The sequence below is a fragment of the Pseudomonas sp. KUIN-1 genome (assembly GCF_009176725.1).
Classification (GTDB): domain Bacteria; phylum Pseudomonadota; class Gammaproteobacteria; order Pseudomonadales; family Pseudomonadaceae; genus Aquipseudomonas; species Aquipseudomonas fragariae.
On record NZ_AP020337.1, the window covers coordinates 3,206,587 to 3,262,456 of the forward strand.

The 55,870-nt window shown below is 60.5% G+C and carries 55 protein-coding genes, 1 tRNA gene and 1 pseudogene (1 of these 57 cut by a window edge); 21 read left to right on the top strand and 36 right to left on the bottom strand.

Annotated elements, in window-relative coordinates:
• Positions 1 to 240 carry the final stretch of a hypothetical protein gene (locus tag KUIN1_RS14135; protein WP_058399021.1) on the top strand. 243 nt of this gene lie to the left of the window's left edge, so the window shows 240 of its 483 coding nt (coding positions 244-483); the start codon falls outside the window, past its left edge; it ends in the stop codon at positions 238 to 240.
• A 47-nt stretch (positions 241 to 287) separates the two neighbouring features.
• Here the strand turns inward: KUIN1_RS14135 and KUIN1_RS14140 are convergent, their stop codons facing one another.
• Together KUIN1_RS14140 and KUIN1_RS14145 are read right to left on the bottom strand one after the other, a co-directional pair.
• On the bottom strand, positions 288 to 596 hold the full coding sequence (locus tag KUIN1_RS14140; RefSeq protein ID WP_058399020.1) for a putative quinol monooxygenase: 309 nt from the start codon (positions 594 to 596) through the stop codon (positions 288 to 290).
• A 26-nt stretch (positions 597 to 622) separates the two neighbouring features.
• Complete coding sequence (locus KUIN1_RS14145) at positions 623 to 1,807, bottom strand: L-dopachrome tautomerase-related protein (RefSeq protein WP_011267915.1); 1,185 nt, start codon at positions 1,805 to 1,807, stop codon at positions 623 to 625.
• A gap of 278 nt (positions 1,808 to 2,085) precedes the next feature.
• Between KUIN1_RS14145 and KUIN1_RS14150 the strand changes: the two genes are divergently transcribed.
• The gene (locus tag KUIN1_RS14150) at positions 2,086 to 2,667 is read left to right on the top strand and encodes a TetR/AcrR family transcriptional regulator (protein WP_152092061.1); all 582 of its coding nucleotides are present in this window, start codon (positions 2,086 to 2,088) and stop codon (positions 2,665 to 2,667) included.
• Positions 2,668 to 2,672: 5 nt separating this feature from the next.
• On the opposite strand, the gene KUIN1_RS14155 is transcribed toward KUIN1_RS14150, so the two are convergent.
• The 3 genes from KUIN1_RS14155 to KUIN1_RS14165 all read right to left on the bottom strand — a co-directional run bounded on the left by KUIN1_RS14155 (position 2,673) and on the right by KUIN1_RS14165 (position 5,358).
• On the bottom strand, positions 2,673 to 3,647 hold the full coding sequence (locus tag KUIN1_RS14155) for a biotin-dependent carboxyltransferase family protein (RefSeq protein ID WP_011267917.1): 975 nt from the start codon (positions 3,645 to 3,647) through the stop codon (positions 2,673 to 2,675).
• Positions 3,644 to 4,516, bottom strand: a complete 873-nt coding sequence (locus KUIN1_RS14160) for a 5-oxoprolinase subunit B family protein (RefSeq protein ID WP_003344902.1) — start codon at positions 4,514 to 4,516, stop codon at positions 3,644 to 3,646. Before KUIN1_RS14160 ends, KUIN1_RS14155 begins: the two co-directional genes overlap by 4 nt.
• An 86-nt stretch (positions 4,517 to 4,602) precedes the next feature.
• A complete protein-coding gene (locus tag KUIN1_RS14165; RefSeq protein WP_103359056.1) occupies positions 4,603 to 5,358 on the bottom strand; it encodes a 5-oxoprolinase subunit PxpA in 756 nt (251 codons plus the stop codon).
• A gap of 155 nt (positions 5,359 to 5,513) precedes the next feature.
• Between KUIN1_RS14165 and KUIN1_RS14170 the strand changes: the two genes are divergently transcribed.
• On the top strand, positions 5,514 to 6,431 hold the full coding sequence (locus KUIN1_RS14170; RefSeq protein WP_003401040.1) for a LysR family transcriptional regulator: 918 nt from the start codon (positions 5,514 to 5,516) through the stop codon (positions 6,429 to 6,431).
• Positions 6,432 to 6,462: 31 nt separating this feature from the next.
• Positions 6,463 to 6,543: pseudogene (locus KUIN1_RS28710) on the top strand (RidA family protein); the annotation flags it as partial.
• 19 nt (positions 6,544 to 6,562) lie between these two features.
• Here KUIN1_RS28710 and KUIN1_RS14180 read toward each other — a convergent pair.
• The 5 genes from KUIN1_RS14180 to KUIN1_RS14200 all read right to left on the bottom strand — a co-directional run bounded on the left by KUIN1_RS14180 (position 6,563) and on the right by KUIN1_RS14200 (position 12,712).
• Positions 6,563 to 6,904 (bottom strand): hypothetical protein, encoded by a 342-nt coding sequence (locus tag KUIN1_RS14180; RefSeq protein ID WP_003401038.1) that lies wholly within the window; start codon positions 6,902 to 6,904, stop codon positions 6,563 to 6,565.
• A 132-nt stretch (positions 6,905 to 7,036) separates the two neighbouring features.
• Positions 7,037 to 8,287 (bottom strand): thiolase family protein, encoded by a 1,251-nt coding sequence (locus KUIN1_RS14185; protein WP_152092062.1) that lies wholly within the window; start codon positions 8,285 to 8,287, stop codon positions 7,037 to 7,039.
• The gene (locus KUIN1_RS14190; protein ID WP_058823099.1) at positions 8,284 to 10,170 is read right to left on the bottom strand and encodes a feruloyl-CoA synthase; all 1,887 of its coding nucleotides are present in this window, start codon (positions 10,168 to 10,170) and stop codon (positions 8,284 to 8,286) included. Before KUIN1_RS14190 ends, KUIN1_RS14185 begins: the two co-directional genes overlap by 4 nt.
• A gap of 196 nt (positions 10,171 to 10,366) precedes the next feature.
• Positions 10,367 to 11,815, bottom strand: a complete 1,449-nt coding sequence (locus KUIN1_RS14195) for an aldehyde dehydrogenase (RefSeq protein ID WP_152092063.1) — start codon at positions 11,813 to 11,815, stop codon at positions 10,367 to 10,369.
• 66 nt (positions 11,816 to 11,881) lie between these two features.
• A complete protein-coding gene (locus KUIN1_RS14200; RefSeq protein ID WP_003401024.1) occupies positions 11,882 to 12,712 on the bottom strand; it encodes a p-hydroxycinnamoyl CoA hydratase/lyase in 831 nt (276 codons plus the stop codon).
• Positions 12,713 to 12,923: 211 nt separating this feature from the next.
• Here KUIN1_RS14200 and KUIN1_RS14205 point away from each other — a divergent pair, with 211 nt between their 5' ends.
• On the top strand, positions 12,924 to 13,412 hold the full coding sequence (locus KUIN1_RS14205; protein WP_003401022.1) for a MarR family winged helix-turn-helix transcriptional regulator: 489 nt from the start codon (positions 12,924 to 12,926) through the stop codon (positions 13,410 to 13,412).
• 29 nt (positions 13,413 to 13,441) lie between these two features.
• Here KUIN1_RS14205 and KUIN1_RS14210 read toward each other — a convergent pair whose 3' ends face one another.
• On the bottom strand, positions 13,442 to 14,764 hold the full coding sequence (locus KUIN1_RS14210; RefSeq protein ID WP_152092064.1) for an OprD family porin: 1,323 nt from the start codon (positions 14,762 to 14,764) through the stop codon (positions 13,442 to 13,444).
• A gap of 328 nt (positions 14,765 to 15,092) precedes the next feature.
• On the opposite strand from KUIN1_RS14210, the gene mhpT reads away from it, so the two are divergent.
• A complete protein-coding gene (gene mhpT, locus KUIN1_RS14215; protein ID WP_032655723.1) occupies positions 15,093 to 16,313 on the top strand; it encodes a 3-(3-hydroxy-phenyl)propionate transporter MhpT in 1,221 nt (406 codons plus the stop codon).
• A gap of 390 nt (positions 16,314 to 16,703) precedes the next feature.
• On the opposite strand, the gene KUIN1_RS14225 is transcribed toward mhpT, so the two are convergent.
• From KUIN1_RS14225 to KUIN1_RS14245, 4 genes are all read right to left on the bottom strand, one after another.
• Positions 16,704 to 18,134 carry an IS1182 family transposase gene (locus tag KUIN1_RS14225; RefSeq protein WP_060409751.1) on the bottom strand — a complete coding sequence of 477 codons (1,431 nt, stop codon included), beginning with the start codon at positions 18,132 to 18,134 and terminating at the stop codon, positions 16,704 to 16,706.
• A gap of 305 nt (positions 18,135 to 18,439) precedes the next feature.
• Positions 18,440 to 19,387, bottom strand: a complete 948-nt coding sequence (locus KUIN1_RS14235) for a SphA family protein (RefSeq protein ID WP_152092065.1) — start codon at positions 19,385 to 19,387, stop codon at positions 18,440 to 18,442.
• An 84-nt stretch (positions 19,388 to 19,471) separates the two neighbouring features.
• Positions 19,472 to 20,239 carry a coniferyl-alcohol dehydrogenase gene (locus KUIN1_RS14240; protein WP_152092066.1) on the bottom strand — a complete coding sequence of 256 codons (768 nt, stop codon included), beginning with the start codon at positions 20,237 to 20,239 and terminating at the stop codon, positions 19,472 to 19,474.
• Positions 20,240 to 20,325: 86 nt separating this feature from the next.
• Positions 20,326 to 21,807, bottom strand: coding sequence for a benzaldehyde dehydrogenase (locus tag KUIN1_RS14245; protein ID WP_060406612.1), 1,482 nt, complete (start codon positions 21,805 to 21,807; stop codon positions 20,326 to 20,328).
• A gap of 277 nt (positions 21,808 to 22,084) precedes the next feature.
• Between KUIN1_RS14245 and KUIN1_RS14250 the strand changes: the two genes are divergently transcribed.
• Positions 22,085 to 23,848: a sigma-54-dependent Fis family transcriptional regulator gene (locus tag KUIN1_RS14250; protein ID WP_152092067.1), complete on the top strand. Its 1,764-nt coding sequence runs from the start codon at positions 22,085 to 22,087 to the stop codon at positions 23,846 to 23,848.
• 49 nt (positions 23,849 to 23,897) lie between these two features.
• Here KUIN1_RS14250 and treS read toward each other — a convergent pair whose 3' ends face one another.
• The 4 genes from treS to KUIN1_RS14270 form a co-directional block, all read right to left on the bottom strand.
• A complete protein-coding gene (gene treS, locus KUIN1_RS14255) occupies positions 23,898 to 25,961 on the bottom strand; it encodes a maltose alpha-D-glucosyltransferase (RefSeq protein ID WP_003401001.1) in 2,064 nt (687 codons plus the stop codon).
• 164 nt (positions 25,962 to 26,125) lie between these two features.
• The gene (locus KUIN1_RS14260) at positions 26,126 to 26,695 is read right to left on the bottom strand and encodes a substrate-binding domain-containing protein (RefSeq protein ID WP_232060030.1); all 570 of its coding nucleotides are present in this window, start codon (positions 26,693 to 26,695) and stop codon (positions 26,126 to 26,128) included.
• Complete coding sequence (locus KUIN1_RS14265; RefSeq protein WP_003400996.1) at positions 26,692 to 26,991, bottom strand: helix-turn-helix domain-containing protein; 300 nt, start codon at positions 26,989 to 26,991, stop codon at positions 26,692 to 26,694. Before KUIN1_RS14265 ends, KUIN1_RS14260 begins: the two co-directional genes overlap by 4 nt.
• Positions 26,992 to 27,217: 226 nt before the next feature.
• Positions 27,218 to 27,823, bottom strand: a complete 606-nt coding sequence (locus KUIN1_RS14270) for a DJ-1/PfpI family protein (protein WP_010430079.1) — start codon at positions 27,821 to 27,823, stop codon at positions 27,218 to 27,220.
• A gap of 142 nt (positions 27,824 to 27,965) precedes the next feature.
• Here KUIN1_RS14270 and ftrA point away from each other — a divergent pair, with 142 nt between their 5' ends.
• A complete protein-coding gene (gene ftrA, locus KUIN1_RS14275) occupies positions 27,966 to 28,919 on the top strand; it encodes a transcriptional regulator FtrA (protein ID WP_003314848.1) in 954 nt (317 codons plus the stop codon).
• Here the strand turns inward: ftrA and KUIN1_RS14280 are convergent.
• From KUIN1_RS14280 to KUIN1_RS14330, 11 genes are all read right to left on the bottom strand, one after another.
• Positions 28,879 to 30,069: a serine hydrolase domain-containing protein gene (locus KUIN1_RS14280; RefSeq protein WP_032655717.1), complete on the bottom strand. Its 1,191-nt coding sequence runs from the start codon at positions 30,067 to 30,069 to the stop codon at positions 28,879 to 28,881. The genes ftrA and KUIN1_RS14280 overlap by 41 nt on opposite strands.
• Before the next feature lie 3 nt (positions 30,070 to 30,072).
• Positions 30,073 to 31,227: an iron-containing alcohol dehydrogenase gene (locus KUIN1_RS14285; protein WP_024642854.1), complete on the bottom strand. Its 1,155-nt coding sequence runs from the start codon at positions 31,225 to 31,227 to the stop codon at positions 30,073 to 30,075.
• Between the two features lie 24 nt (positions 31,228 to 31,251).
• Positions 31,252 to 31,896: a LysE family transporter gene (locus KUIN1_RS14290; RefSeq protein WP_057457510.1), complete on the bottom strand. Its 645-nt coding sequence runs from the start codon at positions 31,894 to 31,896 to the stop codon at positions 31,252 to 31,254.
• A gap of 15 nt (positions 31,897 to 31,911) precedes the next feature.
• On the bottom strand, positions 31,912 to 33,660 hold the full coding sequence (locus tag KUIN1_RS14295) for an FAD/NAD(P)-binding protein (RefSeq protein WP_172980058.1): 1,749 nt from the start codon (positions 33,658 to 33,660) through the stop codon (positions 31,912 to 31,914).
• The gene (sbnB, locus tag KUIN1_RS14300) at positions 33,660 to 35,717 is read right to left on the bottom strand and encodes a 2,3-diaminopropionate biosynthesis protein SbnB (RefSeq protein WP_152092069.1); all 2,058 of its coding nucleotides are present in this window, start codon (positions 35,715 to 35,717) and stop codon (positions 33,660 to 33,662) included. Before sbnB ends, KUIN1_RS14295 begins: the two co-directional genes overlap by 1 nt.
• Positions 35,718 to 35,722: 5 nt before the next feature.
• Positions 35,723 to 37,042, bottom strand: a complete 1,320-nt coding sequence (locus KUIN1_RS14305) for a lysine N(6)-hydroxylase/L-ornithine N(5)-oxygenase family protein (RefSeq protein WP_152092070.1) — start codon at positions 37,040 to 37,042, stop codon at positions 35,723 to 35,725.
• Positions 37,043 to 37,086: 44 nt separating this feature from the next.
• Positions 37,087 to 38,067 carry an ABC transporter substrate-binding protein gene (locus tag KUIN1_RS14310; protein ID WP_032635524.1) on the bottom strand — a complete coding sequence of 327 codons (981 nt, stop codon included), beginning with the start codon at positions 38,065 to 38,067 and terminating at the stop codon, positions 37,087 to 37,089.
• On the bottom strand, positions 38,064 to 39,218 hold the full coding sequence (locus KUIN1_RS14315; RefSeq protein ID WP_152092071.1) for an NAD(P)/FAD-dependent oxidoreductase: 1,155 nt from the start codon (positions 39,216 to 39,218) through the stop codon (positions 38,064 to 38,066). The genes KUIN1_RS14310 and KUIN1_RS14315 overlap by 4 nt, the downstream gene beginning before the upstream one ends.
• 14 nt (positions 39,219 to 39,232) lie before the next feature.
• Complete coding sequence (locus KUIN1_RS14320) at positions 39,233 to 40,732, bottom strand: methionine--tRNA ligase (protein WP_103753849.1); 1,500 nt, start codon at positions 40,730 to 40,732, stop codon at positions 39,233 to 39,235.
• Positions 40,725 to 41,117, bottom strand: coding sequence for a cupin domain-containing protein (locus KUIN1_RS14325; protein WP_054091342.1), 393 nt, complete (start codon positions 41,115 to 41,117; stop codon positions 40,725 to 40,727). The genes KUIN1_RS14320 and KUIN1_RS14325 overlap by 8 nt, the downstream gene beginning before the upstream one ends.
• A gap of 333 nt (positions 41,118 to 41,450) precedes the next feature.
• Positions 41,451 to 42,416, bottom strand: coding sequence for a site-specific integrase (locus KUIN1_RS14330; RefSeq protein WP_060406608.1), 966 nt, complete (start codon positions 42,414 to 42,416; stop codon positions 41,451 to 41,453).
• 223 nt (positions 42,417 to 42,639) lie between these two features.
• On the opposite strand from KUIN1_RS14330, the gene KUIN1_RS14335 reads away from it, so the two are divergent.
• Positions 42,640 to 43,104, top strand: a complete 465-nt coding sequence (locus KUIN1_RS14335) for an antitoxin Xre/MbcA/ParS toxin-binding domain-containing protein (protein WP_152092072.1) — start codon at positions 42,640 to 42,642, stop codon at positions 43,102 to 43,104.
• A 5-nt stretch (positions 43,105 to 43,109) separates the two neighbouring features.
• Here KUIN1_RS14335 and acuI read toward each other — a convergent pair whose 3' ends face one another.
• Both acuI and acuR read right to left on the bottom strand, forming a co-directional pair.
• Entirely contained in the window at positions 43,110 to 44,093 is a 984-nt protein-coding gene (gene acuI, locus KUIN1_RS14340) for an acrylyl-CoA reductase (NADPH) (RefSeq protein ID WP_152092073.1), read from the bottom strand.
• Between the two features lie 49 nt (positions 44,094 to 44,142).
• Positions 44,143 to 44,802 carry an acrylate utilization transcriptional regulator AcuR gene (gene acuR, locus KUIN1_RS14345; RefSeq protein WP_003400954.1) on the bottom strand — a complete coding sequence of 220 codons (660 nt, stop codon included), beginning with the start codon at positions 44,800 to 44,802 and terminating at the stop codon, positions 44,143 to 44,145.
• 135 nt (positions 44,803 to 44,937) lie between these two features.
• On the opposite strand from acuR, the gene KUIN1_RS14350 reads away from it, so the two are divergent.
• The 8 genes from KUIN1_RS14350 (at position 44,938) to KUIN1_RS28270 (ending at position 51,221) form a co-directional block, all read left to right on the top strand.
• Positions 44,938 to 46,017: an NAD(P)H-dependent flavin oxidoreductase gene (locus tag KUIN1_RS14350; protein WP_032655696.1), complete on the top strand. Its 1,080-nt coding sequence runs from the start codon at positions 44,938 to 44,940 to the stop codon at positions 46,015 to 46,017.
• 101 nt (positions 46,018 to 46,118) lie between these two features.
• Positions 46,119 to 46,886, top strand: coding sequence for a molybdate ABC transporter substrate-binding protein (gene modA, locus KUIN1_RS14355; RefSeq protein WP_152092074.1), 768 nt, complete (start codon positions 46,119 to 46,121; stop codon positions 46,884 to 46,886).
• The gene (modB, locus tag KUIN1_RS14360) at positions 46,887 to 47,567 is read left to right on the top strand and encodes a molybdate ABC transporter permease subunit (RefSeq protein ID WP_058398297.1); all 681 of its coding nucleotides are present in this window, start codon (positions 46,887 to 46,889) and stop codon (positions 47,565 to 47,567) included.
• A 3-nt stretch (positions 47,568 to 47,570) separates the two neighbouring features.
• Positions 47,571 to 48,659 carry a molybdenum ABC transporter ATP-binding protein gene (gene modC, locus KUIN1_RS14365; RefSeq protein ID WP_058822089.1) on the top strand — a complete coding sequence of 363 codons (1,089 nt, stop codon included), beginning with the start codon at positions 47,571 to 47,573 and terminating at the stop codon, positions 48,657 to 48,659.
• 89 nt (positions 48,660 to 48,748) lie between these two features.
• Positions 48,749 to 49,819, top strand: a complete 1,071-nt coding sequence (locus tag KUIN1_RS14370) for a DNA topoisomerase IB (RefSeq protein WP_054091336.1) — start codon at positions 48,749 to 48,751, stop codon at positions 49,817 to 49,819.
• Between the two features lie 167 nt (positions 49,820 to 49,986).
• Positions 49,987 to 50,072: transfer RNA gene (locus tag KUIN1_RS14375), tRNA-Leu, on the top strand.
• A 576-nt stretch (positions 50,073 to 50,648) separates the two neighbouring features.
• Entirely contained in the window at positions 50,649 to 51,014 is a 366-nt protein-coding gene (locus tag KUIN1_RS14385) for a hypothetical protein (RefSeq protein WP_104723462.1), read from the top strand.
• An 81-nt stretch (positions 51,015 to 51,095) separates the two neighbouring features.
• Entirely contained in the window at positions 51,096 to 51,221 is a 126-nt protein-coding gene (locus KUIN1_RS28270; protein WP_268938661.1) for a hypothetical protein, read from the top strand.
• 220 nt (positions 51,222 to 51,441) lie between these two features.
• Here the strand turns inward: KUIN1_RS28270 and KUIN1_RS14390 are convergent, their stop codons facing one another.
• Entirely contained in the window at positions 51,442 to 52,272 is an 831-nt protein-coding gene (locus KUIN1_RS14390; RefSeq protein ID WP_152092075.1) for a putative phage abortive infection protein, read from the bottom strand.
• A 171-nt stretch (positions 52,273 to 52,443) separates the two neighbouring features.
• Between KUIN1_RS14390 and KUIN1_RS14395 the strand changes: the two genes are divergently transcribed.
• Positions 52,444 to 52,791, top strand: coding sequence for a hypothetical protein (locus tag KUIN1_RS14395; RefSeq protein WP_104723459.1), 348 nt, complete (start codon positions 52,444 to 52,446; stop codon positions 52,789 to 52,791).
• Positions 52,792 to 52,820: 29 nt separating this feature from the next.
• The gene (locus tag KUIN1_RS14400) at positions 52,821 to 53,633 is read left to right on the top strand and encodes a YfdQ family protein (RefSeq protein WP_152092076.1); all 813 of its coding nucleotides are present in this window, start codon (positions 52,821 to 52,823) and stop codon (positions 53,631 to 53,633) included.
• A gap of 106 nt (positions 53,634 to 53,739) precedes the next feature.
• On the opposite strand, the gene KUIN1_RS14405 is transcribed toward KUIN1_RS14400, so the two are convergent.
• Entirely contained in the window at positions 53,740 to 54,132 is a 393-nt protein-coding gene (locus KUIN1_RS14405) for a hypothetical protein (RefSeq protein ID WP_104723456.1), read from the bottom strand.
• A 156-nt stretch (positions 54,133 to 54,288) separates the two neighbouring features.
• Positions 54,289 to 54,507, bottom strand: coding sequence for a hypothetical protein (locus KUIN1_RS14410; RefSeq protein ID WP_104723454.1), 219 nt, complete (start codon positions 54,505 to 54,507; stop codon positions 54,289 to 54,291).
• A gap of 104 nt (positions 54,508 to 54,611) precedes the next feature.
• Here KUIN1_RS14410 and KUIN1_RS28030 point away from each other — a divergent pair, with 104 nt between their 5' ends.
• Positions 54,612 to 54,785, top strand: coding sequence for a hypothetical protein (locus KUIN1_RS28030; RefSeq protein ID WP_231992867.1), 174 nt, complete (start codon positions 54,612 to 54,614; stop codon positions 54,783 to 54,785).
• Positions 54,786 to 54,985: 200 nt separating this feature from the next.
• Positions 54,986 to 55,189 carry a hypothetical protein gene (locus KUIN1_RS28035; RefSeq protein WP_231992865.1) on the top strand — a complete coding sequence of 68 codons (204 nt, stop codon included), beginning with the start codon at positions 54,986 to 54,988 and terminating at the stop codon, positions 55,187 to 55,189.
• Positions 55,190 to 55,225: 36 nt separating this feature from the next.
• Here KUIN1_RS28035 and KUIN1_RS28040 read toward each other — a convergent pair whose 3' ends face one another.
• Positions 55,226 to 55,708, bottom strand: coding sequence for a hypothetical protein (locus KUIN1_RS28040; protein ID WP_232059970.1), 483 nt, complete (start codon positions 55,706 to 55,708; stop codon positions 55,226 to 55,228).
• Positions 55,709 to 55,870: the final 162 nt, after the last annotated feature.

Sequence of the window (55,870 nt, forward strand, 5' to 3'; positions counted from 1 at the left end):
ATTGCTTTTATGGCTATTGGCGTTTGTATCGCTATCTTTTTTCTGAATCTGGACGGCGACTGGCCTCAAATAAATCGAGTGCTTGCAGCTGCCGCACTGTGGTTCGCCAATCTGATATCGGCGGTGCTCAATACGGTGTACTGGTTCATTCGGCGGGCGCCGAAGGGATTGGTGATCTTGCTGGCTGTGCAATGGGTGGCTGCGCTGTCCGGTGCGTTATCATCCCTTTCGCAGAACTGATCAACTCACTGCGAATGGGCCCGGACTGACCGGGCCCTTTCGGACACTCAGCTCGATACCTGATCCAGGAATATCAGCTGCGGCGGCTCTGCCAGCAACTCGCCGCTGACTGCCGCGAACTGTTGGTAGTGCGGCGTGGCGACATGGCCGTCCAGTGCTGCCTGATCCTTGAAGCATTCACGCATGTAGAACGTGCCGCGCTCATCGCGCGCTTCGAACAGTGTGTACTCGATATTGCCTGGCTCCGCCCGGGTCGGCTCCACAAGTGCCGATAATGCGGTTTTCAGGGCCGACTCTTTGCCGGCACTGGCTTTCAGGACTGCCATCAAGGCCAATGGCTTTGCAGGTGCGTTCATTATCGATGCTCCGGTATTCGATTCGATCAATGGGTGGGTGCGGGCGCCGCGTCTATTTTCAAACGCAGCAGGCTGTAGGGTTTTTCCCGCTTGTCGTGGCCGGCGTTGAAGTTAGCCTGGCGGTGCAACTGGTTGACGATGAAGTACAGGTAGCCATCCGGGCCGATCGACAAGGTGTCAGGCCACAGCATGCGCGGATCGTGTGCCACCGTTTGCCAGGTGCCATCCGGCAGGCGTTTGCGAATCGAATTATGCTCGTAGTCGCCGGCGTATACCGCGCCTTTGGCATCAGCCTCCAGGCCATCCGAAGCGCCTTTTTCCCCGAGGTCCTGCACCGCCGCTGCCAACTGCTGCTCGCTGACCTTGCTGTCGTTCAACAACTCGGTGGCCACGGCATACAGATGACGGCTGGACAACGGCGAGAAATACAGTGTCTTGCCGTCTGCCGACAACGCAATGCCGTCCGAGGCGACGCCGACCGGTTTGCGCGTTCCGTTCGGGCCATCGCCCAGCACAGCAACCCCTTCGACGACGGGAACGAAAGCCGGATCGACAGACGTAGCCTGTGCCCCGTTCAAGCGCCGCACGGCGTGGCCGCTGGCAATGTCCATGACAATGATCGCGCCCGGCCCGCTCAAGGATGAGTCCGTTACATAGACCGTCCCCTCCGCTCCCTTGCGCAAGTCAAAGCGCATGTCGTTGACATAGGTGCCGGGCAAGATGACGTTATCCGGAAACACCAGGCGCTTGACGATCCGGTTGGTGGCCAGGTCCACCGCAACCAGTTTGGCGCCGCCTCGACGCGGAGACGCAAAGCCCGGTGCGGCCGTGTCCAGAAGCCAGACACGACCCTTGCCATCGGCGACCACACTCTGCACGCTGATCAGCCCGTCGCCAGGGTCTTTGGGGTTCTCCTTGTTGACCGCCAGATCGGGGTAGGCAACCACTTTGCCGTCACGAATCTCGCCCACAGTAAACGGCACCTTGTCACCCCAACGCGGGAAATTGACGAAGATCCGTCCGGTTTCAGTCACCGTCACGCCGGTAGGCATCGCGTCATAAAAGGCATGCACCTGTTCGAGCTTGCCGATCGGTTTGTCGGCAGGCGCACTGGCAGGCAATGGAATGGCGGTCGCGCCGTAGGCCAGCGAAGTAGCGAGTGTGGCGGCGGAAATCATGGCCAGTGCTGCGGAAATTTTCGTTCGATGCATAGTGCTCTCTCCTGAGGGGCCAACTGCCCATCAGCATTGGGGGCTTTGTGTGCCATAAACAGGTTGACGACTAGTCTGAGCTTTCTTGTTACAAAGAAAAACGCGGGGAATACGCTAACACTTTCAACGCGCAGGCGAAGATCCCTATTGCTCTTCAACCACCTCATGGACATGGCCTCCTGGCGATCAGCGGTTTTGATGACGGTCAGCATCAATGCTATATTCACCCTCTTCCAGGCCCAGACAGCCATCACCAGACAGGCAAAGAGGCAACCTGCATGAGAGTTACCAAGACGCAGGCCCAGGCCAACCGGGCACACATCGTCGAGACGGCGTCCGTCCAGTTTCGCGAGCATGGCTATGACGGTGTCGGGGTGGCCGATCTGATGGCTGCGGCAGGCTTTACCCACGGCGGGTTCTACAAGCATTTCGCTTCCAAATCCGACCTGATGGCCGAGTCGGCAGCCTGCGCCATCGCGCAGACCGTGGCGAAATCGACCGGCATCGATCCAGCGCAGTTCATCGATTACTACCTGTCACGAGAGCATCGCGACAACCTTGGCACGGGCTGCCCCATGGCCGCGCTGAGCGGCGATGCAGCGCGCCAGTCGGACGAGGTCAAAACAACCTTCGCCGAAGGCATCGAAAGCCTGCTGGCAGCGCTTGCTCCCGCGCAGGCAGCGCCCGGCGACGAAGAATGGAAGCAGGCACGGGCAAACACCATCGACCGCTTTGCCCATGCGCTGGGGGCACTGCTGCTGTCACGCAGCTGCCCGAATGACTCGCCGCTGGCGGACGAAATACTCGAGGTGTGCCGCGCGAAGATGCGGGCACAACTGGAGTCCGGGCAGGCCGACTGACAGCCTCAGGAAGGAAACAGTTTGCTCAGGCACGCCAGCTTCTTCTTGTATGACTTGCGCGCCTCCAGCGCCTCCTCCAGCGTTACGGCCACGAATCGGGCGGTCTGATTGGGTTGCATCTGACCGATCAGATCCAGGTCCGCGCTGATCACCGTGCCGATCATCGCGTAGCCCCCGCCCGACACCGCATCACGGTGCAACACAATCGGTTCCAGCCCGGCAGGCACCTGAATCGAACCGATCGGGTAGCAGCTGTCGACGATATTGGATGGATCGGAACCGGCGCCGAAGGGCTGCTCCCTGGGCTGGAAGGTCAGCGCCCTGCCCCCCTTGAAGCGATAACCGATGCGGTCGGCTTCCGACCCTACGCTCCAGGGCTCGGAGAAAAAACTGGTGGCAGCAAATTCGGTCAGGCGCTCGTAATACAGGCCCGGCACGACCCGCAGATACACCTCACCACCCAGAGACTGGCGCAAGGCCATCGGCAGGCTGGCCCCGGCACGTCCCTTGCCGCTTGGCGTGCCTATCGGCAACTGGTCATCAGCGGCCAGTCTACGACCCTGAAAACCGCCAAGTGCACCCAACGTGTAAGTCGAACGGCTGCCCAGCACCAGCGGCACATCAATGCCGCCGGCGACGGCCAGATAGGTGCGCGCACCGTCCTTGGGGAAGTCGAAACGCAGCACTTGCCCGGCCTTCACCGCAAAGGCGGTGTCGTGGTGCATTTCCACACCGTCGAGGCGCGCCGCCATGTGTGCGCCGCAGACCGCAGCCAACGTATCGCACTGAAACTCCAGTTCCGGTCCCAGCAGCGTGCATTCAAGCCCGGCAGCGCCGGGTGGATTCCCGACCAGCTGATTGGCGGCGCTGAGGGCGTACTGGTCGAGCGCACCGGAGGGCGGAATGCCCAGGTGATAATAGCCCTCGCGACCGAGGTCCTGAACCGAGGTGGCCAGACCGGGTTTGAGCACCTTGATCATGCCAGCACCTCCTGCAACGACTTGGGATAGCCCACCGGATCGGCCAGAAAGGCATCCAGGGAAAACTCGACCGGGCGGATGAGCAGGTCGAAGCGCCCGGCTTCCACCTCTGCGACAGCCTCGTCATAGGCTTGCCGGTCAAGCGGTTTGAACTGGACGATATCGCCCGGCCGGAAGAACACCATGTGCTCTTTCAGGTAGGCCAGCTTCTGCTGTGGGTCATAGATCGGCGCAGGAGTGACGCCAAACATCTGATAACCGCCCGCTCCGCGTACCGAATAGATGCAGCCGAAGCAGCCGCCGTGGCCGAGTGTGTGCTTGGGAGTATCGGTGCGCGGACGCAGGTATTTGGGCACCTGCAGCTGACGCTCGCGTTCCACCATCTGGAACATGAACGGCAGACCGGCGACAAAACCGACCATCGAAACGAACCACGGTGCGCCGCTGTGTGCGGCGATGAAGGCATCGACATCCGCCAGGTTATTGATGCGCGCAGCGTATTCCAGGTCGGTGGAACCGGGGTCCTGATGGCGGTCACGAAAACGCATCAGGGTCTCGTGGGTCCATGGATCGTTGTACAGCACCGGGATCTCGATGATCCGGGTCTGCAGGGTACGTTCGGCGACCGCACCGGCCTCGGCCGCCCTCACCGCTTCAAGCAAGACGTGTGGTGCGATGCGGTCCGGGTCAAAACGAATCTGGAATGACGCGTTGGCCAGGCACACGTCCAGCACACCGTCCAGCGCCAGACGCTCGACCGCACGGGTCACCGCCAGCCCCTTGAAAAATGCTTCCAGCGACATACTGTCACTGACCTCGGCGAACAGATGTTCATCAGCGCCAAAGCTGTAGCGAATCGGATCAGCCATGTCTGTTCCTTTCTTGAAATCGTTGTAGAACGGCAGGCAAAAATCAGTAACACGGCTCGTGCGTCTTTGCGCATGATGCCTTTTATTCAACGCGGCGCACGCACCTTGATGCCCGCAGCGTCGAGCGCCAGGCGTGTCGCTTCTGCAAGGTCCAGCGCGCCCGGCGTGTCGCTGTGCAGGCAGATCGAATCGAATTCGATGCTCAGGTCCTCACCCTCGACAGTACGCACCAGACCTTGCAGGCACGCGCGCACCACGCGGGCTGCGACTTCGGTCGGGTCCAGGGCGCGTACGTGACGAGTGAAGACGATGGAGCCGCTGAGGTCGTAAGCGCGATCAGCGTAGAACTCGCGGATCACCGGCTGGCCCAGCTCTTCGGCGATCTTGCAGATAACCGAACCGGGCATGCAGTAGAGCAGCAAATCAGGCTCCAGGCGCTGCAGGTTCTCCACCAGCAGTCGGGCTGCGGCTTCATCCCTGGCCAGGTGCATGTACAAGGCGCCATGGGGTTTGAAATGCTGTAAGGCCACGCCTTGCACCCGCGCAAGCTCGCGCAGGGCACCCAGTTGGTAGAGCATGTCGTCGACCAGTTCCTGGGGCGTCGAGTTGATATGTCGGCGGCCAAAGCCGACCAGATCGCGGAACCCTGGGTGTGCACCGATAGCAACGCCCAGACGTTTCGCCTGCTCGATCGTGCGGCGCATGGTGCCAGGGTCACCCGCGTGAAAACCGGTCGCAATATTGGCGGAGCTGATATAGGTCATCAATTCAGTATCGACGCCGTCACCAATGGTCCACGCGCCAAAGCTTTCACCCATGTCCGAGTTGAAATCCACCTGCATGGCTGTTGCTCCTGTGGCTGGCCGGACAAGGGGCTATCCGGCTTCATGCAAACCACGTTAAATTCAGTTGCACCCCTTGGGTAGATCTATTAACAGATACGCCATCTTCTGAAAAACAGATACCCCGCCCATTGGAACCTCTGTCTGGAGTGCTTATGTCCCTGACCTTGCGCCAGGTCCGTTATTTCGTGGCAACTGCCGAGATCGGGCAGATATCGCAGGCGGCCATTCACCTGAACATCTCCCAGTCGGCGGTCACCACGGCGATCAAGGAACTGGAGGGTATGCTCGGCACCCTGCTGTTTCAACGCTCGGCGCAAGGCATGAGCCTGACTGAAGCAGGCCGTCATTTTCTCAACAGGGCTTACGTCATTCTGCGCAGCGTCGATGATGCGCTGAACAGTCCGCTGCCCGATATCCGTGCCAGCGGCGTATTGCGCCTGGCCGCCAGCTACACGGTCATCGGCTACTTTCTGCCGCATCATTTGCAGCGCCTGGAACACTGGCACCCGGACGTGGCCATCGAAGTGCATGAGCAGGAACGACACGCCATCGAACAAGGCCTGCTGCAAGGTCGCTTCGACATGGCGGTGGTGCTGACAGCAAATATCACTCACCCGGATATTATCTCGGAAACGTTGTTCAACTCCGAGCGCCGCCTATGGCTGTCCAGCCATCACCCACTGTGCCAACGCGCTTCTGTCAGCCTCGCCGATGTCGCGCAGGAGCCCTATATCCTGTTGACCGTCGACGAAGCCGAACAAAGCGCCATGCGCTATTGGGAGCTGGCCGGACAGCAGCCCAACGTCAGAATCCGTACCAGCTCGGTGGAAGCCGTGCGCAGCATGGTCGCCAACGGCAGCGGCGTGGCGATCCTTTCCGATCTGGTGCATCGCCCCTGGTCGCTGGAAGGCAAGCGTATCGAAACGATCACCGTCACCGACACGGTAACGCCCATGAGCGTCGGCCTGGCCTGGCACCGCGAACGAGAACTGAGCCCGGCGATGCAGGCATTCCGCAACTATTTCCACGATGCATTTCTGGCCCCGCAGCAACTGTCGGCACGGCGTTGAACCCGCGACACGCTATTGCGGATGGCGTGCCGGTGGCCGAGTGACCTGGCTGTATGGCTTTGATTTCGAGATCAAGGTCATCGCCAGGTTGCCGGAAGCCGTCGAGCAATAACCGGGCGGCCTGCGTTCACTCAGCGGCGAATCGGCACCACGCGGTCGCTGGCATCCGCCGCCAGGGGCTCTTCGAACTGCTGGAAAAACTGCCCGGACACCACATGATCGAGAAACTGCGCCTGCTCTTCGGTGGCCAGGCGTATCGGCGAGTAGCCGTCGGCATCGGGCACAGCGAAAAGGCGCGCCTTGCGTTCATGAGCCACCGCGATGAACGCCCTTTTCTCTTCGTCGGACATCGACGAAAAACAATCGCAAAGATTTTCCAGCGAGCGCACCGCCAGATCCTGGTCGAGCTGCTTGTCATCCGTGAACATCAAATGCCAGACGAAATCGAAAGAAAGCTCAGCGAGGGCACGCATAGACGGGGTTCCGTGGGATCGAGAGATGCGAGATTCACCGTTCGCTACGATTCGGTCAAGCGCTAAAGGATGACCTGCGTGGGGCGTAGCGTTTAACGCAGGAAAATGTCGCATTTGCGGGCATTTTCCTGGTTAGACAGCGCTGCAGGCATAGCGGGGATTCTCGATCAGCAGCGCCATGCCCTGCCCGCCGCCGACGCAGGCTGCAGCGATACCGTAGCGCAAGCCTGCGTCGCGCAGTTGCCGGGCCAGGGTCATGACCAGACGCAGCCCGGTGGCTGCCAACGGGTGGCCCAGGCCCAGTGATCCACCCAGGCAGTTGAGCCGCTCGTGGTCAAGCTCCAGCGTTTGTGCCACTGCCAGAACCTGAGCGGCCTGCGCTTCATTGATTTCCAGTCGACCGATATCCCTCAGTGCCAGCCCGCTGCGCTGTAACAGCAAGCGGATCGCAGGTGCGGGGCCAATGCACATGAACTCTGGCGCCACACCCGTCACCGCGCTGGCCAGCAGATGCGCCAACACCGGTCGCGTCGATTGTGAAGCACGCCCCACCAGGGCCGCCGCCGCGCCATCGACCACCGCACAGCTATTGCCTGCGGTCTGCACCCCGTTCGCGTGAATGGCGCGCAGACGCGATAACGCTGCCAGATGGGTCGCACGCGGATGGCTGTCCTGCGCGACCACTTCAACCCCTCGCGGCAACTCGATGCCGCGCGGCTGATAGCCTTCCAGCGCAAAGCGCTCGCTGCTGACCGGGACAATTTCCTCGGTCCATTTGCCGGAAACCTGCGACTGCAGCGCCCGTTCATGGCTGAGCAAGGCATAGCGGTCCACCGCCTCACGGCTCAACCCATGACGCCTTGCGAGGTTGTCTGCCGTGGCGATCATGTCCATCGCCGGTGCCGGGTCATACAGCGCTTCCCAGAGAAAATCCTTGAACTGCACAGCGGCACCGAGCGAGAAGCCATTGCGGTGGGTATAGGCCGCGATCGGGTTGCGCGACATGGACTCGGCGGCGACGCACAGCGCCATCTGCCCGCCTTCGCCCATGTGCAAGGCGGCCTGGCGCAACAATTCGAAACCGGTGGCACAGATACGCTGCACACCCAATGCCGGAACGCTGTGCGCGACGCCGCTGTACAGGCCGATGTGCCGGGGCAGCAGGTAGGCATCGAAACTGGCCTGCGCCATCGAACCGGCCAGTACGCTGTCGACCTGATCCGCCTGAATGGAGGCACGCGCCAGAACCTCGCGGCCGACCTTGATACCCAGATCGATGGGCGAGACAGGTGCCAGAGCACCGCCCAGATCCACCCAGGGCGTGCGCACCGCATCGACGATGGCCACGTCACTGAATGCCGAATACTGCCCGCTGCCACTCATGCCTTGGGCTCGGCACGGAGCTTGTCCGGATCCTGATCACGGTACAGCGCTTCGACCTTGTCTGCGCGCCACTGCAGAACAGCGCGCTGGTTGATCGACCCCTTGTCGGTAATTTCGCCGCGATCAATGGACGCGGGCTGATCAAGCAGCACGATCCACTCCAGCCTGCTGGCGTTGCCGTTCGCGCCCTGATTCAGGCGCGCCAGCCAGCCGGCGAACCACTCACGTACCGGCGCACTGGCCAGTACCTGTGCATCCGTGGCCTGTGCATCCAGCCCGGCCAGTTGCCGACACTCGTGCACTCTGGGAAACACCAGCGCCCCGAGGCATTCGCGGTCAGGCGCGGTGATGACCACATCCTGCACGTACGGCGAGCCTTCCAGCACCGCCCGATTGCGCATCGGCCCGACACTGACGAACACGCCCGACGACAGCTTGAAATCCTCGGCCAGACGCCCGTCGAACATCAGGCCCAGCTCGGGTGCCGCAGGATCGGCAAGCTTGATCGCATCGCCGGAGCAATAGAAGCCGTTCTCGTCGAACACTTCGGCAGTCTGCTGCGGCGAGCGCCAATAGCCCGGCATGATGTGCGGACCACGAAAACGCCCTTCGAGCTTGCCATCCACCGGCACCAGACACACTTCGCATCCCGGTGCGGGCAGGCCGATGTAACCGGCCATCGACAAGGGCCCGGTGGTGAAGGTGCAGGACGGCGCAGCCTCGGTCATGCCCAGTCCGGCCATCATGCGAATCCGCTCGCCGCAATGCTGCTCGGCCACCCGGTCAAGGCGATCCCAGATGCTTTGCGACAGGCCGGCAGCGGCGAAGAAGAACAGCTTGATACGCGAGAAGAATCGCTCGCGCAGCTCGGCGTCCTGCTCCAGTGCGTTGACCAGCTCCTCCCAGCCCTTGGGCACAGTCAGGTAAGCGGTAGGCGAAATTTCCTTGAGGTTGCGCAGGGTCTCGGCGAAGCCTTGAACGGTTGGCTTGCCGTTGTCCAGATAGAACGTGCCACCGTTGTACAGCACGATGCCGAGATTATGACTGCCGCCGAAGGTGTGGTTCCAGGGCAGCCAGTCGACCAGCACGGGCGGCTCTTCGCCGAACACCGGAAATGTCTGCAACAGCATCTGTTGATTGGCACACAGCATGCGCTGGGTGGTCACCACCGCCTTGGGCAGTTTGGTCGAGCCCGAGGTGAACAGAAACTTGGCGATGGTGTTGGGGCCGCTGGCCAGGAAAGCGGCATCCGCCTCGCTGCCACCCGGTTCTTCGAGCAGGCTGGCGAAGCTCAGCGCAGGCCTGCCATTGAGCTGTCCGCGTACAGTGATGACCGGCGTGTCGGCCGCAATGACCGCATCGATGGCTCGCTGAAACGGCGCGGCATCACTGACAAATACCAGTCCTGGCCGCAACACGTCGCAGACGTGTCGTAACTTGGCGAAATCCTGAGACATGACCGAATACGCCGGTGAGACCGGGCAGTAGGGAATGCCGGCGTACATGGCACCCAGAGCGAGCTGCAAGTGCTCGATGTCATTACCTGACAGCAACGCCAGCGGCCGATCGGCGGAAAGTCCGTACGCCAGCAGGCTCTGTGCGATAGCGCGCACGTCAGTCAGCATCTCGGCATAACTGACCTTGCGCCAGCCGCCACGGCTGTCGCGGGCGGCAATGAAGGTCTGTTGCGGACGCAACTGCGCCCAATGCACCAGTCGGTCGAGCAGCCGGTCGGGTAACCGGGCCAGGGGTTCCAGGGCCCGCATGTGCAGAACGCCCTGCTCTTCCCGCACCTCGATGGGCGGGTGGCCGATGGAGACCTGACGATAGCGCGGTGGATTATCTTCACTCTGCAGCGTTGACGATCTGATATCGGAACTCACGTGCGTTCTCTCCATCAAGGTACGCAGGCGCCAAACGCCATGCAGCAGTTCGGGCCGAGCGTTGCAGCACCAGGCTGCAGCCTTGTTATTGTTGTGCCTGACTCACCGGAAGCTCAGTCTTGTGCAAAGACCGTTGCCGCCGGCCTGGAAGGGTTCAGATCGGATGGCTCAGATCGGATGGCTCAGATCGGAGGCCTCATATCGGATAGTGCCGTGGTCCGTTCTGCAACGTCACCCAGCGCAACTGGGTAAATTGCTCGATCGAAGCCTTGCCGCCGAAACTGCCATAGCCACTGGATTTCACCCCGCCGAACGGCATTTGCGCCTCGTCGTGCACGGTGGGTCCGTTGATATGGCAGATCCCGGACTCGACCCGTTGCGCAAGCGCCAGGGCCCGGCTGGTGTCACGACTGAAAATCGCCGCCGAGAGACCGAAATCCGAATCGTTGGCCAGCCGCAACAGCGCCTCGTCACCGTCGCCGCGCAGCACCACGGCCACCGGGCCGAAGGACTCTTCGCGGTACAGGCGCATGGCGTCTGTCACGCCGTCGAGCAGCGTCGGTTGCAGAATGCTGCCCTGCAACTGCCCGCCAATCACCAGCGTTGCGCCACGCGCCACGGCGTCATCGATCAAGCCTTTGATGCGCGTCCCGGCACCCACGTCCACCAGCGACCCGAGGACCGATTCACTGTCATCCGGATTGCCAGCGCGCAACGTTTTGATCTTGGCCGTCAGCCTGGCAACGAAGGTATCGGCGACCTTGTGGTCGACGATCAGCCGTTCGGTGGACAGGCAGATCTGGCCCTGATTGAAGTAGGCGCCAAAGGCGGCAGCCTCTACTGCCGCGTCGAGATCGGCGTCGTCGAGCACCAGAAACGGTGCCTTGCCACCCAGTTCCAGGAGTGCCGGTTTCAGATACCGCGCCGACAGCTCACCGACGATGCGGCCTACATGAGTGGAACCGGTGAAATTGACCCGTCGCACTGCGGGGTTGGCAATCAGACGCTTGACAATCGCCGGCGCATCGGCAGGCGCATTGCTGATCACGTTCACCACCCCGTCACCCAACCCGGCATCCTGCAGCACCTGGCCGATCAGCCGATGCACGGCGGGGCTGAGCTCCGAAGCCTTGAGCACCACGGTATTGCCGCAGGCGAGTGGCATGGCAATGGCTCGCGTGGCAAGAATCACCGGCGCATTCCACGGCGCGATACCCAGGACCACACCACAGGGCTGGCGCAGCGCCATGGCAAAATTGCCGGGAACATTGGAGGGAATCACATCGCCGGTAATCTGCGTTGTCATGGATGCCGCTTCGCGCAGCATGTCGGCGGCCAGCTGTACGTTGAAGCCGTACCAGTTAGCCATTGCGCCGGTTTCGCCGGCAGCAGCGATGAACTCGCCGCTGCGGGCCTGCAACTGCGCAGCAGCTTCAAGCAGACGCGCCCGACGCTCGCCGGGCAGCATCGCTGCCCAGCCGGGGAACGCAGCCTGAGCGGCTGCGACCGCCGCATCGGCATCTTCCAGAGTCGCTGCGGCCACCCGTGAAACCACCTTGCCGGTCACCGGGTTGCAGCGTTCAAATGTACGTCCGTCACGCGCGGGGCACGACTGGCCGCCGATCAGCAGGGGCACGTCCAGCATGGTGATTCCTCTTTATTATCTTTATCAGGAACGACAGACTCGGCTTTAAAACTTCTGGTTACCCGACTAGCGTTTGTAAGCTTCCAGGCCAGGCTTGATGCTCTTGTCATCGAGGAACTGCTTCATGCCCTGCTCGCGCCCGCCTTCCTTGTCCAGCAGACGTGACTGGTCGAGCTTGGCGTACAGGTAGTCTTCGTTCTGCTCCCAGGTCAGTTCGCGGCAGCGTTTGAAGCCGTGCTTGGCGGCGCGCAGCACCACCGGATTTTTTTCCAGCAGATTATTGGCCAGATCGATGGTCACCTGACGCAGTTGCGCCAGCGGTACGCTTTCATTGACGAGGCCCATTTCAGCGGCCTTCTGACCATTGAAGGTTTTGCCGGTCATGATGTAGTACAGCGACTGGCGGTGGCCCACGGTGTCGGCCATGGCCTTGCTCACCAGGTTGCCGGGCGGAATGCCCCAGTTGATTTCCGACAGGCCGAAGGTCGCTTCATCGGCGCAGATCGCCAGATCACAGGCCACCAGCGGGCTGAAGCCACCACCAAAGCACCAGCCGTTGACCATTGCGATGGTTGGCTTGGCGTACATGCGTAACATCTTCCACTGCCACTGGGAGGCTTCGCGCCGGATTTTTTCCTGAAGAATTTCCGGTCCGGCATCCACCTCGCGGAAGTACTCCTTGAGGTCCATGCCAGCGGTCCACGCCTCACCCGCACCGGTCAGCACCAGAACCCCCGCATCGGGATCCTGCTCAAGGGTTTCCAGCACATCGATCATTTCGCGGTTCAGAGTCGGGCTCATGGCGTTGCGCTTTTCCGGCCGATTGAGGATGACCCACGCAATACCTTGCTCGATCTCGACCTTGATGGTTGACCAGCGACCTTCATATTTGCTCATGGCGATGCTCTCTTGTTCTTGGCTTGAAGATGACTCAAAGCTAAACCGCAAATATAGTTATGTCAATTAACTGTTATTCACATTAATCAAAATCTCGGCACTCCGCCCGAACAGGCTGGTCACAGTCACGTATGCCCCATAGCTATCGTTCGCCAACCTCGGCAAACTGATCGGCTGATTGACCCATCAAACCATAAGGACCGCATTTTCAATGGCCAAGCCATCTGACATCGCCGACGCCTGCCAGGCTCCCGTACAGGCTGCCGAGGCACGTTTGCCAACGGATTCTGCGCTGGATGATCTGATCGGTTATGCCATGCGCCGCGCACAGCTCAAGCTGTTCCAGAACCTGATCGGACGTCTTTCCGCACACGACCTGCGCCCGGCGCAGTTCTCGGCACTGGCGATCATCGAGCAGAACCCGGGTCTCATGCAGGCAGACCTGGCCAAGGCGCTGGCGATCGAACCGCCTCAGGTCGTCCCGTTACTGAACAAGCTCGAAGAGCGCGCGCTGGCCGTCCGGGTGCGTTGCAAGCCGGACAAGCGCTCGTACGGCATCTTTCTCAGCAAAAGCGGCGAAACACTGCTGCGCGAGCTGAAACAGATCGCCGTGGACAGCGACCTGGAATCCACTGCCGCGCTGGATCAGAAGGAACGTCAAGACCTGCTCAGGTTGCTGAAAAAGGTGTATCAATCGTAAACGGCTTCCCTGCCGTCAAGGCGGGGTGGTTACCAGAGCGGCAAGCTGTATTGCACGATGAAGCGTGTCTGGTTCTCGTCACGAAAGGCTGCACCTGCCGGGAAATCGTTGCGATAGATCGACTTGCGCGCCAGCAGCCCGACGTTCTTCAGTGGACCGCTTTGCACAACGTAGCCCAGCTCCATCTGAAACTCACGCTCCTTGCGATCATCGGCATTGAAAGCGGCCAGCTCGATGTTGTCGCCGCGCACATAACGCAGGCGACTGCGCAGCCCGACCAGCCCGACCGCCGTGAAGTCATAGTCGTAGATAGCTTGCCAGGTGCGCTCCTTGGCGTTGAGGAAGTCAGAGCTCATGGTCATCTCGCTCAGCCCCATCAGCTCGGTGCCCGAGACATAAGGCGTCGCCGTGTCGCCACTGGAATGCATGTAGCCAAGGCTGACGCTGTGCCCTCCCCACCTGTAGCCGAACAACGCGGACAGGTTCTGGTTGTCGACTTCGCCGGCTTTCGCGCTGCCGGTATCGCGGCTGAAAAAGCTGCGCAGATCGGTGGTCAGTTCGCCGTCGCCAATCGCCAGCTTGTGCAACAGGGCCAGAGTGTTCTGGGTATAGAGATCGTCTACTTCGGCGTGATACGCACGCAGGCTCAGGTCCTTGTTGACCTGATAATCGCCTCCGGCATAAGCCATGTGCGACGATGTTGCCGCCCCGTTGAAACGGCGGTTCGGTGAAGCGATGCTGATGGGCTGGTAGTTGCTGGAGTCACGCTTGTTGACGCGGTCGATGTAGCCCGCATGGAGGGTCAGGTCATCTATATCCTTCGAGGTCAGCGTGGTGCCACGGAAGGTCTGCGGCAACAGTCGCGAGGGGCTGGCGAAGGCGAATGGCAGGAAAATCGACACGGCACCGGTCTTGAGCGTGGTTTCGTGGAATTTCAGCTTGCCGGTCAGGGCCAGCCGCGAATACTCGTCAGCCGCCCGGCCATCACTGGCGGATACCGGCAACAGCTCGGTGCCGCTGCGGTCTGGCGAGGAATCCAGCTTCACGCCGACCAGCGCTCGCGCATCGAGGCCGAACCCCACCGGCCCTTGGGTAAAGCCGGACTCCGCATTCATGATGAAGCCCTGCGCCCACTCCCGAGTCGCAGTCCTGGTGCCATCATCCTTGTAATCGCGGTCCATATAATAGTTGCGCAGCGTCAGTGTGCCATGGCTGTCATCCAGAAAACCCTGCGCCTGTGACGGGTCGGGAATGGCACTGATACCCAGCAGGCCCAGCGCAAGGCCACAACGTTTTCCACGAAAAAAGGGAGCTGACACAGTGCTTGCTGCATCATGAGCGAGCTTCGACATGTTCGGTGTCCACTTATTGTTGTTGTTTTTGGAGTCGGTCCGGCGCTTGATTGCAGGTCCGTGAGCAGAGAATTGAAATATTCAGCGGCGACGTCAATCCAAACTGACCGATAATCGAACATTAATATGATTAACTACTTTATCGGTCGCTCAACATTACTCCTCTAACTCAATGTTTTTAAAAGACTAAGCCTGGTTTTTTACGAGTCTTTCGGCCAGATTCACTTTTTAGTTATTTTTGTTACCTTGATGAATACCTGTGACAACGCCTCGATTGGCGCTGGGGAACAGGCTTTTCTCCACAACAAAAACAACAATGAGGCTTGCCATGAACAGTCCGTTACGTCGATCGACGCTGACCATTGTCTTGTGTTTTATCGTTGCGCTCATCGAGGGCTTCGACCTGCAGGCTGCGGGAACGGCCGCCGCCGGATTGCGCCAGACCTTCGGCCTCGATCCGAAAATGATGGGCTGGGTATTCAGCGCCGGGATCATCGGGCTGCTGCCTGGCGCGTTCTTTGGCGGATGGATCGCCGATCGCATCGGCCGCAAGAGGATTCTGGTCAGCGCAGTGCTGCTGTTCGGGGTCTTTTCACTGAGCACTGCTTATGTCGAGAGCTTTTCCGGACTGTTGCTGGTGCGCTTCATGACCGGCCTGGGTCTGGGGGCCGCGCTGCCCAATCTGATCGCCTTGTGCGCAGAAGCCGTCAGCGAACGTCACCGCGGGCTGGCCATCAGCGTCATGTACGCCGGTGTTCCATTGGGTGGTGCCCTCGCGGCGGTTGTGGCCATGTTCACCAGCGAGCACTGGCAAACCACGTTCATCATCGGCGGTCTGGTGCCGCTGCTGGTAGCTCCGCTGATGATCCTGTTACTGCCCGAGTCCAGCGCTTTCAAACAGCAGACCACTGCTGACAGCGTTCGGTATTCAAGCGCCACTGCGTTGTTCGGCGAAGGCCGGGCGCGCACGACACTGGCTTTATGGCTTGGCTACTTCTTTACCCTGACCGTGATGTACATGCTGCTCAACTGGCTGCCTTCACTGCTGATCGGTCAGGGTTTCAGCAAACCGCAGGCAGGCATGGTGCAGATGCTGTTCAATATCGGCGGCGCGCTGGGCTCGTTGCTGGGCGGGTTGTTGCTCGATCGCTGCAATGGCATCAAGGTCGTGCTGTTCGTCTACGCCGGTTTGCTCGCGGCGCTGGCAGGCGTGGGTCTGTCGGTCGGTATCGTACCGATGGCCGTTGCCGGGTTTGCAGCCGGGGTGTTTGTCATCGCCGCGCAGTTGGTGCTGTATGCACTGGCCCCGCCCGCCTACCCGACCTCGGTACGTGCCACCGGTGTGGGTGCAGCAGTGGCCATCGGCCGTCTCGGTTCGGTCGCCGGTCCCCTGGCAGCCGGACAACTGCTGGGCGCTGGCGCCGGAACCGCCGGCGTACTGCTGGCTACCTCGCCAGGCCTGGTGATTGCCGCACTGGCAGCGATCACAGTGCTGTCCAGGTCAGTCGCCGTCGAGCAGCGTGAGCTCAAGGCTGCAGAGTCGAGCTGATCAGCTCGCAAGAGCAGCTATCCATCGCGCGTGAGAATGCAGTTCGTGACGCTGCGGGTCTTCTTTGTCAGGTGGATTGGGGTCCGACTCAGGCCACCTTTTCGCCCCTCGGCGAGTTACTTTGATGAGGCCAAAGTAACCAAAGCCTTTCGCTCCTGTTTCCGGCCCGACTTCGTCGGGTTCCTTCGCCCTGTCACTGATCCGGGGGTCGCCGCAACGGGCCCTCCATGGCCCAGAGTGTGTAAAAACCAGCCCAAGTATCGGCTGCGCGTAGCGCAGACGATACTTGGCTAGCCGGAACGCCTTGAAAGTCCTGCCATCGCTCTAATCCGCCCTTAAGGCCGTTAATAGCGCTTTACAGCCCCTTTTATCGGGCGCAATGGAGGCTTTTCAAGCCGCCAGCGCTTTTACAAGATTCTGCGTGCCGAGGATGTTCATTACCCGCTTCAAGTTATAAGCAAGCACGTTCAAACTCATTTCGGTGCTCACTCCGCCAAGCCGTCGCGTCAGAAAATGCGTTGCACCCATCCACTGCTTGAGAGTCCCGAAGGGGTGCTCGACGGTCTGCTTGCGGATGGTCATTACCTGCGGCGCGTTAGCCAGGCGGGCCTGCATTTCTTCCAGTACTGCCTCATGTTCCCAGCGCCGAATTTTTCGCTCTCTGGCCGGTGTGCATTGCGCCTTTATCGAGCAGGCCTGGCAGTTGGAGCGCCAGTAAACGTCCAGCTTCTTGCCCTTGTCGATGTAAGAGTTGCGCCAGATCAGCACTTGATTGGCGGGGCAGACGTACACATCGTTGTCCGCGTCGTAAACAAACTCGTCATTGCCGAAACGGCCATCAAATTTGGCCCGCGAGCTCAGCGTTTTTGGCACATAAGCTGTGATCCCTGCCTCGTGACAGGCCAGGATTTCTCCGCTTTTGTAATACCCGCGGTCCGCCACCACCGACAACGATTCGACTTGCATCACCTCACGGGCCTGCTGGGCCATCGAACTAAGTTGATCAAGGTCGTGACCCACATTGATCACCTCGTGCGCGACGATCAAATGGTGCTTGGTATCCACCGCGGTCTGTACGTTGTAACCCACGATACCTTTTCCCCCACTGCTCATCATTGAGCGCGCGTCCGGATCGGTCAGCGAAATTTGTTTGTCCGGGGATTCTTCAAGCTGTACCTCGATGGTCTGCAACGCCTTCATTTGCTCCTTCAATTTGGCGATCTTCTCCTCTAGGCCGCCTTTGGGGCCTGCAGTCTTGGGCTCTTCCCGATCAGCCGCATCCAGCCCCTTTAGATAAAGGGCAATGCTTGATTCAATCTCTTCCATCCGACGCTTCAGTTTGGCACTGGTGAAATTGCGATCGCGGTGATTGACCGCCTTGAATTTACTGCCATCGATGGCAACGAAATGCTCCGAGAAAAGCCCCAATTGTTGACACAGCACGACAAACTGCCGACAGACTCCTCGAATGCCCTTTGCGTTGTCTTTGCGAAAGTTGGCGATGGTCTTGAAATCCGGCATCAGGCGACCGGTCAACCACATCAGCTCGACGTTGCGCTGCGCCTCGCGCTCAAGGCGTCGGCTTGACTGGATACGGTTGAGATAGCCGTAGATGTAGATCTTCAGCATGACTGCAGGATGGTAGGCCGGTCGGCCCGTTTCAGCGGGGACAGCGCTTTCAAAACCCAAGGTGATCAGGTCGAGCTCATCCACAAAGACATCGACAACGCGCACCGGATTGGTGTCGCTGACGTAATCATCGAGACTCTCGGGAAGCAAGGTACTTTGACCTCTGTGTTCACCTTGAATGAAGCGTTTCATGGGCAACCCTTGCAATGAAATCCTGGGGAATCATAGCAAAGGTTTACCTTGGGTTTTTACACAGTCTGGGCCCGGTGCGGCTAGCCTGGCGTCCTGCCAGGCTACCCCCGGATCAGCGCCAGAGCTCAGCCGTCACTAACGTAGCAATCTGCGTCGTCAGCGCCATCGCGATCAAAAAGCGCTTCTGTGGCAGCGGCTAACGGCAAGTCATGCTGTTGCGCCGCATCTGAGAGGTGTGACGCAGAGCGTCACGAACTGCATTCCAACGCGGAGCGTTGGAACGATAGTCAAAACTATCTCATGCCTTACAGCTTGTGCAGAAAATTCAGCACCAACTTATTACCTTCGGTGCGGTTTTCCGCGCCCTGTTCGAAGTAACTATTGACCGTCAGCACGTTCTCCTTGTTAAAGGCATACAGGAAGCCAGGGCCAATGGCCCAAACCTTTTCCTTGCGACCGCTGACATCATGTCCATCCACCTGGGTGTCCGTGAACTGCTTGAGCCAGTAACCGTTGAGCCCCAGCGAGAGTTGCTCGTTAACCGCATATTGCAAGGTCAGGTTGGCGTGCAGCGCCTGCCCTGCCTGCGTATCGGAAACATTGCCGAACCCGGCTTGCGGGTCATCATTCTTGCCGTTCCACAAATACATGAAACGTCCGCTGGCCGACCATTTCGGCGAAAACCAGTAAGTCGCGGCGTAGTACGGGTTGAATGACCAGAAATTGCTCCCGGGGTTGATCGAGCGATTGCGATCGTAGGCACCGACCGGAATCGCAATGTCCGCCTCGATACGCTGGGTCAGCAGCGGACTGCCATCGGCACGGGTGATCGTCGGCAGTTGCAGAAACGGGCCGATGACCAGATCGCCGAAACCGGCGCGCGAACTCAGGGCGGTGTTGCCCAGACCGTCATCCACGTCGACATGCGCCAACGACGTGTTGATTGCGGTAATACCCGGCATGGCCCCATTGGCCATTGGCTGACCGACGTAGATGATCTGCGTAGTCACCGCCAATACATCCACGTCCTGTTTGGGAAATTGCAGTTTGTCGCCATTCACGTCATTGAAGCGATTGGCCTTGGCATAGTTCAGATACTCCTCCAGATACCAGCCCGGCCCCGCAGGCGCCGGGGATCCGTCGTAGAAACTGGTGTTGCCCAGATTGAGGCCGGGCAAGTCATAGGCGTATGCAGTCGATGACAGGGCGATGAATGATACGGTCGCAACGGTACGCAAGACAGACTTAGGCATCTTGTGATTCCTGTACTTATTGTTGTTGTTTTCAAGAGCCCCGACGCCACGAGCGCGTCGCCGGGGTTGCAACACGTGCAGCCATTACACGTAAGAAGCGGCCAACCCTCCATCCACCGGCAAGTTGATACCGTTGACCCAGCGCGAGGCGTCGGAACACAGAAACGCAATCACCTCGGCCACCTCATCGGCCAGCGCAGGACGCTTCATGTGCAGGCCATCGCGGGTGACCCGCTCCTGGCCAACCATGCTGACAAAGTCTCCCAGAATCGGTGTGAACACCGGCCCCGGTGCCACGCAGTTGACGCGCACCGAATGATCGCGAAACCATTCCTGCGACTGCCTGAAGCTCCAGACGATCAGCGCTTCCTTGAAATACTGGTAGCAGGTTTCATGGGCGACCGGATTGGCCGCCAGCCACTCCTGCCCTTCGCTGTAACTTTCGGTCGCGGCCAGCGCCTTGTGCAACTCCAGCCTTTCCGGCCACTGCGAACCGAGTATCGACGCCACATTGACAATACTGCCGCCCGGCGCAATGCGCGGCAGCAAACGCTGGGTCAGGTGACGCAGCCCGAGGTAATTGACCTGGGCGACCGCCTGAACGGGCGCTGTGCCGGGTACGCCGGCAATGTTGCACAGGCCGTCGATCTGCTTGGGCAAACGCTCGATCAATGCATCGATATTGTCTGGATCGGCGAGGTCCGCCTGGAAGAAACTGTCCACGGTCAACTGCGGTTCATGACGATCGATGCCGATTACCCGGGCACCCTGGAAGCGTGCCACACGTGCCAGCTCAGCGCCGATACCGGATGACACACCAGTGATGATCAGTGTTTTGTTATTCAGGTTCATAATCACGCGCTCTTATTGTTGTTGGATCACGTCTTGCCGTTGAATCACATCACTCGCTGCAATGAAGCATGGAATATCAGTCAGACTCAGAATGGATAGGCCGGTGCCTGGTTCTTCACCGTCACCCACTGCCATTGGCTGTATTCATCCCAGTCCGAGGGGCTGCCAGCACTGCTGCCGTTGCCCGACGCACCGCGCCCGCCGAACGAGTTGACACACTCATCGGCCACTGTCTGATCGTTGATGTGCAACATGCCGCACCTGAGTCGGTCGCCAATTGCCGTCGCGCGGCCGACGTCCGGGGAAATCACCGCAGCCGCCAGGCCATATTCGGAACGATTGGCCAGTTCGATGGCTTCCTCGTCCGTGGAAAAACTGACCACAACGGCCACCGGGCCAAAAATCTCTTCGTCGAATGCGCGCATGCCGGGTTTCACGCCGCTGAGCACGGTCGGTCGATAGAACAGGCCTTCATACTCGCCACCGGTTTCCAGTCGCGCACCGGCCTGCAGGCTGTCACTGACCACTTGATGCACGTGCTGCAACTGCCGTTTGTTGATCAGCGGCCCCAGAGCAGCCTCACCGCGTGCCGCGTTACCCACCGTCAGCGCCCGCGCCTTGTCCGCCAGCTTGCGGGTCAGGTCGGCGACAATGGATTCGTGCACCAGGATCAGCCCGGTGGCCATGCAGATCTGCCCCTGGTGCAGCCAGGCACCAAACGCCGCATTGCTGGCGGCCAGATCAAGGTCGGCGTCTTCGAGAATGACCAGCGGATTCTTGCCGCCCAGCTCCAGCGACACTTTCTTCAGGTTTCGGCCCGCAGCCTCGGCAACCTTGCGTCCGGCCCCGGTCGAACCGGTAAAGGTGATCATCTGCACGTTGGTGTCGCGGCACAGCGCTTCGCCAGCATCAGCCGAACCCGGCAGCACGTGCAGCAGCCCCTTGGGCAGGCCGGCTTCCTCGAACAGCCGGGCGATCAGGAAACCGCCGCTGATCGGCGTCTGCGGATCGGGTTTGAGCACCACGGCATTACCGGCAGCAAGGGCCGGAGCGACCGAGCGCAGGGAAAGAACCAGAGGAAAATTGAACGGCGATATCACCCCCACCACACCATGCGCGACACGCCGCGCATAGGACAGACGACCGGCCTGACTCGGCAGTATCAGGCCATGGCCATGTGCCTGCGACAGCATCCCCGCAGCCTGACGCAACAACACGATGGTCTCGTTCACTTCGTGCTGGCCCTTGTGCAGGCTGCCGCCGGTCTCGCGGGCGACATACAGGGCCAGTTCATCGAACGCACAGACCGCATGATCGGCGGCCAGAAGAAATATGTCGGCCTTTTCACGCGGCCCCAGCGCCGCCCAGGCAGGTTGGGCCAGCGCGGCTTCTCGACAGGCGACGGCAATGTCTGCGGCATCGGCCATGGCTGTGTTCATCAACAGCTCGCCGGTCGCAGGCTCGATGACGGGCAAGGAAGGAGATGAAGAAGGAATCCAGTCGCCATTGAAAACGCATTCGGCTTCAATCGCGCGTTGCAACAGAGGGGTGCCATCAGACGCTGACATATTAACTCCGGCTTTTATGGTTGTAATCGCCTGCCCCATTTGCCATGGGAAACATGCGCCGTACGTACGTCAGAGCAAAGGCTGTGCCGGGATTGTAATCCGACCATCATGTCATCACTCGACCGCTTTGGGACAAGGGTTTGCGACGACCTTGTTGAAGCGTCGAGCCCCTCAGGCTCAAACTCTACGCGGACACGCTTGTTCATTTGATGAAGTTATGTTTATTGATCAAGCCTCGATTTGATCATTTCGACCATTGCCCGGCCGAGGTACACCCATGAACAACCCTCACTGCGAGCTGCCCGATCACAGCGTCCCCACCGAGCATTTCTCGCCTCGCGGCGACAGCAGTCAGACGCACGCAGGCGACTCGCCAACCGCTGAGGAATTGACCAGTTGCCTGTTCTTCTCGCCTGATGATGGGCGCATCTGGCTTAACGACCAACGCATGATGCTGCTGCATACTTCATCGTTCGGCACCCTGCGCCGCGAAATCATCGAACGGCTGGGCCTGGAACAGGCACGCGGGATGTTCACCCGTGCCGGGTATCTGTCTGGCGCGCGGGACGCCCGATTGATTCGCGAACGCTGGCCACAGGCTGACGCCTCGTCGGCGTTTCGTGCCGGTACGCACTTGCACACCCTGGAAGGCATGACCAAGGTCGAGCCGCTGCACTTCAAATTCGACGCCGAGTCGGGGTTCTACGAGGGGGAGTTTCTCTGGCATCACTCCTGCGAAGCCGACGAGCATGTTGCAGCGTATGGCATCGGCCAGGACCCGGTGTGCTGGACCGAAATCGGTTACGCCACGGGCTTTGTCAGCGGCCTGTTCGGGCAGATGGTGGTTTTCCGCGAGGTGGAATGCCGGGGCATGGGGCATGCGAACTGCCGTGTGGTCGGCAAGACCTCGGAACAATGGGGCGATGTCGAACGCGACCTGAGCTACCTGAGAGCGGTCAACTCACCTGCGCCAGTACACAGCGTCCCGACGCCAGCGGCGAGCTATGAGGCAAGCCCGCCGACCGGCACCGACCAGCCGCTGGTCGGCGCAAGCGCTGCCTTCAATGCGGCCACCCAGGCGTTGCAACGGGTGGCGATGACCCCGGCAACCGTATTGATCAGCGGCGAGTCCGGAGTCGGCAAGGAAATGTTCGCCCGCCAGTTGCATCAGCTCAGCCGCAACCGCGAAGGCCCGTTCGTTGCACTCAACTGCGCAGCCATCCCCGACAACCTTATCGAGGCCGAGCTGTTCGGTGTGGAGCGAGGGGCTTATACCGGGGCAACGCATTCCAGAGCCGGGCGTTTCGAGCGCGCCAACGGTGGCACGCTGTTTCTGGATGAAATCACCTCTCTGAGCCTTGCCGGGCAAAGCAAGCTGCTGCGCGCCTTGCAGGAACGCGAGATCGAGCGCGTCGGCGGGGTGCACGGCATCAAGGTCAACGTTCGAGTGGTGGCGGCGACCAATGTCGACCTGCGCAAGGCGGTGGCCGAGGGCGATTTCCGCGAAGACCTGTTCTATCGCCTGAATGTCTACCCGATCGCCCTGCCGCCATTGCGCGAGCGCCGCGATGACATTCCGCTGCTGATCAATTTCTTTCTCGGGCGCTTCTGTCAGGAGTACGGCAGGACGCCGGCCGGATTGACCATGCGCGCGCTGAAGACCCTGCTGGGTTATGACTTTGCCGGGAATGTGCGCGAATTGCAGAACCTGATCGAGCGCGGCCTGATTGCCAGTGATGAAGGCCAGGCCATCGATCTGGTGCATATTTTCCGCAACGAATCGTTACCACGGGACACCTACTCGCTGAATCACCATGGAGCACTGCGTCAGGCATCGACTGCGGGCGCACAGCAGGCATCTGCTACCTCGCTGCTGGATTCCCTTAATCAGCCGGATCAGGCGTTCTCCATCGACGAGCTTGAACAGCGCCTGATCCAGGAGGCGCTGGACAAGAGCGAAGGCAACCTGGCGGCGGCCTCGCGCTTGCTGGGCCTGAGCCGCGCCCAGTTTGCCTACCGCCTGAAAAAGCGTCAGCCCTGAACAGCCTGATTCAGTTCCACGCGCAACCAGTCCGGCTGCGCGTGACACCTCAGAGTGGCAAGGCGCTGACCACACGCAGAGCCAGCCCTTCGTAGGCATCGAGGGTGATGGTGAACTCGCCCTGCTCGGTCAGATCGCCTTCAACACGCTCGTTGATGATGTCAACCACCGGACCCGGCGCAATGCCAGGCAACTGCAGCGTTTCGACGATCGTCTCCGCGCTGAAATTAAGCGCAGTGATCTGCGTGCCCTTGCCGGCCGGCAGCTCATGGACCATGACCAGCAGCCCTGGATGCTCGACATCAGGAATCAGAATCTGACGGCTTGCCGCGATGTCATAGGCGCGGCGCACAGCGAGAATCTTCTTGAGCTGCGAGGCAAACGAATCTGGACGCTGGAGCTGAGTGACCAGGCTGCCGTACAACGTCTTGGGACGCGGCATGTCACCGGCAGAAAACTCGGCTTCCGGGTCGAGATCAACCAGATCGTAGGCGCCGCGGTGAACCCAGCGTGTGTCGCCATCCTGCATCAGGTGGTCGACCTGCTCGGCCGGCAGCGTCAGGGCACCGACAAGGTCCCAGCCAGACAAGGCAAACACGCCCGGCTGCATGGCGTTGTACATCACCAGCAGCAGGTGAATGTGCTGGATCTGCTGAATGTCGGCATCGGTAATGGTGCTCAGGTCACGAATGCCCAGCGCTGCAGTGATGATGCTCGCCGTGGTGCAGGAGACGCCGTTGGTGACGAACTTGAGGTTGTACGGCGCGTGTTCGCCGGACAGCTTCTCGTACATTTCCTCACGAATGTGTTCACGCAGGATGTTGCCCGGGAACGTCTGGCCCTGGTAATGGAAGGTGTCGTGGGCGTGCAGCGTCCAGAAGTGCACCAGTTCCAGGGTCAGCTCATCATGGTTCTGCAAGGCATGGATCAATGACGCCGGATCGATGCCATAGGCATGCACCTGACGCAGCATCAGGCGCAGGAACTCGGTGGTGCCGGTAAGCAGCGCGTGCTGATAGGCCGGCCGGGTAATGAAGTCGTAGGACAGATCCGCGCCACCCTGCCCCATGGAGGCAATGTCATCGATGGTCAGGTTCAGTTCCTGGAAGCTGAAGCCGCCGGCCTTGCGGATCGCGCCGGCCAGAAGCTGGTTGCCGGTGATCGACAGCGGATGGCTTTCCGACCAGGCGGTGCCTTCGGCGCGACGTTCGACGCCAAGGAAACCGTTGGCGTCCAGGCGCAACACCCGGGCGCCCATGACATCGATGGCATGCAGCGCGTCACCGATGATCATCTGCTGCGCGGCGAAGCTGGGGTCCAGCCAGTTCAGGGACGGCTGGCCGTCCTTGAAGTAATGCAGGTAAACCCAGCGACGGGCCTTGCCGTCGACGCCCTGTACCACGTCGGTGGCGCTCCAGTCGGTTTCCTTGACCCCGGGCTCGAAGAAAATCACCCGCTGCAACTGACCGACGATGTAGTGCTTGTCGCGCAGCTGATCCACCACATCGGGCATCAGGTTGACCGCATCGCGACCCGCTGGCACTTCAGGCAACAGCTGCCAGTCTTCCTCACGAATCTCGACCATGTGGAACAGGCCGGGGTAATCCTCGTACGCCATCTCGGCCAGGCGGAAGTCTGCGCCCTTGCCGGTGTGCGACGGGATGATGTCGTCGATGATCACCGCGTTGTGCGCTGCGGCAATGCGCGTCAGGCTCAACAGTTGCGCTTCGGTACCCAGGTCCGGGTCGATGCCGAAACTGATGCGGTCGAAGTTGCCATCGATACTCGGCGTGCGTTCGCGCCCCTGCAGTCCGCCGGACAGCTTCAGCGGCCCGTTGTGAATGCCCTGAATGCCGATCTCCGACAGTGCATGCCACAGCGTTTCATCACCCAGCGCTTCGAGCACCGAGCCGCCTTCGCGGGTGACGATGGAGGCCGGGTAGGCGGTGAACCAGACCGAGGCGATAGCGGAGGCATCTCTGGGACGTGCAAGGGCGAAAGGACGCTGCCAGAGCCTGCCCTGCCCCGAATAGGTCTTGGCGCGCTGTCTTGCGGCGTTCAGCATCGATTGCTCGACCAGCCATTCCACGTACTGCTTGTCCGGTATCGTCATAGCGTTCAGTCTTCCTCTCGAATCGGCGACCTGAGACGCCCCGCGTGCGGAGCGTCCTGAATGTATTGCTTACGGATATGAGCCTTGCCGGCCCGATTCGTTGCATTCGTATCGCGTTCAAAGGTTCGTTGAGGGCACTGTGACAGTGTTTTGTGACACCTCCGTCAATGAGACTGAGGGTTCGAGGCCGGTGGTTTTTTCAGCGCCTGAATCACGGCATTGGCGGCGTTGGACAGCAATGAGGCAGGCCGCGCCACAACGCTGATCTGGCGCATCACGGTCAGCGGCAGCGGAATCGACTCCAGCTCGCGAAGCCGTCCGTTCAACAGCGCGCCAGGCACAATCGAGATGCAATGGCGCTTGGCAACCAGGTCCAGCAGCGTGTCCAGGCAACTGAGTTCGCCGCGTTGACTGAGCCGTACCTGTGCCGATGCCAGTTGCTGGTGCAGGCGCTCCACGCCCGGATGCCGCCAGGCCACATAGCGCGACACCTGCGCAAGCTCGGCGAAACACTGCGCTGCCCCCTGCTTGCTGCGCGCCGCCACCAGTACGTAGTGGTCCGACCAGCAATGGTGCTCGAGGTAATGCTCGTCCAGCACAGCACCCGGCAGGATGAGAATATCGGCCACGCCCTTTATCAATGCGTCTAGCGACGGATGCTGTTCGCTGCGGTGCAGCACGTTCAGGTGGATATCGGGGTAATGATGGGCGAGAAAGTCCAGCGAAGCGCTCAGGCCGGTCTCGCGGATGTGCGAGTGGTAATGAATGGTGACGCTGCCACTGACCCCATTTTTTTTAGTTGTTCGAGCGTGGCCATGATATTTCCCAGGGTCTGGCTGATGACCTTGCCTTCAGGGGTAAGCGTGCAGCCTGTGCGGCTGCGAATGAACAGGCGTTTTTCGAAAAAATCTTCGACTTCCTTGATCGCATAGCTAATGTTCGACTGGCTGCAGCCCAGAATGGCGGCGGCCTCGGAGAACGAACCGTGCTGTGCGACGGTTTGAACGACTTTGAAGAAGTGGGTTTTCATGTGTCCTGCACTCTGGTTTTGCAAAGGTGGGTGCGGCCCTGCCGCTGAGCCAAAGGCTCGGGAATACAGGAAACCCCCGCCGAAACACCGAGCTGGCCGGTTTATCGGCTGTTCGAATGAATGTCTCAAGCGGGGGTAAGGCGGACGCTGGCTATCGCGTTGAAGCGCTGGCTATGCACATTTCGCGCACATAGCCTCTTCAGGGGTATCCGCAGCGCGACTGGACTCAGTCGTTCTCGGTCCAGTCGAAATCCATTTGCAGCGCGGTACGTTCGGCCAGCTCACGGCTGTGCAGACGCTCGACCAGGTGCAGGCTCATGTCGATACCGGCGGAAATACCTGCCGAGGTCACGAACGAGCCTTCATCGACCCAGCGCAGCGTGCTGAGCACGTCCACCGACGGGAACATTTCCTTGAGGTCGTCGATGTCTTCCCAGTGGGTGGTCACCTGCTTGCCGGCCAGTTTGCCGGTCCTGGCCAGCAGGAAGGCGCCGGTGCATACGGCAGCGACCACGCGGCCAGGCTCCGACTGATCGCTGATCCAGTGAATCACGTCGGGCTTTTCCAGTTCAGCGGTCACGACGCCACCCGGAACGATCAGGCAGTCGACGGGCGGATGGTCGTTGATCGAGAAATCCGGATCGACCTTGAGCCCGGCGCGGGCACGCACTGACGCGGTGCTGCGGCCAATGGTGAACACGTTGAACAACTGCCGGTCATCACGGCTGTTGCGGGCGTGCATGCGGGTTGCGGTGGTGAATACTTCATAGGGGCCAGCGAAGTCGAGAACCTCGACGTCGTCATAAACGTAGATACCGATATTGAGTGGCACGAGTTGGCTCCAGGGCCTGCATGGCAGGCCACTTGCATCATAGTGAGGGTTAAGCGGGTTTCAGCGGTGACACAGAGCAGATTACTCAGTAGCATCACGTCAAACTACTGGCTGAAATGCCAATATCCGGTAACATCGCGCCATGAAAAATCATCTCGTCGTCGCACTCATCTACAACCAGCTGTGCACCTTCGAATTTGGCTGCACGGTTGAAGTCTTTGCGCTGAAAAGACCCGAGCTGGGCGTCAGTTGGTACGAGTTCGCGACCTTCCCGGTCGACGACGGCCCGATCACCGCTGCCGGGGGCATCACCATCGTGCCCACACCCGGCGAGGTGCTGCTGGAAAACGCCGACACGATCATCGTGCCGGGCTGGCGCGGGGTTGAATCAGAGGTTCCGCAACGGCTCATCGAACAGCTCCAGGCGGCTCATGCACGCGGCGCGCGAATCTGCTCGATCTGTACCGGGGCCTTCGTCCTGGCGGCGGCCGGTCTGCTCGACGGGCACAAGGTGACGACCCACTGGCGCTACACCGACCTGCTGGCCACCATGTACCCGGGCCTGACCATTCAGCCCAACGAACTGTATGTGGATCAGGGCAGCATCGTGACCGCAGCAGGCTCGGCCGCCGGGCTGGACATGATGCTGCATCTGGTGCGCAACGATCACGGCTCGCGCGTTGCCAACATGGTTGCGCAGCGCATGGTCATTCCGCCGCATCGCGAAGGCGGACAATCGCAATATGCATCCCGGCAACTGGTATCGGCCAGCGACGGGCCGATTTCCAACCTGATGGACTGGATTCGCAGCGACCTGCAGCGCCCCCATACCATCAAGGAGATGGCCTCACGCGCAGCGCTCAGTACCCGCACCTTGCACCGCAGCTTCATGGAAAGTACCGGGCTGACGCCTTACGACTGGCTGCTCGGTGAGCGCATTGCCTACGCCAAGGAACTGCTGGAATCGTCGAAATTGCGCCTGAATGAAGTGGTGGACCGCGCCGGCTTCGGCTCCGAAGAGTCGTTTCGCCGGCACTTCCGCAATCTGGTGGGCATCAGCCCGAGCAGCTACCGCAAGCAATTTGCCCGGGCCTGACCCCCAGCTTGGGGTAAAGCGCATCGACGATTGCGTCGGCAAACTCGCCCCACGCGCCGGCAACCGCCGTGTTGGTCAGGACCACCATGCTCAGCGCAGCACGCGGATCGACCCAATAATGACTGCCATACAGGCCGCACCACGACCAGGTTCCCGCCCCCTGCCGCTGCCCGGCAAGCACTGGATCGATAAGGATCATCGGCCCCAGCCCGAACCTCCAGCCGGGCCCGCGGCTGGCGATGATCGTCTGGCCGATCGCATTGCCCAGCAAGCGTGCGGTACCGGCTTCACTCAATAGCGGCGCGCCGCCGAGACGCAGGCATTCGAGCAGCCGCAGATAGTCATCAGCCGTGCCGAGCATTCCCGCCCCGCCCGACTCATACGCGCATGAGTCAAAGGCGCGGGCTGCGGACAGCCGCGCCTGGCCGCTGTCGAGCAACACTCCATCGTCATCGCCGATACGCTCCGGGCCACTGACCCCATCCTTGTAGGCGCTGGCCAGCGGACATTCCGGCAGGTGCCGGAATGAGGTCGCATGCATGCGAAGAGGCGCGGTGACACATTTGCCGATGGCTTCTGACAACGCCAGCCCCGTGGCCTGTTCGATCACTGCACCCAATACATCCGTGGCCAGCGAGTACCCCCAGGCGCTGCCGGGCTCAAACAGCAAGGGCACACGCGCCAAACGCCTCAGGTTTTCCTGCAGGTCGAACGGTACGCGATCCAGCCCGTCCGACACCCCGGCGCGCTGATAAGCGTTATCGGGCGCTTGCTCAAAGCCGTAGCTCAAGCCCGACGCGTGTGACAGCAGGTGCTGCAGCGTGATGAGCGGCTCGCGGCCATTGGCCAGATGCGGTCGAAAGGCTGGCAGCCAGTGCGTCACCGAAGCGTGCAGATCCAGCACACCCCGTTCGCAGAGCCGCAACACCGCGACCGAGGTCAACAGCTTGGTCAGTGAGGCCAGACGAAAACGCGTGCGGCGGGTGACCGGAATCTGCTGTTCACGATCGGCCCAGCCGCGCGCACTGGCGTATTCCAGACGCCCATGCCGAGCCAGCAACAGCACGCCACCGACGATCCGACCCTGCTCGACGAAACTGCGCCAGACATGGTCAAGACGCTGTATCCCCGCCTCGTTCAGGACAGCCATGGTTCACTCGCCCCTCACTGCACGGCTGAAGATCTGCGCGTAGGCCTGCGCCGAATGGCGAATCGGGTTGGTGTGCGAGCAGCCATCGGCGAAAGCCATCCGCCCGACCCGCTCGGCGTCGCGATCGTCGATACCGATCTCGCCCAGCGTATGTGGAATGCCGATCTGCTCGCGCAGTGTCAGCAGCCAGTCCATCACCCCGGAGAAACCGGGCGACGGCAACCGCAGGTAAACCGCCAGATCGTCCATTTGCGTCTGCAGCACCGAGCGATTGGCCTCCAGCACGTAGGGCAGCAGGATTGCGTTCAGCAAGCCATGATGCTGGTCGTAGAGCGCCCCAAGGCTCTGCGCGATTGCGTGTACGCCGCCCAGACCGCGCTGAAACGCGGCCGCGCCGAGGCTGGAGGCCACCAGCATCTGCTGCCGCGCCTCCAGGTCCTGCCCGTCGGCGACGACACGCGGTAAAAACGCCTTGATCATCTGCATGCCCTTGACCGAAACCGCTTCGGCCATCGGGTGCCAGGCCGGCGAACACCAGGACTCCATGCAGTGGGTCAAGGCATCGGCGCCGGTGGCGGCGGTCAGGTGCCTGGGCAGGTCGAGTGTCAGCGTCGCATCCAGAATCGCGATGCGCGGCATCATGCGAAGGTGCAGAATGGTGCGTTTGACCTGCGCCTGCTCATCGGTAATCACCGACGCACGCCCTACTTCAGAGCCGGTCCCGGCCGTTGTCGGCAGCGCAATCACCGGCGCAATGCCATCCGGATCGGCGCGCAGGTGGTTGTCGTTGATGTCTTCGAAATCCCATAACGGGCGGGTCTGGCCCGACATCAGCGCGACTGCCTTGGCAGCGTCCAGCGCCGAGCCGCCGCCAAACGCAATCACACCGTCGTAGCCTCCGGTTCTGTAAGCGTGCAGCCCCTCGGCGACGTTGGTGCCGGTCGGGTTGCCCTTGACCCGGTCAAACAGGCCGCAGTGGCCCAACTGACTGCGGCAGTCCTCTACGGCGCCGGTGATCATGTCGGTGCTGCCGAGAAAGCTGTCGGTGATCAGCAGCGGACGTTGTATGCCGGTCACCCTGCAGGCGTCGGCCAGTTCGTTGACGCGTCCTGCGCCTGCGCGGATGGAAGTCGGGTAGTGCCAGTCGTTGCGGTGCATTCAGGTATTCCTTTACAGGTGATTTCAGTGAGTGAGGCCAGCAGGCAGCAACCCGATCAGCAGGCGCAGACCGAAAGCGATCATGAACAGGCCGGTGACGATGTCGATGGCCTTTTTCATGCGCTGATAGCGCGTCTGTACCGCGGGGATCGAAAACAGCGTGGCGAGCAGCACGAACCAGGCAATCGCCAGCACCGCGATGATCGATACACCCGCAATGCGTACCCACATCGGCATGCCCGGCGTGGTCACGGTGGTGAACACGCTGGTGTAGAACGCCAGCGCCTTGGGATTGGTCAGGTTGGTGAGCAGGCCGAAACGATAGGCGCGGCTCAGACTGCCAATGCCCAGCGCAGCGATGTCCCTGGGTTTGGGCTGGCTGCCGGCACTGCGCAGGCTTTTGCTGCCGAGCCAGGTCAGGTAGGCACCGCCGAGCAATTGCAGGGTCGGTTGCAGCCATGGCAACTGTTGAAACACCAGCCCCAACCCGGTAGCGGCCAGCAAGGCCCAGAGAATGCTGCCCGAGGCAACGCCCAGCCCGGCACAGATGCCCTGCTGCCGCGACTGGCTGAACGAGAGTTGGGTGATCACCAGAAAGTTCGGACCGGGGCTGATGATCAGCACGATGAACGCGCCAGCGAGGGCGGTCAGCAAAGTGATTTCGTACATAGTAATAATTCCTTTTTAATTAATAGCTTGGATGGCTTTATTCAACTGAAATGTGATGCTACTTGAAGTTGTGTTTGTCAGCGTACCCAGACAAGACTCGACTGCCCGGCGCGCCTCGATCAGCGCGCGACAGGTCGGATCAGGGGTCGGTACGTAGTGGTTGTAGAACGTGCAGCCTTCCACGGCGGGCCCGAGAACCCAGAGCCGCTGCTGCACCTCACCGTCGCGACCGATCGCGCGGCCCACGGCGTCGGTGTCGATGCCATCGGCAGGCCAGGCATGCGCGGCACGAATCAGCCCGCGCTTGCGCAGATCGTTGATCAACCCATGACGACTGCCCGACACGCCGCTGTGGACGACGCGGGCAGACAGGCGGTTGTGCGGCTCCTGCACGTCACTCATCGGCGGCAGAACCGTCACGACCCCGGCTTCGATCAACGCCAGCAAGTCTTCATGGCGTTCCTTCTGCGGCCCGCCGACCAGACGGTTACTCAGTCCTGCCCATGTGCCGTAGAACTCCAGCGTCGAGGATTCGGTCAGGCCGTTGTGATCGGCAACCAGACGCAATAGGTCGCGATAATCGCGCCAGACCTCCAGTGCCTGACAGATCGGGCTGTGCGCGGTGCCCAGCCGACTCAGGGCCAGGTCACGTTTGATCCAGTCGACGAACCACTGCCCGTATGTGCCTTGCGCGCCGGACCAAGGCTGGGTGATCAGCCAGTGCTCAGGCTCGAATTCATCCCACTGCTCTGCCAGACGGGCAAACACTGCCGGTCTGCTGATTGACTCGCGCAGCAGGCGCTGAACAGAGGCCAACCGCCCAGGTGCCTCCATGCGGACCCTGGCCTGATAAAACACGGCACGCATTTCATCCTTGATCAGAGGCAGCACATCGGCGCGAAAGTCGAGCCTCCCGCCTTGCTTTTGCTCGCGCAAACGGGCTATGGCGTCGGCCGTGAAAAACAGCCTCGGCAACGGTGCGTGACGGCAGGCATGCCACTGCGGCCTGGCACGAAACGGCAATCCGCTACGGGAACACATCAACACCCTGGGCTCGCGTCCGGATGGCAGGTAACGCCAGCCGGCGAAGCCGCCATCGCGCACGTAGCGCCCGCCACGCCCCTCAGTCAGATGCGCCAGCGTGTCCATGGCGGTCAGTCCCAGTCCTTCGATGACCACGCAATCACCGACGTCCTGCTGCGCGGGGTTTGCGGGCGCATGTCCGCTGGTGAGGAACACGCCGTCGACGTCCATTGCCAGACTGCCAGTACGCAGCCGGAAACCCGGCGTTTGCGACCTTGGCTGGCAGCTCAGCACCTGCTCGGCGTGGTGGCGCACCAGCACATGCGCCGGGCAGCGTTGCAGCAGAAAACGGTAACTGTCCTGCAAATAGCGCCCGAGCAGTGCACGCGGCACGAAGTCGCCAAATGCCACTGCTCTGCCCTGCCCATCCAGGCTGACATGGCCGCGCGCGTCCAGGCGTACATCCTCACGGCTGCACCATTGCAAGAAGGTCGGGCCTGGCGGTTCACACGCCGGGAAAGCCGAGGAAAACGCCGACAACTGACCGGCCATGGTGTTGAGCATCAGGTAATCCGGCTGCTGCGCAAGGTGCAGCCCGCTGCCCGGCGGCTGCGGATCGAACACGTCGATACGCAGCGGTTGCCGCACGTCTTGGCGACTCATGCCGATCAACTGCTCCAGAATGCTCAATCCGCGCGAGCCCATGCCGATAATGGCGACGGTATGCGTCTGCATGGCCATCACCAGCGCGCCGATTCAAAGAAGAACTGCGGCACCGGCAAAGCGCTGCCCTCGGCCACCGCCTGGCGATACACCCGCTGCCCCACGGCGAGGTCCAGCACACCGAGCCCGAACGGCGAAAAGATCGAAGCCTTGTCCGGACTCAGCTCCACTTGCCCGGTCATCAACTGTGCCAGCGTCCCGGTAATGAACGAGCGGTGCTGATACTGCTGCACGGCGAGGTCAGGCGAGGTCTGAGCCTTGAGGCAGTGTTCGACGTCATCGAGGATGTTGTTGGCCTGGGCAATGACCTCCGGCCCCAGATCGCGCAACGAGATGTTCAGCACCCGTTGCCCTGCCTGAAACACCGGCTCCAGCACATAAGGGCTCGGCGCAGTAGTGGCGAACACCACCACATCGGCTTGCAGGCACATGGTCAGGTCGCTTGGCTCGCTGTGCAGTCCATGGCGATTGGCATGTCCGACCAGCGCCAGCGCCGAATCCTGGTGCTGATCGAAGACGCTGACTGCGTCCATCGTCCAGCCATCGCTGACGAACATGTCGAGGATGGTGCGGGCAATGAAACCGGCACCAATGAATGACATTCGCCCGACATGGCGCTGCTGGCGGCTCATCCAGCGCGCAGCGAGCACCGCCGAGGCTGCCGTGCGCATGGCACTGATACGCGAGGCCTCCAGGCAGGCAAAGGCATAACCGGTGAGTGGATCGTTGAGAATCAGCACCGCCGAGGCGCGCTGCAGGCCCGTGTCGATATTGCCCGGAAAGCTGGAAATCCATTTGATGCCACTGACCGGCTGCTCGCCCGACAGGCTGGCGGGCAAGGCGATGATGCGATTGGCCGGTGCCTGCGCAAAGCGCAGAAAGTAACTGTCGGGATTGATCGTGCGGCCAGCCTCATGATCCAGATAAGCCGCCTGCACATCATCGATACAGGCCAGCGGGTCTGCCGCCAGCAGGCGCGCAACCACCTCACCGTCGAGCACATGGAACGCCGCGCGCTTCATGCGCTCGGCGGCCAGCCAGACCGTCCAGCTTGAATGCCGGGAAAGCGCAGGCGCTTCCATGCTCTCAGAACATGTCTCGGCCACTGGCGAGGACAGGTCTGCCAGGGTCATGCTCAGCACTTCGCGGCCAAACCGCTGTTCGACCCAGTGATCATCGTACAGCGTGTCGAGGTAGCGCTCGCCCCAGTCCGGCGACAACGCCACCACCACCGAACCGGGCTCGATGCGCTCGCGCCAGGCATGCACCGCAGCGATCACCGTCGCGGTGGACCCGCCGACCAGCAGGCCCTTGCTGCGCGCCAGAATGCGGCACATGGCGACGGTGTGTGATTCCGGGACCATTTCCAGCGCATGAATGCCATCGGCATTGAAGATCGGCGGGCGCTGGCTGGTGCCCAGTCCAGGAATGAAGCGCCGGCTGGCCGGGGTGTCGAAGGTCACCGAGCCGACGCTGTCCACGGCAATGATTCGGGTGGTCGGATGATGGCGCTGAAAATGCTGAATGCAGCCCATCAACGTGCCAGTGGTCCCGGCACCGACGAACACATAATCCACATGGCCGAAATGCTGGCTGATCGAACGCGCCGTGGTTCGCGCATGGGCACGCGGGTTGGCCGCATTCTCGTATTGATTGAGCCAGACATAGCGCGGGTCGCTGGCCACTTTTTGGCGAATCAGCTCGATGCGCGTCCCGAGGAACCCGCCGTTGGCGTCCGGGATTTCGACCTGGATGACCTCGGCGCCGTAGCTGCGCATCATGCGGATGTTGTGGCTGGAGCTGTTGGGGTCGACCACGCAGGTAAACGGGATGCCCCGTTCAGCGCAGATCATCGCCAGCGCCACCCCGAGATTGCCCGACGAGGACTCGATCAGAATCGTGTCCGGGCCCAGCAGGCCCCGCGCCTGAAGGTCATTGATCAACCCCACGGCAGTCTTGAGCTTGATCGAGCCTGCCGGGTTGAGTGATTCCATTTTCAGGAAAAAATCGGCGCCCAGGCCAGTCACCTTGAGGAAGGCCTGATCGTGAACGATTTCGCAAAGAGAGTTGTACATGGGCTTCACTTCCACTGTGCCAGCAAAGGTTCGGCTGCCGGTGCTACGGCCTGCTGAAGGGCCGTGGCGATACGCTCGGCGCGCAACGCCATCAGTGAAAACGACTGACTGTCACTGATTCCGTGGCTGCGTTCGGAAAGGCCGTTGACCCAGATATTCACGTCGCACTCGCCTTGGGTGGCGACCCGATAATCCCGATCGATGAGCAGCCCCCCGTCGACATCGGCCTGCAGCCATGGCTGCAAACCACTCAGCAACGGCGGTATCAGGTACTGCTGATACCCGGTGCCAAGCACCACGGCATCGACCTCAAGCACCTGGGTGCGCTGGCTGAAGGTGTCGGTCAGCTCGACCCGGTAGCCTTCGGCGACGGGCTCTATGGCGCTGATCACGCGGTAGGCGTAGGTCTGCAGGCGTTTGCGACCGGCAATGGCGTCTTCGTAGATCAGCGAAAACAGCTTCTGGCTTTCGTCCGGGTCGATCCCTGCGTAATTGGTCGAGCGGCTCCAGTCGAGAAAACGCTGCCGCGCGGCGGGGCCCAGGCTATGGAAATAGTCGACGTGATCCGGAGCGAATACCCGGTTGGGAAACTGGCCCAGCTGGGTGAGTTTGAAACCGGCCGAGCGATGCACTGAATGCACCTCGATGCCGGCGTCGCGGCTGACCAGCTCCAGCACCGACTCACTGGCGCTCTGCCCCGAACCGAGCACCAGCCAGCGCTTGGGCAGGTGCTCGCCGAAGGCTTGCAGGCGGCTCAGAAACTGCGACGTGTGAAACAGCGTCGGGCCGATCAGCGCCTCGAACGCGGGCGGAATACGCGGCGCACTGCCGCTGGACAGCACGACATTGCGCGTCGTGAAGCAGGTATCCGGTGTGCATACGCGTAGTTCATGCAGGCGCCCATGACGCAGCACCGGGTCAATCCCCGTGACCGGCGTGTTGAAGCAGGTCTGACTGTCTACCTGCGCGGCGACCCAGGCCAGATAATCCGACCATTCATGGCGACTGGCCGGGCGACCCAGCAGGCCGAAATCGAACATTCGCCCGTGTTCCTTGAGGTACATGGCGAACGAGAAGCGGCTGCGCGGGTTACGCGGGGTCACCAGATCGCGAAATACGTGATGATTGATATCCGTTCCGGCCAGCAGCAGTTCGCGATGCCATTGGCTGTCCTGCGCAGCTTCCAGATAGCGAACGGACAGCGCGCCCAACGGGTCATTGGCCTCTCGCGCATCGGCAAACGCGCAGGCCAGCGCGATACCGGCCGGACCGAAGCCGATACAGACGGCGTCCGAATGCAAGGTGTGTGGTGTCGAGTTACCCATGAAGTTCCGGTCCTTAGAGTTGGTGTAAAGCGGTGTTTTGGGTGCTATGGGGTGATGCGGCTCAGCCCGGTGGGGCCTGGCGTCCAGAGGCAGGTCGTCGCGCTGCGTAGCTCGCCCTGATCGAAGCTGACCGTGCCCAGCGGTGTGTTGAAGGTGCTGTGCCGAAACGCATCCGGCAGTTGCGCGGCGCGAAGACCACCGCGGGCCACCTCGGCCAGCACGTAAAGCATCAGCAGGCTTTCGCGAAAGTAGGTCTGCGGTTCGGCAGCGAACAGCGACCGGTGCAGTGCCTGGGCCTGACAGCGCTGTCCGGCGCTGTCGGGGGCTGCGAAGCCGATCACGAAGGTGTTGCTGTCGTGCGCTGCGGCGCGCCCCAGGTACGGCGAGGCAGCGTCGTCGGTCAGCACCAGCGGTCGAGTGCTGCCGGCTTGCCGCCGCGCTTGCCAGTGCTCGCGACTGGGTTTGAGGCGTCCGGCAAACACCTCGACATCGGCCTGGTCGAGCTCGTCGACACGTTGCAAACCGGCACCTGCCAGCGCCGCGCTGATGGCGACGCACAAGGCCCGACCGTGAGCACTGTCGTCGGCCTGAACATGCACGCGCGGCCACTGACGAGTCGCCAGCCAGCTGACCAGATCCGCCGCCAGTTGCCGGTCCGCGGGGCAGAAACGAAAGACGTTGGGGTGCTCCAGGGTCAGGCAATCGATCGTTGCTGCTGGGGTCAGCAGGGCAATACCGGCGTGCCGATACAGCGGCGCGGCAGCAACGGCTGCATCCGAAGAGAAATGACCGATGACCAGATCGGCCTTCCAGTCGATCATTTGCCGAGCCACATCGGCCCCGCGAACGGCATCGGCAGCGTCGTCGAGAAAGTGCCACTGCACCCGCTCAAGCCCCGGCATGCAATTGCGCGCCGCCGCCAGCGCCCTCATGAAGGTCCGTGCATGCGGCGTGTCGTCGGGATCGAACAGAGCGCTGACCCCGACCCGCAAGCCCTGCAGACGCGAGTCGTTCGAGGACGTCATGACCGCACGCTCGCCAGCGCGAGGTCTTGTGCTGGAAAGCCCGGCATCGACCTGCCTGGCGACAATGCCGACCAGCCAGAGCAAGCGCGATCCTTTCCAGCCAGATGCCTGCGCAGTTGCTCGACAGCAATGTGCGCCACGCCGGGCGCGAACTTGAAGCCCAGCCCGGACATGCCTGCGGCCAGATACACCGGGCTGCGCTCGGCGCAGAACCCCAGCATCGGCCGACCGTCGGCGCTGTAGCTGTCGAAACCGGGCAACACATCAAGCACATGCGGCTTGCCGGCCGAGGCGCACACTTGGGCGACGCGTTTGCAGGCGTCTTCGCTATGCCGTGCATCGGGCTGCGCAAGGTGCTCGGGCCACAGGCCGCTGTCACGCACGCCACAGCCGGTCTGCACGATATGCCGAGTCAGCGGTATGCCGTAGCTCTGGGTAACCGCATCAATCACCGGCATTGACCAGTCGCCTTCGGTCAGCACCCGGGCAAGGGGAATCGAGCGTGCTTCCAGCCCCGAGTGCGGCACCAGGTGCTGGCTCCAGGCACCGGCAGCGACCACCACGGTCCGGCAACGCAGCGTGGCGCTGCCCAGGTCGATGTGCACAAGGTCGGGCGCCCGGCAGTCGATGGACTTGATCTCGCGATGCTCCAGCAGCAAGCCCTGCTGGCGTACCGACTGACACAGCGCGGCGACGGCCTGACGCACATTGCCGACGCAGGCGCGCGGCTCGAACAGATTGACCCGTTCCAGCGCCGGGCAATGCGGGTAGCGACTGCCATCAAGCTCGTGACCTGACAGCAGGCGCATCGGGTAGCGTTCGCTGCCGTACTGGTCGATGGCGCGGTGCAGGTTATCCAGCTGGTCCGTGGCGGCCCGGTAAATCACCCCGGTACGCCGCAACGCACTGGCGTAAGTGGTCGCAAAAACGCCGTCGTCCATCAGGCTGATGGAATAGGCGGCCAGCTCCATCAGCAGCGGATCGCTGTCATACAGGCGAACCAGGCCGCCGGAATAGCCGCTTGCGCCCAGGCTGCCGGCTGCGCCCTTGTCGATCAGCGCGACCGACACACCGGCGCTGCACAGCTTCGCCGCGATACTGGCGCCGGTGATCCCGGCGCCAATGACCGTTATCTCATAATCGATAAACATTGTCGTGAATCCGTTCAGATGGAGTATTCAGCGGCCGGGCCGTTCATCAGCGTGGCGTGGACGCGGGCCTCGGGCAGTGCGAACGCGCTGATGATCTGCGCTGACATGTCCGGAATCAGCGCCTTGCCGGCCACCGCGATGAATGCCGCCAGATGGCTGACCGGGCGTCCTTCGGCCAGACGCCCGCGGGTGATGGCGATCGCGTCCAGCAGCACCTGAGCCATGCGTTTCATCGAAAACTGCGCAGGCTCCGAAGCTTTGCTCCACTGCACGCGCAACGCTTCCAGGAGTCCGGCGTCCGCCCCGCAGAGGCCGCTCCACCAGTGGTCGTCGCGGTTTATTCCGGCGTCCAGCAAGGCCGGGAAAAACTCGCTGAACACCTCTGCCCGCCATGCAAGGAACTGCGCCAGGCGGAAATCACCTTCGCTTTCCTCCGGCGCGATACTCGCCAGATACAGGCGCGCACTGTCCGCGCAGGCTTCACGGGCCAGGTCGCCGACCCAGATCGCATGGTTGCGACTGGTCGACAGGTTCAGGCCGTCCAGCTTGAGAAACTGATTGGGCATGAAGCGCTGGCGGACCCTGATGTCGTGCAGCGCCGTCAGTTGCGCCGGATAGACGATGGCGTGGCTGAACACACAGTCAAAGCCGAGAAAATGCACCAGCGTGCCCTGCCCTGACTGCCAGTACTGACGAAACAGCTCCGGACGCCCGACGCGGTCGGCATACTCCCGAAATGCCGCCATGTAGCCCGCCAGCCCCATGAACCAGGTGTGCACCCGGCACGAGCCGTCGGCCTGCAGATCAAGCCCGCCGTCGCCCGGACGCGTGACGCCCCAGTCATGCAGGTGCTCCAGGCTGTCGCGCAACCAGCTGTCGAGCGGCTTGCGCCATGACTGGCCCAGCAGGCGGTCACGCAACTGCGGCTTGAACCCGGCCAGTTTCAGAAACGCGCGATGGGCGTTTTTCCATTGCGAGGGCTGACTGCAGAGCTTGCAGCGCAAGTCTGTCATCAACTCGGCGTCAGGGGCCTGGGCGCAGTTCTCGCACTGACTGGCATCGGACTCGGCACCGCAGTAATTGCAGTTGCCCCGGGCAAAGGCCTCGTAGCCCCAGACGTCGCAATCAGGGCAATACGGCTCGCTGGAATCCCGACACTCGATCGCGCCGGCATCACGCAACGCACCGAACACTTCACCCACCGCTTCGGCGAACCACGGGTTGTCGTGCGGGCGCATCCAGTTATCGGGCTGTATGTTGATGGCCGCCAGCGAGGCCTCGATGCGGTCGGAATTGCGCCTGGCCAGCTCGACCGGGTCGACGCCCTGCTCCAGCCCTTTGCGCAGCATGTAGGACTGGTAGTCGTCGGAGTAGGACACCAGCACACACTCGTGGCCACGCTGACGCTGCACGCGAGTAAACACATCAGCGGCCAGAAACGGCCCGGCGATATGGCCTATGTGCAAATCGCCGTTGGGGGTCGGGGGCGTGATGGTGACGATGAACTTACTCATCCAGGCACCCCGTGGTCTCGCTGTGCTGCGCCACGAACGCGTTCACGTAGTTCATGTCCCACCAGACCACATAGAAGTGGAAGTCCTCGGCGGAATCATTGATGACGTAATGGTTGGTGTGTTTCGGAATCGCGGCGATATCGCCAACGGTGAAATCCATCTGCCGGTCACCGATAACCAGACGCGCACTGCCCTTGATGGCAATGAAGATTTCCTGATCGATCTGGGTGTGTGCTTCGCTGCAGGTGCCCGGACGGACCACGCACCAGCCGCCGGCGAACGGCATCGGGTAGCCTTCCCACGGCAGCAGGCGGCTGCCATCCAGACCGTACTCGTGTACCAGCGAGTCGAATCGGGTTTTACGGTGTATATCGAACTTTTCCATGCTCAGTCCCGTACGTTTCAAGTGCGGCAAAGCATGAAATTGTTGCCAATTGTTGGCTATCCGATTGCCGGATAGCTCAGGGTCGAACTATCCATTTTCTGGATGGCGATCCGCAGGCCCGTCCGCCGTCCTATTTCTTTTGCCAATGACGGCTATCGATAACGCTGATAACTGAATCGGGAACGCCAGTGTTAACGTTGCCGGCGATGAACGAACATTTCTCCCTGCCCCGCGAATCCGCGTCGCGATGCCGGTGAATCTCTGCTCTGCTTCATCACTCCTTTGGTTAGATCTTTTAAGCCACCCCGTTTACGCGAGGTGGCTTTTTTTTGCTCAAAGATCAAACCCGTCCACAACATTGCGCCGCTCGTTGTCACTGCGCATGTCGTAGCTGGCGGTAGTCGAGATGTGCGTGTGATGCGCGAGTTTCTGGGCAATCGACAGATCGAACTCTTCGATCACCCGGGTGATGAACGAACGTCGAAAATCATGGGGCATGATGTTCACGCCCACCTGGCGCCCGCGCTGCTTGGCGATGAAGTAAATGGCGTGCTTGGTGATTCTGTCGCGGGTGATATGGCTGCCACGGCGAATCCGGTTGAACAGGAACGGGTCGTCGCCCTGCCCCGGCTGGAGACACGACCGGCGCAACTCCAGCCAGTCGTTCAGCGCCTTGAAGGCCCATTCGGGGGCGTATTTGATCAATTGCTTGTTGCCTTTGCCCAGCACCCGCAGGCTGCGCTCGGCGAAGTCGATCTGGGAAAGGTCGAGGTTGACCGACTCGGACTTGCGCATCCCCGAGCCATACAGAATGGCAATGATCGCGGCATCGCGACGCCCTTGCGGCCTGGGGTCGGCAGCACAGGCTTCCATCAGCTCACGAATCAGCGTGCGACGGATGTTGCGGCCCTTGACCAGCCGCGTGCCGCTGACCGGTTTGATCGAGCGGATTTTCAGCAGTTGATCGTGGCTGATCAGGTCGTGTCGCCAGGCTTCGTTCATCACGCCGCGAATGGCGTTCACATACAGCGAGGTGGTATTGGGCGCGTAGTCATCCTGACGCAGCGTTGCGACCAGCGCGGTAACGTGGCCAGGTTGCAGGGTGTGCCAGGGAATATCATGAATATCGACGTCAGCCATGCCCAACCGGTCTGCTGCATCCTGCAGAACGTAGGTCATGGTCAGGCGGCTTGAAGGTGCCAGGCGATCGAGGTAGAGGCGCAGTGGCTTGTTGACGTCGGGCAGCGAAGGCTGGCTGACCATGCGTGCGTCCTTATCGGTGTGAGGGTCGTGCTGCATAGAAAGCGACGCCTTTTCTGGTGCAAGCGCGTGCCAACAGCCACGGCGCTTTTCATTCGTATTCAGGCGACCGACTTTAGCACGAGGGCTCTGGTGCGACACCTGCGCTACAGCGCACCACCATTATCCTCAGGCAACGCCCGGTAACATCCTGCTGCTTGAACGACGCGTCACCTGGGATAGCCTTGGCCGTCCTTTCCGCCATCGAAGGCCGGCACGCACCTTGATTCCGTCCTCTGCCCGCAAAACACCTGGCCGCGGTGACGCGGCGGCCAGTTTCTGGCTGCTGACCCACCAGCTCAGTCAACGCAGCGAAGCCGAACGCCTGACGAACATTCAGGCGGGCTTTGCACCGCGCTGGATCCGTGCAGTGCGGGACGCGCTGGCCCTTGCCCCCAGGCAAATGGAAGCGCTGTTCAACGCATCGGTTTCAACCCTCGAACGGCGCCAGCGCCAGCAACAGTCACTGGACCTGGTAGCCTCCGAACGCCTTGACCGTGTGGCGATGATTGCCAGCCACGCCCTGCAGGTGTTTGCAACGCCCGAGCGTGCCAGCCAATGGCTGGTTGCCCGCAACACCTCATTCGGCGGTCGCACGCCGTTGCAATTATGCGAAACCGGGCTCGGCACGACGCAAGTTCATCGCGCACTGATCGCGCTAGAGTGTGCCAGTGCCGACGCGCTGTGATTCACTCAGCGTGCGGTGTCCACCACGATCCGGCCACGAACCTGCCCTGCAATCAATTGCGGCGCGAGGTCGATCACCTCGCTCAAGCCGACTTCACGGCTGATCAGTTGCAGCAACGACATGTCCAGGTCGCTCGCCAGCCTCGACCAGGCTTCCAGCCGATCCGCGCGCGGGCGGGTCACGCTGTCGATACCCGCCAGCGTGACGCCGCGCAGAATGAACGGCGCAACCGACCCCGGAAACTCCATGCCCTGCGCCAGGCCACAGGCCGCCACCACACCGCGATAACGAATACCGGCGCACACGTTGGCCAATGTATGGCTGCCGACAGAGTCGACTGCCGCCGCCCATTGCTCCTTGGCCAGCGGTCGCCCAGGCTGCGAGAGGGTTTGCCGGTCAACGATCTGTGCCGCGCCGAGTTGCTGCAGGTAGTCGCTTTCCGAGGCCCTCCCGGTGGAAGCAATGACCCGATAGCCGAGCCTGGCCAGGATGGCGATGGCAAAGCTGCCGACCCCACCATTGGCGCCGGTGACCAGCACATCACCGTGGTCCGGGGTCAAGCCGTGCTTTTCCAATGCCAGGACACTGAGCATCGCGGTGTAGCCCGCCGTGCCGATGGCCATCGCCTGCGCCGGCGTGAAGGCCTCTGGCAAAGGAATGAGCCATTCGCTCTTGAGCCGGGCCTTTTGCGCCAGCCCGCCCCAATGCCCTTCGCCTACGCCCCAGCCATTGAGCAGAACCTTGTCCCCGACCTTGAACTCAGGGGTATCGCTGGCTTCAACCGTACCGGCCAGGTCAATACCCGGGACCATCGGGAAGCTGCGCACGATCGGGCTCTGACCGGTGATCGCCAGCGCGTCCTTGTAGTTGAGCGTGCTGTGCGACACGTCGATCGTCACGTCGCCCGAGGGCAGCCGCGCTTCGTCGATGTCGGTCAGATTGACGTGGTAGCCCGCCTCATCCTTGTCGATCAAGATGCCCTTGAACATATGCGCCTCCAATTTAGACTGATCGTCTTTAAATAGTTCTGAAGAGAAATCATTGCGGCAAACCGCGAAGGTAGCCGGCAATGAACGTGTTCAATGGTGTAGCGCTTTTAACCAGCCGGGCACGCAGCACTGCGCCCTCCCAGCCGATCCAGAAAAACGCGGCCAGCTCATCGCAATCAGCGTCTGCAGCCAGCTCGCCCATTGATTGCGCAGCCCTCAGACAACCCGCCAGTTTCGACTGCCAGTCCAGCAGCGTCTGTTCCAGTACCTCGCGAAATCCGTCCGGTAACAGACTGATTTCCTGGCCCAGATTGCCGACCATGCAACCGCGTCGATAGTCGTGTCGCGCCATACCGCCCTTGGCGCTCTGCACAAAGCCGACAAGTCGCTCCAGTGGCGAAAGCGCTTCATCCAGCAGCCAGCGGTCCAGCCGCTGCGCAAAATAGCGCGCGTACTCATCCAGCACCGCCCGGCCAAAGGCTTCCTTGCTGGGGAAGTAGTGATAGAACGACCCTTTGGGAATGCCGACTTCCTTGAGGATGTAATCAAGCCCTGTGGCCGAAAAACTCTGTTCGGTGAGCACTTCCAGACCGCGGCGCAGCAGCGCCTCGCGGGTCTCGAGATTATCGCGATCAACCTTTGGCGGCCGGCCGGGACGCCGGGGCCTGGCGAGTGAGGGAGTGGGTAGCGAGGTGGTTGGCTGAGTCATACCCGAATAGTAGACCGATCGTTTTTTATGTCAACCGAGTGGCCCTGCCGGCTTGTCGACGCTCGACATGGCGTTTGCCATTCACGCCATTCGCGCGCTCAATGAGCATTGCCTGAATGCCTGCCGGAGAAACACATGAGTCAATGGCCAGATAGCCGCATCACTGAACTGTTTGCCGTCGAACTGCCGCTGTTGCAAGCCCCCATGGCGGGCGCCAGCGGATCGCAGATGGCCATTGCTGTGGCTCAGGCTGGCGGCTTGGGGGCATTGCCCTGCGCCATGCTCACCCCTGAGAAAATCGAACAGGAAGTAGCGACTTTCAGGCAGCAGACCGGTAACGCTCCGCTGAACCTGAATTTCTTCTGCCATCAGCCTCCGGCCCACGATGCCGAGCGCGCCGAACGCTGGAAGCAGTCGCTCAAGCCCTATTACGAGGAATTGGGTGCCGATTTCGATGCGCCGACACCGGTCTCCAACCGCGCACCTTTCGACAGCGACAGCTGCACGCTGATCGAACGATTGAGGCCGGAAGTGGTGAGTTTCCATTTCGGCCTTCCGCAGCCATCGTTACTCGATCGGGTCCGGGCCACGGGTGCAAAGATCATCTCGTCAGCCACCACGGTCGAGGAAGCGATCTGGCTGGAGCAACACGGCTGCGACGCGGTGATTGCCATGGGCTACGAAGCAGGCGGCCATCGGGGGCTGTTCCTCAGCGATCAACTGCACACCCAGGTCGGTACCTTTGCATTGGTCCCGCAAATGGCTGACGCCACAAGCATCCCGGTCATCGCCGCAGGTGGTATCGCAGACGGTCGCGGTGTCGCGGCGGCATTTGTTCTGGGCGCTTCGGCGGTACAGGTCGGGACCGCGTATCTGTTCTGCCCGGAAGCCAGCGTCAGCGCCCTGCACCGTCAGGCGCTGCACGATGCCACGGGCAGCCAGACCGCTCTGACCAACCTCTTCACCGGGCGTCCGGCGCGAGGCATCGTCAATCGGATCATGCGCGAAGCCGGCCCCATCAGCCCGCTCGCCCCGGCGTTTCCGCTGGCGGGCGGTGCCTTGATGCCGCTCCGCGCGCAGGCGGAGAAACTGGGCAGCAGTGACTTCGTGAACCTCTGGGCAGGCCAGGCAGTCGGTATCAAACATCGGCTGGGAGCCACCGAGCTGACGCGGCAACTGGCTGAAAATGCGCTGAAAATTCTGTCTCCGCGATAAAACAGTGCTTTCAGAACAACAGGCTGACGCTATATATTTATTTATATAGCGAAACGCCCTTACCCCGATGGCGTGCGTTTTCATCATCAAGGAGCTGCTTCATGCGAACGACCACGCTGCGCGCCATTCTCAAATTCTCCGTGCTGGCCTTTGCCGCCTCTGCCGCAGCCTATGCGTCTGCCGACGAAGTGCAAGTCGCCGTGGCGGCCAATTTCACCGCGCCGATCCAGGCGATCGCCACTGACTTCGAGAAGGACACCGGCCACAAGCTCGTCGCTGCGTTTGGCGCTACCGGTCAGATCTATACGCAGATCAAAAATGGCGCGCCGTTCGAGGTATTCCTCTCGGCTGACGACACCACGCCGGCAAAACTCGAGCAGGAAGGCGACACCGTCAAGGGTTCGCGCTTCACCTACGCGGTCGGCACACTGGCGTTGTGGTCGGCCAAGGATGGTTACGTCGACAGCAAGGGCCAGGTACTCAAGGCCAATCAGTATCAACATCTGTCCATCGCCAACCCCAAAACCGCCCCCTACGGTCTCGCGGCGACTCAGGTACTGAGCAAACTGGGCCTGACCGAGGCCACCAAAGCCAAGATCGTCGAAGGTCAGAGCATTACCCAGGCCTACCAGTTCGTGTCCACCGGCAATGCCGAGCTGGGTTTCGTGGCCCTGTCGCAGATCTACAAGGATGGCAAGCTGACCAGCGGCTCGGCCTGGATCGTACCGGATGACCTGCATGACCCGATCAAGCAGGACGCAGTCATCCTCAACAAAGGCAAGGACAGCGCCGCTGCCAAGGCGCTGGTCGAGTTCCTCAAGGGCCCGAAAGCCGCCGCGATCATCAAGTCCTTCGGATACCAGCTGTAAATGCCGCTGGGGAGTGCCGACATCGCGGCGATCTGGCTGACGCTGAAACTGGCGTCGCTGACCACTGTCATCCTGCTGATCATCGGCACGCCCGTTGCGCTGTGGCTGGCGCGCACTGATTCATGGCTAAAGGGGCCGATTGGCGCAGTCGTCGCCCTGCCCCTGGTCTTGCCGCCAACCGTTATCGGTTTTTACCTGTTGTTGCTGCTCGGCCCCAACGGTGCGGTGGGTCAGCTTACGCAAGGCCTGGGACTGGGCACACTGACCTTCAGCTTTGCCGGCCTGGTGATCGGCTCGGTTCTGTACTCGATGCCTTTTGTCGTGCAGCCGCTGCAGAACGCGTTTGCAGCGATCGGCACGCGCCCTCTGGAGGTCGCAGCCAGCTTGCGGGCGGGGCCTTGGGACACCTTTTTTCACGTGATTCTGCCCCTGGCCAAGCCGGGCTTTATCACCGCGGCCATCCTCGGGTTCGCGCACACGGTCGGCGAGTTCGGTGTGGTCCTGATGATCGGCGGCAATATTCCCGAGAAAACCCGTGTGGTGTCAGTGCAGATCTTCGATCACGTCGAATCCATGGAGTACCTGCAAGCGCACTGGCTGGCCGGCGCGATGCTGGTCTTTTCCTTTCTGGTGCTGCTGGCGCTTTATTCCAGTGGCAAATCCAGAACGGGATGGAGCTGAGTTATGGCGTCGCCTATAGAAGTTCGCCTGCAGATGGCCTACCCGGATTTCACCGTCCGTACCGACCTGAGCCTCCCTGGGTCGGGCATTACCGCGCTGTTCGGGCCTTCCGGCTCGGGCAAGACGACCTGCCTGCGCTGCATCGCTGGCCTGGAAAAAGCCGATCAGGGCTTCATCCGCGTTCACGATGAAGTCTGGCAGGACACCGAAAAAGGTATTTTCCTGGCTCCGCACAAGCGGGCGATCGGCTATGTGTTTCAGGAAGCCAGCCTGTTCGCGCATCTGTCGGTGCGGGACAATCTGGAGTTCGGCATGAAACGTATCCCGCGCCAGCAGCGCCGCATTCAACTGCCGCAGGCCAGCGAACTGCTCGGCATCGATCACCTGCTGCAGCGCAACCCTGACAAGCTGTCCGGTGGCGAGCGCCAGCGCGTGGGCATCGCCCGCGCCCTGCTGACCAGCCCGCGGCTGATGCTGCTCGATGAGCCGCTGGCGGCGCTGGACACCCGGCGTAAAAGTGAAATCCTGCCGTACCTGGAGCGCCTGCACCGCGAGCTGGACATCCCCATGCTGTACGTCAGCCATGCTCAGGATGAAGTCGCACGCCTGGCGGACCACCTGGTGCTGCTCGAGGCAGGCACCGTGCTGGCCAGCGGTCCGATCCACGAAACCCTGGCGCGGCTGGACCTTCCTCTGGCGATGGGCAGTGATGCAGGCGTGGTCATCGAAGGCACGGTCAGCGCCTATGATCAGCATTACCAGTTGCTCACCGTAACCCTGCCCGACAGCAAACTGAGCATGCGCGTCGCCCACGCGCAGATGCAGGTCGGCACCCTGCTGCGCATCAAGGTCCAGGCCCGGGATGTCAGCCTCAACCTGCAACCCGATTACCAGAGCAGCATCCTCAACCGCTTGCCGGTCACGGTGATCGAGGAAGCGCTGGCCGACAATTCGGCACACGTTCTGGTCAAGCTGGACGCTGGCGGCACGCCGCTGCTCGCACGCATCACTCGCTATTCCAGCGACCAACTGAACCTGCACAGAGGCCAGTCGCTCTGGGCGCAGATCAAGGCGGTCGCGGTGCTGGCCTGACCTTTCGAAAAAAACAGCCACGCAGCAAATAAACGGCACCACCGTAAAAGCCCGAGGTCAGTGTTTTTAACTGCCTTTGGAACTTAGCCATGCCTGACTCGACTGCCATCAGCCAGCCCGCCAGTGAACTGCATTACGTAGACGACACTCAACCGGGCCTTACGCGCAAGGTACTGCGCGGCAAATTCGCGTACTTCGATACCAAGGGTCAGCGCATCAAGGACGAGTCGGAGATCAAGCGCATCAACGCACTGGCAGTCCCGCCCGCCTACACCGAAGTATGGATCTGTGCCGATCCGCTGGGCCACCTGCAGGCCACCGGCCGCGATGCCCGCGGGCGCAAGCAGTATCGCTACCATCCGCGCTGGCGCGAAATACGTGATCAGGACAAATACTCGCGGCTGATCGAGTTCGGCCATGCGCTGCCCAAAGTGCGCAAGCAGATCGAAGCACAGCTCGCTCAGCCGGGCATGGGCCGGGAAAAAGTCATGGCGACGGTCATTTCATTGCTGGACGCAACACTGATCCGCATCGGCAACAGCCAGTACGCCAAGGAAAACCGCTCGTACGGCCTGACCACCCTGCGCAACAAGCACGTCGAAGTCAAAGGCGGCCAAATCCTCTTCGAGTTCCGCGGCAAGAGCGGCGTCGAGCATAAAGTCAGCGTCAAGGATCGACGTCTGGCCAACGTGATCAAACGCTGCATGGAACTGCCCGGACAAAACCTCTTCCAGTACCTGGACGAAGACGGCGTGCGCCACGCGGTGACCTCTTCCGACATCAATGCCTACCTGCAAAGCCTCACCGGCTCGGACTTCACCGCCAAGGACTACCGAACCTGGGCGGCCAGTGCGCTGGCACTGGCAACGCTGCAAAAACTGCACTGGGAGCCAGAGGCCGACGCCAAACGGCACATCGTCGACATGGTCAAGGCAGTCTCGAAACAACTGGGCAACACCCCCGCCATCTGCCGAAAATGCTACATCCACCCGGCGGTTCTGGAAGGCTTCCTGCTCGGCAACCTGGCCAAACTCCCCCGCTCCCGACAACGCAAAGGCCTGCGCCTGGAAGAAGTCGCCCTGGCGAGCTACCTGCGAATACTGGCTGACAAGGTCGAGGCCGTGGTGAACGATACGGTGGTGAAGGACGGCAAAGCCTGAGTCGCCGGATCACGGCACGTCAGCCTTTGCGCCAATAAAATTTCGTAGCCTCATGATTTGCCAAGCATTTCTGACAGGCAAAAAAGCAGCGTCTTGCACCTTTCGGGACGCTTTCAAGCTTGCTTCATAGGGGCCGGGTGTATATATTCCCTGCTCTTGGCGCTACCGCCCCGATGGCGAAATTGGTAGACGCAAGGGACTTAAAATCCCTCGTCCTTTGGACGTGCCGGTTCGACCCCGGCTCGGGGCACCACATATATAAAGGGCTTACCGGGCATTTTGCCGGGTAGGCCCTTTTTGTTTTGGTTCGGAAAAACAGTCGTTTATTGGACTGTCTGCCTACAACGACGGCGGTGTCGCCGCACAAAAATCCATCTGGTGAATTGTGTGCTGGATCACCAGACGCAGCTTGTCGACGCAGTGATCAAGACCTGCGCCTCTGTCGTCGATCGCCTTTATTACGTATGACTAAAGCCTGCGTGATGCCTCCGATTTGGAGCTGCACCGTGCCAATCTGGAAAGCTTGCCGCTGCCGCAAAAGTCGAGAGAGATACCGGTGCTCAAAAAGTGAAAGCCAGCGCGACCGCACCACAAGCCGCTGCGGCGCCCATACCGGTCGAACAGGCATCACCAAAGATGTCTACCGTAGCATCTTCCCCCAAGCCGACGAAGCTTGAAGCGAATGTCACCGCTACCGATCTTCATGCGCTGGTAAAGGCCAGACTCCAATCTCGGTCCTCACCGTAAACTGGGGCGCGCTGGACGATCTGGTGCACATCCAAGGCGCTGACTCCCAAATGGACGGAGTAACCATCACGCAGTTGGCAGCATGATCGCTACCGAACTGAGTACCATCCAAGCCAACCGCGCAAAGTCAAAGTCATCCGAGCTGTCCGAGGCCTTAAACGAGTTTCAGCGCAGCGGTGGAACGGTGCGCGACCTTGGGTCGTTTCAGGTCGCGCCCCGCCCTCCACGTAAAGAGCCGCCACCCCGCAAGCCCCGCTACAACGGCGCGGATCAGCGGAAGTATGTTGAGGAGGAAGAGGACCTGGCGCTGCTCAAGCGTATAGAGGCGATGCGCGACTTGGGCGTCAGCCACTTCAAGGCCGAGAATCTGACCGGGATCAACCGCACCGTCATCAGGCGAATCGTTCAGAAGTACAGCCTGGACTACCCCAGCAGCAGGGCGAAATGAAGCGCCTGCAAATGCGCGTCCGCCACGGCAGGCGCCAGCATCACATTCACTTGCCGCCCAGCGGCTACACGGAGCTGATAAATGGCCCTCACCCAGAAACAGCGAGACGAGAGGACGGCGCTCAAGCGGCAGAAGGCCGGGGAAGAGGAATTGCGACTCAGAGTGCGGCCCGGCACAAAGCTGGCGCTGAAAGAACTGAGGGAATGAGCGAAGATTCAGGAACAGTCTGATGTACTCACCTTGATGATTACATCTGGAAAGTTCTGGGAACCGAAAGAACGTTAACGGCGCTATTTATTCCGCGCCTCGTAGCTATAGCGTTCTTGTATTGTATTTAAGCCTTTTTATAATACGCCAGAGATGAAGGTAAGTTTGGCGAATCTATCTACCACCGGCTTTAAGACAGCCTCCCGATGAAAGAATATACTCAAGTATCTATTCCCCTTTTAGTCTTCCATACGCGAAGACCTTCCTCATTCCCCCCAAGAGAGGATCTGTCGACAATGGCCACATGTTCTTCATTCAATAGCAAATCGATATTTAAATTATCAAAAAGATAATACTCGTTCGCAAACCTTAAAAAATTACGCCCTTTCTCACTTGAGCAATTATAGAACAAGAATACAAGCTCATAGTCGGACAAAAGCGATCTAACAACCAATGCCAAGCTTTTCTTATCTGGATGGTTAGAGCTTTCTACAAACCTGAAAACAGCATACAAGCTTCGAAAATATAACCCAAGATCTCCTTGATGCTCTTCTAAAACGGACGCATATGCAGTTTTTGCGCACTCGATGTCCCTTTTTAAATCTACTTTATCGACTCCCTTCACGTTATAGTACGTGTTGCGCATTTTCATATGCCATCGTTTAAAACAGTCCCTACCTTCGTAGGTAACAGGATTCGCGGAACGAATTGAGTGGAGATCGAACCCAACAATCACTTGCTGCTGTAGCGTCAGCATACTGTAAAACTGGGATTCGATCTGCTGACGCAGAGAGTCAGCCCGACTGTCTTTTATATCGAGCCTTTGAAAATAGAGAGTCAACATTACTCCTGTGAATGCCAAAGCAGAAAATAGCGCATTGATCACCCCAAAAGCGTCGCCGAATGTTCCCGACCTAACACCAATCATCTGGCCTTCTTTATCTAGAGGACCGAGTGTCCCTTGGTACAGAAAATAGTAATAACCGCCCCAGATAGATAGCACCAAAAAGGCCGCTAGCCATATTGCCTTTGATCCGATTTTTCTCAACATAGAATTTCCATTTCATAGCCTAGCCTCGAAGGACACCTAATACTCCATCTCAACCCAATTTGAAACTGTCTGGTGCCGGCGGGAGCGTAAAAGGTCCCGCTCCAACCAACGCCTACGCCTTCTTCAACTCAACATCATATACAACTGAATCACGCCTACGGAGCAACGCCCATGTCCAAACCGACAGACACCGCCGAATTTCTCAACGAACTGAATGGCGGGGCTTTCGCCAGCCAGATCGGCCACGCCCTTTCCGAAGTTGCCGCCGGTGTCGTTGACCACGGCAAAGCGGGAAAGGTTGTCATCACCTTGGACTTCTCCCAGATCGGCAAATCCAGCCAGGTGAAGATCAAACACAAGCTCGACTACAAGGTGCCGACCAAGCGAGGCACCCGCAGCGAGAACACCAGCCTCGATACGCCAATGCACGTTGGCTCCGGCGCCAACATCACTCTGTTCGCCGAAAAGCAGGACCAGCTGTTCACGCGTGACGATGCACCTATCCCACGCCGCGATTGACCACCCTCCCATCAAGCGAGACCTGAAATATGTCCCTCACGAAAGAAGCAATTCAACTGATAACTGACACCGCGCTGATCGCAGACGGCAAAGAGCTGAACACCGTCACGCCAACCATCGTGCTGCCGGAAGGCGCGAAGGTAGTGAATCTTGAGCAATTCGGCGCAGGCCGCGGTCGCTTCCGTGGCACGTTCTCTACCAACTCCCTGGCGGACTTCGCCAAATACGTTTCCGACCGCGCAGTCGCAGACGCAAAAGGCTTCATCAATCAGGACGAAATGACCTGTTCGGTGCTGTTCAACCTGGGCAACGAGGAAGTGCCAGGCCACGCTGATGACCGCGCTGTGCTGAAGCTCAAGCCCACCGCTGCCTATCAGGCCGTGCAGGGCATCAGTGGCCGAGGCATGTCGCAGAAGGATATGAGCGACTGGATTGAAGACTGGCACAGCACCCTTTCGGCGGTCGGCGATGAGCTGCAGAACATTCCGCTGGCCAAAGCCATCGCCGCCGTGCGCACGATCACGGTCAAGGCATCGTCGGAAAGCGATCACACCGTCAGCGAGACACGCGCCAGCCGCAGCGCAATGGATGCCATCGAGGCGACAAGCAAGGAAACCTTGCCCACGTCGCTGATCTTCTCGGCTGTGCCGTTTGAAGGCCTGCAGCAGCGCGAAATCATCCTGCGAATCTCGGTCATCACCAGCGGCGCACAGCCGGTGCTGAAACTGCGCTGGGTGGGCGAGGACGTACAGCGCGAAGAGATTGCGCAAGAGTTCAAGTCAGTGCTTGAAGCGAAGGTGGGCGATGCAGCTCAGCTTGCGTTAGGTAGCTTCTCGGCCTAGTTGTAAAGATTCCGCGCTACGAAATCACAGTGTCTCCGGTTGTGGCGCGGAAGCTAGAAATAGCATGTAAGCGGGAGGAGCTACGAACTCGCCGTTTGGCCCTGCCTTATTGATCCCGAATCTTGGGCCCGCGCTTGGCAACGATGAAGTTAATAGTTCTTTGAGCCTCATCCACCACCGAGCTGACGAAATTCGTATCACTGTCTCTCCAGCCTGGCAGCGAACGCTCAAGTATCCGAACCGTTACAGCGTGATACTTACTCATGAATCGCAACTCAAAGATCACCGCTAGCTGGGCGTCGATGTATGGTTTTCGGTCTTCATCCGGACCTCTTACCAGGCTTTGAACCATCCGGTGGTAATTCTCAAACTCTCTGGCATTGAATTCTTCTTTTTTTATCGAGAAAAACCTGTACACGCCAAAGCCAGTGATGAGCAATGCAACAGTAATGCTGACCCAGTCAGCATTATCAAAAAAAACCTTCGCTATACCTTCCATTTTTAACTGCCTTTCCTTGCGCGTTGATTACCGAATAAATATACCACCGCTAACCAATTTGCCACCACCGGACACTGAGGTCTGCGCCCGTATCTACTTCGCCATGAACCCGCCTGCGCAGATGGCATAAAAAAGCCGCTCATTGAGCGGCTCGGGTTACTGTACCAACCCTTTGAGTCTCGCCTGTCCAAGGGTAATCGCAAGTGCAACTTCATCAACATCACGACGATCCATGAAGCGAACCTTGCTGTCCTCCTGAGCTAGCAGCTCGCTCGCGCCGTCGGACAACTCTTCAAAGGTAACGCCCTTTGCTTGAGCCACCGCCATGACCGCGACAAGAGCCTGTTCGTAAATTTTCGATAGATCTTCAGACATTTAAATCTCCCTGTCCGGCTCCATGCCGGGCATCCGTAATACCCCATCCCAAACCAATTTGCCACCACCGGACACGGAGGGCGGCGTATGCCATGGAGATCGCCATGAAGATCGAAACAAGCACCGTGACCAAACTGGTGATCTCGGACGTGCCCCGCCTCGATTCGATAACCGTTTTCCTCGAAGACTTCGGCCGCCGTGACTGCCCAATTGAAGGCAACCCCGGCTACCAGACAGCGCAGGGCAAAATCACCATCAACTGCTGGGACAAGAGCTAGAACGCCTACTGGAGAGGAATGGAGCCACGCACTGGCCAAGTTCGTGACCAATTGCGACTCTAGCTACGTTCTCAACTGCCTGAGCCGCGGACTCGACAGTACGCGGTTCAGCGGCGATGCGCTCAAGGCGCTAGCAGCCAAATGTGTGATCGAGCTCCGCCGCCATCCGAATATGCATACCTGGGAGTGTGGCTCGCTGGATGCAAAAGACGCCAGAAATCTTTGGGACTCGCATCGAAGACCTGAGCGGAATCGAAACCCAAAACGATTGCTGGCACTACAGCGATTTTCTGAAGGAACTGTTTGGTGATGAGTGGCATTACCCGGTCGGCGAGCGCGCTGTGGAGCGCACCACGAATACGATTATCTGCTGCGCGTCGTCGAAGCCGTTCACCAGGCTCTGAACGCACCTACAGTTCAACCAGTTGATTCATAAACGCTTAATCCATGACGACTTGGATCTCGTACCCTTTGCCGTTTGGCCAATCTTCCCTAACCACCTCAACCGTCCCGCTGCCGACGCTCAGCTTTTCGGCACGCCCCCAATCAATCGCAGTAATTATTGCCTTAGGCAGCTTTACCCCCAAGGCCCTCTGAGCCATCTTCTCAGAGGCGGATAGAAGCGCCTTTGTAGCGGCAGTCGATGCCGACGCTGATTCGGGCTTATTGTAATTAAGCACAAGCTTCACGCTGTTGACGGTCTCCCCTTGGCCATTTCCGTAAAACGCCAAGTTGTTGGTTAACGGCTTACCGCCACCAATGTCTTTGTAATCGCTGGCGCAGCCCGATGTGCCATCACCGTAGTGCGTCCACTTTCTGCCTTTCAGGCCCTGATCAGATAGGAGAGCGCAGGCTTTTCCTTGCGCTGTCTGCTTCAAGTCGGCAAAAGCTGGAACTGCAAGCACTACAGCCAGCGTTACCACGCACATCGTCCACATAACGGACTTCTTCCTTAATGAGCCGACTCCATGTCGGATCATGCACAAATACCCCACTTCAACGACTCACACCACCCTTCGCAATCGATTATGAGCCAGCTCCACCAGATACTGGTAGGCGACTGCATCGACATGATGCGCACGCTG

Bases quoted from the DNA above. Each gene is read 5' to 3' on its own strand.
- KUIN1_RS14370 (WP_054091336.1), top strand. From the start codon at position 48,749: ATGCCTGACTCGACTGCCATCAGCCAGCCCGCCAGTGAACTGCATTAC.
- treS (WP_003401001.1), bottom strand. From the start codon at position 25,961: ATGACGATACCGGACAAGCAGTACGTGGAATGGCTGGTCGAGCAATCG.
- KUIN1_RS14350 (WP_032655696.1), top strand. From the start codon at position 44,938: ATGAGTCAATGGCCAGATAGCCGCATCACTGAACTGTTTGCCGTCGAA.
- KUIN1_RS14185 (WP_152092062.1), bottom strand. From the start codon at position 8,287: ATGAGTGGCAGCGGGCAGTATTCGGCATTCAGTGACGTGGCCATCGTC.
- KUIN1_RS14165 (WP_103359056.1), bottom strand. From the start codon at position 5,358: ATGCAGGTGGATTTCAACTCGGACATGGGTGAAAGCTTTGGCGCGTGG.
- KUIN1_RS28035 (WP_231992865.1), top strand. From the start codon at position 54,986: ATGCAAAAGACGCCAGAAATCTTTGGGACTCGCATCGAAGACCTGAGC.
- acuI (WP_152092073.1), bottom strand. From the start codon at position 44,093: ATGTTCAAGGGCATCTTGATCGACAAGGATGAGGCGGGCTACCACGTC.
- KUIN1_RS14280 (WP_032655717.1), bottom strand. From the start codon at position 30,069: ATGGCTGTCCTGAACGAGGCGGGGATACAGCGTCTTGACCATGTCTGG.
- KUIN1_RS14330 (WP_060406608.1), bottom strand. From the start codon at position 42,416: ATGCAGCACGACCCTCACACCGATAAGGACGCACGCATGGTCAGCCAG.
- KUIN1_RS14170 (WP_003401040.1), top strand. From the start codon at position 5,514: ATGTCCCTGACCTTGCGCCAGGTCCGTTATTTCGTGGCAACTGCCGAG.
- KUIN1_RS14180 (WP_003401038.1), bottom strand. From the start codon at position 6,904: ATGCGTGCCCTCGCTGAGCTTTCTTTCGATTTCGTCTGGCATTTGATG.
- KUIN1_RS14325 (WP_054091342.1), bottom strand. From the start codon at position 41,117: ATGGAAAAGTTCGATATACACCGTAAAACCCGATTCGACTCGCTGGTA.
- KUIN1_RS14145 (WP_011267915.1), bottom strand. From the start codon at position 1,807: ATGCATCGAACGAAAATTTCCGCAGCACTGGCCATGATTTCCGCCGCC.
- KUIN1_RS14195 (WP_152092063.1), bottom strand. From the start codon at position 11,815: ATGCTGGACGTGCCCCTGCTGATCGGCGGCCAGTCGTGCCCCGCGCGT.
- KUIN1_RS14265 (WP_003400996.1), bottom strand. From the start codon at position 26,991: ATGAAAACCCACTTCTTCAAAGTCGTTCAAACCGTCGCACAGCACGGT.
- KUIN1_RS14160 (WP_003344902.1), bottom strand. From the start codon at position 4,516: ATGGCTGATCCGATTCGCTACAGCTTTGGCGCTGATGAACATCTGTTC.
- KUIN1_RS14310 (WP_032635524.1), bottom strand. From the start codon at position 38,067: ATGACGTCCTCGAACGACTCGCGTCTGCAGGGCTTGCGGGTCGGGGTC.
- KUIN1_RS14140 (WP_058399020.1), bottom strand. From the start codon at position 596: ATGAACGCACCTGCAAAGCCATTGGCCTTGATGGCAGTCCTGAAAGCC.
- KUIN1_RS14200 (WP_003401024.1), bottom strand. From the start codon at position 12,712: ATGAGCAAATATGAAGGTCGCTGGTCAACCATCAAGGTCGAGATCGAG.
- KUIN1_RS14235 (WP_152092065.1), bottom strand. From the start codon at position 19,387: ATGCCTAAGTCTGTCTTGCGTACCGTTGCGACCGTATCATTCATCGCC.
- KUIN1_RS14240 (WP_152092066.1), bottom strand. From the start codon at position 20,239: ATGAACCTGAATAACAAAACACTGATCATCACTGGTGTGTCATCCGGT.
- ftrA (WP_003314848.1), top strand. From the start codon at position 27,966: ATGAAAAATCATCTCGTCGTCGCACTCATCTACAACCAGCTGTGCACC.
- acuR (WP_003400954.1), bottom strand. From the start codon at position 44,802: ATGACTCAGCCAACCACCTCGCTACCCACTCCCTCACTCGCCAGGCCC.
- KUIN1_RS28270 (WP_268938661.1), top strand. From the start codon at position 51,096: ATGGCCCTCACCCAGAAACAGCGAGACGAGAGGACGGCGCTCAAGCGG.
- KUIN1_RS14390 (WP_152092075.1), bottom strand. From the start codon at position 52,272: ATGTTGAGAAAAATCGGATCAAAGGCAATATGGCTAGCGGCCTTTTTG.
- KUIN1_RS14290 (WP_057457510.1), bottom strand. From the start codon at position 31,896: ATGTACGAAATCACTTTGCTGACCGCCCTCGCTGGCGCGTTCATCGTG.
- KUIN1_RS14405 (WP_104723456.1), bottom strand. From the start codon at position 54,132: ATGGAAGGTATAGCGAAGGTTTTTTTTGATAATGCTGACTGGGTCAGC.
- KUIN1_RS14150 (WP_152092061.1), top strand. From the start codon at position 2,086: ATGAGAGTTACCAAGACGCAGGCCCAGGCCAACCGGGCACACATCGTC.
- KUIN1_RS14205 (WP_003401022.1), top strand. From the start codon at position 12,924: ATGGCCAAGCCATCTGACATCGCCGACGCCTGCCAGGCTCCCGTACAG.
- KUIN1_RS14410 (WP_104723454.1), bottom strand. From the start codon at position 54,507: ATGTCTGAAGATCTATCGAAAATTTACGAACAGGCTCTTGTCGCGGTC.
- KUIN1_RS14315 (WP_152092071.1), bottom strand. From the start codon at position 39,218: ATGTTTATCGATTATGAGATAACGGTCATTGGCGCCGGGATCACCGGC.
- KUIN1_RS14285 (WP_024642854.1), bottom strand. From the start codon at position 31,227: ATGCACCGCAACGACTGGCACTACCCGACTTCCATCCGCGCAGGCGCA.
- KUIN1_RS14295 (WP_172980058.1), bottom strand. From the start codon at position 33,660: ATGGCCATGCAGACGCATACCGTCGCCATTATCGGCATGGGCTCGCGC.
- KUIN1_RS14320 (WP_103753849.1), bottom strand. From the start codon at position 40,732: ATGAGTAAGTTCATCGTCACCATCACGCCCCCGACCCCCAACGGCGAT.
- KUIN1_RS14400 (WP_152092076.1), top strand. From the start codon at position 52,821: ATGTCCCTCACGAAAGAAGCAATTCAACTGATAACTGACACCGCGCTG.
- modA (WP_152092074.1), top strand. From the start codon at position 46,119: ATGCGAACGACCACGCTGCGCGCCATTCTCAAATTCTCCGTGCTGGCC.
- KUIN1_RS14250 (WP_152092067.1), top strand. From the start codon at position 22,085: ATGAACAACCCTCACTGCGAGCTGCCCGATCACAGCGTCCCCACCGAG.
- sbnB (WP_152092069.1), bottom strand. From the start codon at position 35,717: ATGTACAACTCTCTTTGCGAAATCGTTCACGATCAGGCCTTCCTCAAG.
- modB (WP_058398297.1), top strand. From the start codon at position 46,887: ATGCCGCTGGGGAGTGCCGACATCGCGGCGATCTGGCTGACGCTGAAA.
- modC (WP_058822089.1), top strand. From the start codon at position 47,571: ATGGCGTCGCCTATAGAAGTTCGCCTGCAGATGGCCTACCCGGATTTC.
- mhpT (WP_032655723.1), top strand. From the start codon at position 15,093: ATGAACAGTCCGTTACGTCGATCGACGCTGACCATTGTCTTGTGTTTT.
- KUIN1_RS28030 (WP_231992867.1), top strand. From the start codon at position 54,612: ATGAAGATCGAAACAAGCACCGTGACCAAACTGGTGATCTCGGACGTG.
- KUIN1_RS14210 (WP_152092064.1), bottom strand. From the start codon at position 14,764: ATGTCGAAGCTCGCTCATGATGCAGCAAGCACTGTGTCAGCTCCCTTT.
- KUIN1_RS14395 (WP_104723459.1), top strand. From the start codon at position 52,444: ATGTCCAAACCGACAGACACCGCCGAATTTCTCAACGAACTGAATGGC.
- KUIN1_RS14385 (WP_104723462.1), top strand. From the start codon at position 50,649: ATGATCGCTACCGAACTGAGTACCATCCAAGCCAACCGCGCAAAGTCA.
- KUIN1_RS14155 (WP_011267917.1), bottom strand. From the start codon at position 3,647: ATGATCAAGGTGCTCAAACCCGGTCTGGCCACCTCGGTTCAGGACCTC.
- KUIN1_RS14305 (WP_152092070.1), bottom strand. From the start codon at position 37,042: ATGGGTAACTCGACACCACACACCTTGCATTCGGACGCCGTCTGTATC.
- KUIN1_RS14225 (WP_060409751.1), bottom strand. From the start codon at position 18,134: ATGAAACGCTTCATTCAAGGTGAACACAGAGGTCAAAGTACCTTGCTT.
- KUIN1_RS14245 (WP_060406612.1), bottom strand. From the start codon at position 21,807: ATGTCAGCGTCTGATGGCACCCCTCTGTTGCAACGCGCGATTGAAGCC.